42 protein-coding genes are annotated in these 40830 nt (G+C 70.1%); 33 read left to right on the top strand and 9 right to left on the bottom strand.

Annotated elements, in window-relative coordinates:
- From pcaH to B1729_RS02650, 13 genes are all read left to right on the top strand, one after another.
- Complete coding sequence (gene pcaH, locus B1729_RS02710) at nt 1-849, top strand: protocatechuate 3,4-dioxygenase subunit beta (protein ID WP_239539340.1); 849 nt, start codon at nt 1-3, stop codon at nt 847-849.
- Nucleotides 849-1451, top strand: coding sequence for a protocatechuate 3,4-dioxygenase subunit alpha (pcaG, locus tag B1729_RS02705; protein ID WP_163616878.1), 603 nt, complete (start codon nt 849-851; stop codon nt 1449-1451). Before pcaH ends, pcaG begins: the two co-directional genes overlap by 1 nt.
- Nucleotides 1441-2952, top strand: a complete 1512-nt coding sequence (locus tag B1729_RS02700) for a lyase family protein (protein WP_239539337.1) — start codon at nt 1441-1443, stop codon at nt 2950-2952. Before pcaG ends, B1729_RS02700 begins: the two co-directional genes overlap by 11 nt.
- The gene (locus tag B1729_RS02695) at nt 2949-3833 is read left to right on the top strand and encodes an alpha/beta fold hydrolase (RefSeq protein WP_345770801.1); all 885 of its coding nucleotides are present in this window, start codon (nt 2949-2951) and stop codon (nt 3831-3833) included. Before B1729_RS02700 ends, B1729_RS02695 begins: the two co-directional genes overlap by 4 nt.
- Nucleotides 3830-4231, top strand: a complete 402-nt coding sequence (pcaC, locus tag B1729_RS02690) for a 4-carboxymuconolactone decarboxylase (RefSeq protein WP_163616882.1) — start codon at nt 3830-3832, stop codon at nt 4229-4231. The genes B1729_RS02695 and pcaC overlap by 4 nt, the downstream gene beginning before the upstream one ends.
- Before the next feature lie 224 nt (nt 4232-4455).
- Nucleotides 4456-4890, top strand: a complete 435-nt coding sequence (locus B1729_RS02685) for a MarR family transcriptional regulator (RefSeq protein ID WP_163616884.1) — start codon at nt 4456-4458, stop codon at nt 4888-4890.
- Between the two features lie 94 nt (nt 4891-4984).
- Nucleotides 4985-6352: a prolyl oligopeptidase family serine peptidase gene (locus B1729_RS02680; RefSeq protein ID WP_163630580.1), complete on the top strand. Its 1368-nt coding sequence runs from the start codon at nt 4985-4987 to the stop codon at nt 6350-6352.
- 221 nt (nt 6353-6573) lie between these two features.
- Nucleotides 6574-7344 (top strand): 3-oxoacid CoA-transferase subunit A, encoded by a 771-nt coding sequence (locus B1729_RS02675; protein WP_163630578.1) that lies wholly within the window; start codon nt 6574-6576, stop codon nt 7342-7344.
- Nucleotides 7341-8051 carry a 3-oxoacid CoA-transferase subunit B gene (locus tag B1729_RS02670; protein ID WP_163630576.1) on the top strand — a complete coding sequence of 237 codons (711 nt, stop codon included), beginning with the start codon at nt 7341-7343 and terminating at the stop codon, nt 8049-8051. The genes B1729_RS02675 and B1729_RS02670 overlap by 4 nt, the downstream gene beginning before the upstream one ends.
- Nucleotide 8052: 1 nt before the next feature.
- On the top strand, nt 8053-9225 hold the full coding sequence (locus tag B1729_RS02665; RefSeq protein WP_163630574.1) for a thiolase family protein: 1173 nt from the start codon (nt 8053-8055) through the stop codon (nt 9223-9225).
- A 130-nt stretch (nt 9226-9355) separates the two neighbouring features.
- Nucleotides 9356-9661 (top strand): type II toxin-antitoxin system VapB family antitoxin, encoded by a 306-nt coding sequence (locus tag B1729_RS02660; protein WP_163630572.1) that lies wholly within the window; start codon nt 9356-9358, stop codon nt 9659-9661.
- Complete coding sequence (locus B1729_RS02655) at nt 9658-10062, top strand: type II toxin-antitoxin system VapC family toxin (protein WP_163630570.1); 405 nt, start codon at nt 9658-9660, stop codon at nt 10060-10062. Before B1729_RS02660 ends, B1729_RS02655 begins: the two co-directional genes overlap by 4 nt.
- Nucleotides 10059-10883: an IclR family transcriptional regulator C-terminal domain-containing protein gene (locus tag B1729_RS02650; RefSeq protein ID WP_163630568.1), complete on the top strand. Its 825-nt coding sequence runs from the start codon at nt 10059-10061 to the stop codon at nt 10881-10883. The genes B1729_RS02655 and B1729_RS02650 overlap by 4 nt, the downstream gene beginning before the upstream one ends.
- 33 nt (nt 10884-10916) lie before the next feature.
- Here B1729_RS02650 and purU read toward each other — a convergent pair whose 3' ends face one another.
- Nucleotides 10917-11792 carry a formyltetrahydrofolate deformylase gene (gene purU / locus B1729_RS02645; protein ID WP_163630566.1) on the bottom strand — a complete coding sequence of 292 codons (876 nt, stop codon included), beginning with the start codon at nt 11790-11792 and terminating at the stop codon, nt 10917-10919.
- A gap of 98 nt (nt 11793-11890) precedes the next feature.
- On the opposite strand from purU, the gene B1729_RS02640 reads away from it, so the two are divergent.
- Nucleotides 11891-12934 (top strand): hotdog domain-containing protein, encoded by a 1044-nt coding sequence (locus tag B1729_RS02640; RefSeq protein WP_163630564.1) that lies wholly within the window; start codon nt 11891-11893, stop codon nt 12932-12934.
- A 38-nt stretch (nt 12935-12972) separates the two neighbouring features.
- Here B1729_RS02640 and B1729_RS02635 read toward each other — a convergent pair whose 3' ends face one another.
- Nucleotides 12973-13356, bottom strand: coding sequence for a MerR family transcriptional regulator (locus B1729_RS02635; RefSeq protein ID WP_163616895.1), 384 nt, complete (start codon nt 13354-13356; stop codon nt 12973-12975).
- A 78-nt stretch (nt 13357-13434) separates the two neighbouring features.
- Here B1729_RS02635 and B1729_RS02630 point away from each other — a divergent pair, with 78 nt between their 5' ends.
- Nucleotides 13435-14679 (top strand): MFS transporter, encoded by a 1245-nt coding sequence (locus B1729_RS02630; RefSeq protein WP_163630562.1) that lies wholly within the window; start codon nt 13435-13437, stop codon nt 14677-14679.
- A 65-nt stretch (nt 14680-14744) separates the two neighbouring features.
- Here the strand turns inward: B1729_RS02630 and B1729_RS02625 are convergent, their stop codons facing one another.
- The gene (locus B1729_RS02625) at nt 14745-15698 is read right to left on the bottom strand and encodes a LysR family transcriptional regulator (protein WP_163630560.1); all 954 of its coding nucleotides are present in this window, start codon (nt 15696-15698) and stop codon (nt 14745-14747) included.
- 143 nt (nt 15699-15841) lie between these two features.
- Between B1729_RS02625 and B1729_RS02620 the strand changes: the two genes are divergently transcribed.
- From B1729_RS02620 to B1729_RS02600, 5 genes are all read left to right on the top strand, one after another.
- A complete protein-coding gene (locus B1729_RS02620) occupies nt 15842-16879 on the top strand; it encodes a VOC family protein (RefSeq protein ID WP_163630559.1) in 1038 nt (345 codons plus the stop codon).
- Nucleotides 16880-16948: 69 nt separating this feature from the next.
- On the top strand, nt 16949-17938 hold the full coding sequence (locus B1729_RS02615; RefSeq protein WP_163616899.1) for a fumarylacetoacetate hydrolase family protein: 990 nt from the start codon (nt 16949-16951) through the stop codon (nt 17936-17938).
- A 100-nt stretch (nt 17939-18038) separates the two neighbouring features.
- Nucleotides 18039-18176: a hypothetical protein gene (locus tag B1729_RS02610; protein ID WP_163630524.1), complete on the top strand. Its 138-nt coding sequence runs from the start codon at nt 18039-18041 to the stop codon at nt 18174-18176.
- Between the two features lie 36 nt (nt 18177-18212).
- A complete protein-coding gene (locus B1729_RS02605; protein ID WP_163630557.1) occupies nt 18213-19349 on the top strand; it encodes an FAD-dependent oxidoreductase in 1137 nt (378 codons plus the stop codon).
- Complete coding sequence (locus B1729_RS02600; RefSeq protein WP_163630555.1) at nt 19346-20386, top strand: amidohydrolase family protein; 1041 nt, start codon at nt 19346-19348, stop codon at nt 20384-20386. Before B1729_RS02605 ends, B1729_RS02600 begins: the two co-directional genes overlap by 4 nt.
- Nucleotides 20387-20444: 58 nt before the next feature.
- Here the strand turns inward: B1729_RS02600 and B1729_RS02595 are convergent, their stop codons facing one another.
- Nucleotides 20445-21392, bottom strand: coding sequence for a LysR family transcriptional regulator (locus B1729_RS02595; protein WP_163630553.1), 948 nt, complete (start codon nt 21390-21392; stop codon nt 20445-20447).
- 137 nt (nt 21393-21529) lie between these two features.
- Between B1729_RS02595 and B1729_RS02590 the strand changes: the two genes are divergently transcribed.
- The 6 genes from B1729_RS02590 (at nt 21530) to B1729_RS02565 (ending at nt 27856) form a co-directional block, all read left to right on the top strand.
- Entirely contained in the window at nt 21530-22765 is a 1236-nt protein-coding gene (locus tag B1729_RS02590; protein WP_163616903.1) for an MFS transporter, read from the top strand.
- Complete coding sequence (locus tag B1729_RS02585; RefSeq protein ID WP_163630551.1) at nt 22762-23658, top strand: MBL fold metallo-hydrolase; 897 nt, start codon at nt 22762-22764, stop codon at nt 23656-23658. The genes B1729_RS02590 and B1729_RS02585 overlap by 4 nt, the downstream gene beginning before the upstream one ends.
- Before the next feature lie 30 nt (nt 23659-23688).
- Nucleotides 23689-24723, top strand: a complete 1035-nt coding sequence (locus tag B1729_RS02580; RefSeq protein WP_163630549.1) for a fumarylacetoacetate hydrolase family protein — start codon at nt 23689-23691, stop codon at nt 24721-24723.
- A 108-nt stretch (nt 24724-24831) separates the two neighbouring features.
- Nucleotides 24832-25458 (top strand): hypothetical protein, encoded by a 627-nt coding sequence (locus tag B1729_RS02575; RefSeq protein ID WP_163630547.1) that lies wholly within the window; start codon nt 24832-24834, stop codon nt 25456-25458.
- Nucleotides 25459-25460: 2 nt separating this feature from the next.
- On the top strand, nt 25461-26720 hold the full coding sequence (locus tag B1729_RS02570) for an amylo-alpha-1,6-glucosidase (RefSeq protein ID WP_163630545.1): 1260 nt from the start codon (nt 25461-25463) through the stop codon (nt 26718-26720).
- On the top strand, nt 26720-27856 hold the full coding sequence (locus B1729_RS02565; RefSeq protein WP_163630543.1) for a glycosyltransferase family 4 protein: 1137 nt from the start codon (nt 26720-26722) through the stop codon (nt 27854-27856). The genes B1729_RS02570 and B1729_RS02565 overlap by 1 nt, the downstream gene beginning before the upstream one ends.
- Before the next feature lie 147 nt (nt 27857-28003).
- Here B1729_RS02565 and B1729_RS02560 read toward each other — a convergent pair whose 3' ends face one another.
- Together B1729_RS02560 and B1729_RS02555 are read right to left on the bottom strand one after the other, a co-directional pair.
- Entirely contained in the window at nt 28004-29236 is a 1233-nt protein-coding gene (locus B1729_RS02560; RefSeq protein WP_163630541.1) for an MFS transporter, read from the bottom strand.
- Nucleotides 29237-29387: 151 nt separating this feature from the next.
- Nucleotides 29388-30632, bottom strand: coding sequence for a family 1 glycosylhydrolase (locus B1729_RS02555; protein WP_163630539.1), 1245 nt, complete (start codon nt 30630-30632; stop codon nt 29388-29390).
- 236 nt (nt 30633-30868) lie between these two features.
- Here B1729_RS02555 and B1729_RS02550 point away from each other — a divergent pair, with 236 nt between their 5' ends.
- Genes B1729_RS02550 through B1729_RS02535 form a run of 4 tightly spaced genes read left to right on the top strand, consistent with a single transcriptional unit; the run spans nt 30869 to nt 36392 of the window.
- Nucleotides 30869-32431, top strand: a complete 1563-nt coding sequence (locus B1729_RS02550) for an ABC transporter substrate-binding protein (RefSeq protein WP_163630537.1) — start codon at nt 30869-30871, stop codon at nt 32429-32431.
- A 57-nt stretch (nt 32432-32488) separates the two neighbouring features.
- The gene (locus B1729_RS02545; protein ID WP_163616909.1) at nt 32489-33430 is read left to right on the top strand and encodes an ABC transporter permease; all 942 of its coding nucleotides are present in this window, start codon (nt 32489-32491) and stop codon (nt 33428-33430) included.
- A complete protein-coding gene (locus tag B1729_RS02540; RefSeq protein WP_163630535.1) occupies nt 33427-35535 on the top strand; it encodes a dipeptide/oligopeptide/nickel ABC transporter permease/ATP-binding protein in 2109 nt (702 codons plus the stop codon). The genes B1729_RS02545 and B1729_RS02540 overlap by 4 nt, the downstream gene beginning before the upstream one ends.
- Nucleotides 35532-36392 (top strand): ATP-binding cassette domain-containing protein, encoded by an 861-nt coding sequence (locus B1729_RS02535; protein ID WP_239525682.1) that lies wholly within the window; start codon nt 35532-35534, stop codon nt 36390-36392. The genes B1729_RS02540 and B1729_RS02535 overlap by 4 nt, the downstream gene beginning before the upstream one ends.
- A gap of 44 nt (nt 36393-36436) precedes the next feature.
- Here the strand turns inward: B1729_RS02535 and B1729_RS02530 are convergent, their stop codons facing one another.
- Complete coding sequence (locus B1729_RS02530; protein ID WP_163630533.1) at nt 36437-37348, bottom strand: LysR family transcriptional regulator; 912 nt, start codon at nt 37346-37348, stop codon at nt 36437-36439.
- 156 nt (nt 37349-37504) lie between these two features.
- Between B1729_RS02530 and B1729_RS02525 the strand changes: the two genes are divergently transcribed.
- Nucleotides 37505-38050: a quercetin 2,3-dioxygenase gene (locus B1729_RS02525; protein WP_163630531.1), complete on the top strand. Its 546-nt coding sequence runs from the start codon at nt 37505-37507 to the stop codon at nt 38048-38050.
- A gap of 7 nt (nt 38051-38057) precedes the next feature.
- On the top strand, nt 38058-38843 hold the full coding sequence (locus tag B1729_RS02520) for an alpha/beta hydrolase (RefSeq protein ID WP_163630529.1): 786 nt from the start codon (nt 38058-38060) through the stop codon (nt 38841-38843).
- 11 nt (nt 38844-38854) lie between these two features.
- Here the strand turns inward: B1729_RS02520 and B1729_RS02515 are convergent, their stop codons facing one another.
- Together B1729_RS02515 and B1729_RS02510 are read right to left on the bottom strand one after the other, a co-directional pair.
- Nucleotides 38855-39667 (bottom strand): IclR family transcriptional regulator, encoded by an 813-nt coding sequence (locus tag B1729_RS02515; RefSeq protein WP_163616915.1) that lies wholly within the window; start codon nt 39665-39667, stop codon nt 38855-38857.
- Nucleotides 39668-39706: 39 nt separating this feature from the next.
- Nucleotides 39707-40264, bottom strand: a complete 558-nt coding sequence (locus B1729_RS02510; RefSeq protein WP_163616916.1) for a carboxymuconolactone decarboxylase family protein — start codon at nt 40262-40264, stop codon at nt 39707-39709.
- A gap of 92 nt (nt 40265-40356) precedes the next feature.
- On the opposite strand from B1729_RS02510, the gene B1729_RS02505 reads away from it, so the two are divergent.
- Nucleotides 40357-40830, top strand: a 474-nt coding sequence (locus B1729_RS02505) for an alpha/beta hydrolase (RefSeq protein WP_163630527.1), incomplete at its 3' end; no start/stop codon positions are given.

Here is a 40830-nt window from a genome sequence, read left to right as displayed (position 1 = left end):
GTGCTCGAGCAGCACGCCGCAGCGCCGCCCGCCGGCGGAAGCCTGAACGCGGCAGCGCCCGAGTCGCTGCTGGCGTCGCCCGACCAGCTGACGCAGCGCGAGATCACTCAGGAGATCGTCGACTACCACGCCGCCGCCGCGCGCCGAGAGAAGGCGGGGGAGAGGCTCAACATGAGCCTGCACGACTTCCCGCCGTACCGCTCGACCCTGCTGCGCCACCCGACGAAGAACCCCAAGCTCGTCGACCCCGAGACCATCGAGCTGTGGTCGCCGGCCTTCGGTCAGCGCGATGTCGCCGCGATCGAGTCCGACCTGACGCTGCAGCACCTCGGCGAGCCGCAGGGTGAGCGGATGACCGTCGAGGGCCGCGTGCTCGACTCCTGGGGCCGGCCGGTCCGCAACCAGCTCGTCGAGCTCTGGCAGGCGAATGCCGCTGGCCGGTACATCCACCAGCGCGACCAGCATCCCGCACCCCTCGACCCGAACTTCACCGGCGCCGGCCGCACCGTCACCGACGACGACGGTTTCTACAAGTTCACGACGATCAAGCCCGGCGCCTACCCGTGGAAGAACCACGTGAACGCGTGGCGTCCGGCGCACATCCACTTCTCGATCTTCGGCTCGGGATTCACGCAGCGCCTCGTGACGCAGATGTACTTCCCAGGCGACCCGCTGTTTCCGCTCGACCCGATCTACAACACCATCTGGCGGCAGAAGGACCGCGACCGGCTCATCGGGCTGTACGACCACGACCTGTCGGTTCCGGAGTTCTCGATGGGCTACCGCTTCGACATCGTCGTCGACGGCCCCGACGCCACCTGGTTCGAGCCCGAAGAAGGAGAGCACTGATGGCCGCCGACGAGCTCGACCAGCAGGGCGCGCGCGTGAAGCGCGACCTGGGTCCGAAGACCCATGAGGCCACCGGCGGGCAGACGGTGGGTCCGTTCTTCGCCTTCGGCCTGGACTATCCGAAGAAGCACGAGGTGGTCTTCCCGCACAGCCCCGGCGCCATCGTGCTCGGCGGCACGGTGTTCGACGGCGGCGGTGCGCCGATCCCCGACGCGGTCGTCGAGATCTGGAGCGCCGACGAGAACGGCGACATCCCGCGCGCGCACGGCGCGTTCCGCCGCGACGACCACTCGTTCACCGGCTTCGGCCGCGCCGCGACGACGGATGTCGGCCGCTACGAGTTCTGGACCCGCAACCCCGGCCCGGTCGACGGCGGCGCCCCGTTCTACTCGGTGGTCGTCTTCGCCCGGGGCCTGCCCGACAAGCTCGTGACCCGGGTCTACCTGCCCGAGCACGAGGAACTCCTCGCCGCCGATCCGCTGCTGTCCTCGCTCGACGATGACGAGCGCGCTACGCTCATCGCGACGCGCCTGCCCGATGGCAACCTGCACCACGACATCCACCTGCAGGGCGAGAAGGAGACCGTGTTCCTTGCCTTCTGACCGTGACCGGCCCCCACTCGATGAGGGCCTGCTCTCGCCGGTGACCGTGGGTCACGACGAGACGGTGACGGATGCCGCGTACCTCGACGCGCTGGTCACCGCCGAGGTCGCGCTGGCCAGGGCCTATCGCGAGGTCGGCATCGCGCCGGCGGACGCGGTGGACGAGATCGAGACGGAGTTCGGCTGGCAGGGCGGACTGCGTGGATGCCCCGAGCACGGCGTGGATCTGACAGCGCTGGCTGCGGCATCCGTGTCCGGCGGGAATCCCGTCATCCCGCTGGTCGCGCGACTGAAGGAGCGGGTGTCGGACGACGCCCGCACCTGGGTGCACCGCGGCGCGACGAGCCAGGACATCGTCGACACCGCCCTGATGCTGCTCGCCCGCACCGCGACCAGCAAGGTCGTCGCCGCGCTCGCGCACACCGAGGTCTCGCTGCGATCGCTGGCCCGCTCCCGGCGCGACGAGGTGGCGGCGGCGCGCACGCTGACGCAGCACGCGGTCCCGACGACCGTGGGCCTGCGCGCCGCAGGGTGGCTGCGGGGCGTCGCGCGTGCCAAGGAGCGTGTCGCAGCGGTGGAGCACCGGCTTCCGGCGCAGCTGGGCGGCGCGGCGGGAACGCTGGCGTCGTTCGCCCAGATCGCCGGGCCGCGGGTGGCGGCCGACCTTCCCGCCGCGTTCGCGCGCGAGCTCGGACTCGCGGCGCCCGACGCGCCCTGGCACACGACGCGCTGGCCGGTCACCGAGCTCGGCGACGCGCTCGTGCAGGCGATCGATGCGATGGGCAAGATCGCGGGGGATGTCGCCACCCTCAGCCGCACCGAGATCGGCGAGCTGGCCGAGGGCTCGGGCGGCGGGTCGTCGGCGATGCCGCAGAAGCGCAACCCCGCGGCATCCGTGCTCATCCGCTCGGCCGCGCTGCGTGCACCGCAGCTTGGCGCGACGCTGCACCTCGCCTCGGCGCTGGCCGCCGACGAGCGGCCCGACGGCGCCTGGCACGCGGAATGGCCGACGCTCCGGGAACTCCTGCGGCTGGCGCTGGGTGCGACGGCGAACGCCGCTGCGCTCGTGGCCGACGTGCACGTCGACACCGACGCCGTGGCGCGGAACCTGGCCGCGACGGGCGGACTCATCGTGGCGGAGCGGCTCTCGCTCGTGCTCGGCCCGGCGCTCGGCGCGCAGCGCGTCTCGCGGCTGGTGTCGGATGCCGCCGCGGGCGGCGACCTGGCGTCGACGCTCGCCGGCACGCCCGAGATCGCCGCGCTCGCCGCCGAGCTCGGTGCCACGCCCGGGGCGTTCGTCGCCGACCTGCTCGACCCCGCGAACTACACCGGCCTCGCCGGAGCCCTCGTCGACGACTCGGTCAGGCCCTCCGGCCGGACCGGCGCCGACGTCGGTCCCCGGTTCGGGGCGCACGACGGGCGTTCGGGGCGCGCGGCGCACGCCCCGAACGGACGTGACGCGCCCCCAACCCCGCTTCCGGACCAGGAGGAGAACCCGTGACCCTTCCCGCCATCGCCGTCAGCGCGCCCGTGGGCCCTTCGACAAGCGCAGGCGCTGGGAGCGGCTCAGGCGCCGGAAGCGGCGCAGGCACCGGTAGCGGCTCAGGCACCGGTAGCGGCTCGGGCGCCGGAAGCGGCGCAGGCGCCGGCGCGCCGACGCTCGTGCTCGGCCCGTCGCTCGGCACCTCGACGATGCTGTGGGAGCGGGTGATCCCGGCGCTCGCCGAGCACTATCGCGTCGTCGCCTGGGACCTGCCGGGCCACGGCGCCGCGCCGGCGGCGACGGAGCCGTTCACGATGGCAGACCTCGCCGATGCCGTCGCCGCGGCGGTCGACGGCCCGATCCTCTACGCCGGCGTGTCCCTGGGCGGGTGCGTCGGCCTCGAGCTACTGCTGCGCCACGGTGAGCGGATCGGCGCGGCAGCCATCCTGTGCTCCGGCGCGGCGATCGGCGCGCCGCAGGGCTGGCATGACCGGGCCGCGCAGGTGCGGGCGCAGAGCACGTCGAGCCTCGTCGTCGGGTCGGCGCAGCGCTGGTTCGCGCCGGGCACCATCGCGCGAGATCCCGACCTGACCGGGCGCATGCTGCACGTCCTGCAGGACACCGACGACGAGAGCTACGCACTGTGCTGCGAAACGCTCGCCGCCTTCGACGTGCGCGACCGGCTCGGCGAGATCGCCACCCCGGTGCTCGCGGTGTGGGGCGATCACGACGGCGTCACGCCCGAGGCATCCGCTCGCGAGATCGCCGACGGGGTGCAGCACGGCGAGGCGACCGGGATCGCGGATGCCGCGCACCTGCCTCCTGCGGACGACCCGGCGGCGACGGCCGCGGCGCTGCGCGCGTTCTTCGACACCGTCGCCCGGGAGCGTGCCGCATGAGCCGCCCGGAGGGGGAGGGCCTCACCGACGAGGAGCGCTACGACCAGGGGATGGCCGTGCGGCGAGAGGTGCTGTCGGACGCGCACGTCGACCGGGCCGTCGCCGGCACGACCGAGCTCACCGCCGACTTCCAGGACTTCATCACCCGCGTCGCGTGGGGCGATGTCTGGTCGCGGCCGGGTCTCGATCGGCGATCTCGGTCGGTGGCGGTGCTCACGGCGCTCATCGCGCTCGGGCACCACGAAGAGCTCGCGATGCACCTGCGGGCGGCGCTGCGCAACGGGCTGACCGTCGACGAGATCAAGGAGGTGATCCTGCAGGCCGGCCTGTATTGCGGGGTCCCCGCCGCCAACACCGCGTTCCGCATCGCGAGTGAGGTCTTCGCCGAGTCCGCCTGACCGTTCGCATGGCACGACACGCCGCTGCGCCCGCATGAAGACACCTTTCGCGACCGCGAAGGGATACCGCGCTGGTCGTTGCTCGTTCGCGTGTCACGACACGCCCCTACGCCCGGCATGAAGGCACGTTTCGTGACCCGCGAACGGATGCCGCGGCACTGCGCGAGACGTCGGTCCCCCGTGGGACCCCCTATGCTTCATCGCATGACGGACCCGGGGACCGCATGACGGCCGAGCACGCGCCCCGCATCCTCTATCAGGTGAAGCAGGTCGAACTGGCGGTCCGCGGGCGCCTCGATGCCGTCGTGCGACCCCACGGCATCACCGTGACCCAGTACACGGCGCTCACGGTGCTGGAGCAGCATCCCGGTATGAGCTCCGCTCAGCTCGCCCGGCACGCGTTCGTGTCGGCGCAGGCGATGGAGGGGATCGTGCGCGCCCTGGGCGAGGCCGGGTTGATCGAGCGCGTGCGCGACGCCGACAACCGCCGGCGCATGACGATCTCGCTCACTGCGGCGGGCACCGCGCTGCTGGCCGCATGCCGGAGTGACGTCGACCGCATCGAGGCCGAGGCGTTCGCCGGACTGTCGTCGACGGAGCGCTCGGCGCTCGGCCGATGGCTGCAGGATGCTCGGCGCGCGCTCGAGCAATCGCCCTGACCCATTGACTCATCATCAGGAAACTTGATAATTGGTCCTAGCTCCGTCGCCGATGTCGGAGTCCCTGTCGATGATGACAACGGAAGGACCCCCCATGTCCCCGCACGTACGCACCCGCGTCCTCGGAGTCGCAGCGGTCGCCGCCGGCGCGCTGCTCTCCGCTGGTCTCGTCGCCCCGCCCGCCGTCGCAGCCGCCCCGGTCGATTACTCCGGCTCGCTCCCCACGGGAACGACCTGGCTCGCCTCGGTTCCCTCGGACTGGAACGGCACCGTGCTGCTCTACAGTCACGGCTACCGGCCCTCGTTCGTCCCCGGGAACCCGGCATCCGTCGCTCCCAATGAGGCGACGAAGGCGCTGCTGCTCGAGCAGGGCTACGCGCTCGTCGGCTCGTCGTACGCCGCGAGCGGATGGGCGGTTCCCACCGCCGTTGACGACCAGCTGCAGTCGCTCGACGCGATGCTCGATGAGACCGGCCTCGATCCCGACCACATCCTGGCGTACGGCACTTCCATGGGCGGCCTCGTCACCGGCCGGATCGCCGAATCCGCGGGCGACGTCATCGAGGGCGCGATGCCCACCTGCGGGCTGATGGAGGGCGGCGTCGACCTGAACAACTACCAGCTCGACGGTGCGCACGCGATCGACCAGCTGCTGGCCCCCGCGCAGGAGATCGACATCGAGGGCTACGCCACGCTTCCCGATGCGTTCGCGGCATCGTCGGCACTGACTGCGGCGGTCGAGGCCGGCCAGCAGACGCCCGAGGGGCGTGCGCGGATCGCCCTCGCCGCCGCCCTGTTCCACCTCTCGGACGGCGTGCTCGCGGCGGACGCGCCCTCCGATCCCACCGTCGCGCAGCAGTCGCTCTACGAGCAGCTGGTCGACACCATCGGGTTCGTCACGCCGGGGCGCTTCGACATCGAGTCGACCGCGGGTGGCAACGCGACGTGGAACGTCGGCGTCGACTACGCGAAGCTCTTCGCGCAGTCCGCGGACCGCACGCTCGTCCAGGAGCTGTACCGGCAGGCCGGTCTGGACCTGAAGGCCGACCTCGCAGCGCTGACGCAGACAGCCGACGTCGCCGCAGACCCGGGATCTGTCGAGACGCTGCGCGCGTCGTCGGGTCTCACCGGCGATCTGCAGATGCCCGTGCTGTCGCTCCACACGCTCGACGACATCCTCGCCCCGGTGCAGGTCGAGCAGGAGTACGCCGAGGACGTCCGCGCGGCGGGCGACCAGAACCTGCTCCGTCAGTACTTCGTCGACCACGTCGGGCACTGCGTCTTCACGCCGGCCGAGATCGCGGCCGGCATCGAGACGCTGATGGACCGCGTCGAGAGCGGACACTGGGGTGGTCAGTCGGCCGAGCTCATGAACCGCCTCGCGGCGTCGCTGGACGAGAGCGGATCCGCCTTCGTGCCGACGAAGCCCGGCGAGTTCCTGGGCGACCGCGATCGGCGCTGACCAACGCAGATCGCCGCAGTCACAGAGAGGCCGCACCCCGACCCGGGTGCGGCCTCCGCGTCTCTCTCCGGCGGCGTCGGGTTCGGCTGTCACGACGCGCGGCTACGGGCGTGCCCGTTGCCACGTTTCGTGACACGCGAACGGATACCGCACCCGGGCGTGGTGCGGTAGACTGGCCGCACAACGGACGACTGTTCGCAGAGCGAACAAGAGGGGATCGCATGATCGATAAGACCGCGGGCTCCGTCGAGGACGCCGTGGCCGGCATCCGTGATGGAGCGGTCATCATGATCGGCGGCTTCGGGCGCGCCGGGCAGCCCGTGGAGCTGATCGACGCCCTCATCGCGCAGGGTGCCGGCGACCTCACGATCATCAACAACAACGCGGGCAACGGCGACACGGGGCTGGCAGCCCTCCTCGCCAAGAAGCGCGTGCGAAAGATCGTGTGCTCCTTTCCCCGTCAGCACGACTCGTGGGTGTTCGACGACTTGTACCGGGCCGGTGAGATCGAGCTCGAGCTGGTGCCGCAGGGCAATCTCGCCGAGCGCATCCGGGCAGCGGGCGCGGGCATCGGGGCGTTCTTCTCGCCGACCGGCGTCGGCACCCAGCTCGCCGACGGCAAGGAGCTCCGCGAGATCGACGGGCGCACCTATGCGCTCGAGTACCCGATCAAGGCGGATGTCGCGCTGGTGGGCGCGTACCGGGCCGACCGCTGGGGCAACCTGATCTACCGAGAGACGGCGCGCAACTTCGGTCCGATCATGGCCGCCGCCGCCTCGACCACGATCGTGCAGGTCGACGAGATCGTGCCGCTCGGGTCGCTCGACCCCGAGACGGTGGTCACGCCGGGCATCTTCGTCGACCGCGTGGTCGCCGTGGGGGAGCGCGCGTGGCTGCGTGACGGCGCCTTCGTCGGAGGCGTGGACATCGAAGGGCGCGCCCTCGCGGACGCGTCGACAGCCTCAGCGACCGGAGCGGAGGGCGACCAGTGAGCGCCACAGAGTCCACGACGCCCGCCACGCGCATCACGCGCCAGCAGCTCGCGGCGCGCATCGCGCAGGACATCCCCGAGGGCTCCTACGTCAACCTCGGCATCGGGGCCCCGACGCTCGTCGCCGACTACCTGCCGCACGACCAGGAGATCATCCTCCACACCGAGAACGGGATGCTCGGAATGGGGCCGTCACCGGCCGCCGGCGAGGTCGACCCCGACCTCATCAACGCCGGCAAGCAGCCGGTCACCGCGCTCGCCGGATCCGCGTACTTCCACCACGCCGACTCGTTCGGCATGATGCGCGGCGGTCACCTCGACGTGTGCGTGCTCGGTGCGTTCCAGGTGTCGCAGGCGGGCGACCTCGCCAACTGGTCGACGGGGGCGCCCGGCGCCATCCCCGCCGTGGGCGGCGCGATGGACCTCGCGATCGGCGCGAAGAACGTCTACGTCATGACCGACCTGCTCACCAAGACCGGGGAGTCCAAGCTCGTCGAGGCGTGCACGTATCCGCTCACCGGCGTCGGGTGCGTCACCCGCGTGTACACCGACCACGCCGTCTTCGACGTCACTCCCGACGGCTTCGCGGTGCGGGAGGCGTTCGGCGACAACACCGTCGAGCTCCTCGCCGAGCTCACCGGACTGGAACTGACCGATGCATCGGAGACAGCGGATGCCGCGACCCGCAGCATCCGGGAGGAGAACTGACATGGCGACCCACATCTATGACGCCGTCCGCACGCCGTTCGGGCGCGCCGGCGGTGCCCTGTCGGGCGTGCGGCCCGACGACCTCGCCGCGATCGTGATGAAGGCGACGGTCGAGCGCACCGGCCTCGACCCGGCCCGGATCGACGACGTCATCTTCGGCGATGCGAACCAGGCAGGCGAAGACAACCGCAACGTCGCGCGCATGGGTGCGCTGCTGGCGGGGTTTCCGACATCCGTCACGGGCGTCACGGTGAACCGGCTGTGCGCCTCGTCTGTCGAGGCGGTGATCCAGGGATCCCGTGCGATCGAGGCCGGCGACACCGACATCGTGCTCGCGGGCGGCGTCGAGTCGATGAGCCGCGCGCCGTATGTCGTCGAGAAGTCCCCGCGGCCGTGGCCGAGCGTGGGCAACCAGACGATGTGGAACACGTCGATCGGGTGGCGCATGACCAACCCGAAGCTGCCGAAGCAGTGGACGATCTCGAACGGCGAGTCCGCCGAGCTCATCGCGCGCGAGTGGGGCATCTCGCGCGAGGCGCAGGACGAGTTCGCCGTGCGCTCGCACCGGCTCGCCGCCGAGGCATGGGCGGCAGGGCATTACGACGGCGAGATCGTGCAGGTGCCAGGGGCGGAGCTCGCCCGCGACGAGGGCATCCGCGACGACACCTCGGTCGAGAAGCTCGCGGGGCTGAAGGCGCTGTTCGCCGCCGACGGCGAGGGAACGGTGACGGCCGGCAACTCGTCGCCGATCAACGACGGTGCGTCCGCCGTGCTCCTCGCCCGCGAGGGTGCGCTGCCCGGCGAGCCGCTCGCCCGCATCACCGCGCGGGCCGCTCACGGCGTCGACCCCGACCAGTTCCCGATCGCGCCGATCGAAGCCGCGAACAAGGCGCTGGCGCGCGCCGGTCGCACCTGGGCGGACGTCGACTTCGTCGAGCTCAACGAGGCGTTCGCGTCGCAGTCGCTCGCGTGCCTGGCCGGCTGGCCCGAGCTCGATCCCGACAAGCTCAACGTGCACGGCGGCGCACTGGCGATCGGCCACCCGCTCGGCGCCTCGGGCGGGCGCATCATCGGCCACGCCGCGCACGAGCTGCGTCGGCGCGGCGGCGGGGTGGCCGTCGCCGCCATCTGCATCGGCGTCGGGCAGGGCCTCGCCGTCGTGCTGGAGCGTTGACGCGCGCCGCTGGTCGAAACTTCACGAATGCACACTCTCAGCTCGAATTCGATGGCATCTGTGAAGTCTCGCGCTGAGAAGCACGGGTAGACGGGTAGATCGGGAGGCTCTACCAGGGTAGAATCGGCGGATGAGTCTGAACATCAAGAACGAGCGCACGCACGCGCTCGTGCGCGAGCTCGCCGAGCTCACCGGCATGAGTCAGACGAGTGCCGTGGAAGATGCGGTACGCCGGCGCCTGGACGAGCTCCGGACGGATGCGACGGCGCGAGGCCATCGCCCTGCACCGAAGTTCTCCTCCACTGAGATCGAACGACGGCGTGCGGCGGTGGAGCGGATCCTCGATGAACTGCACGCGGAGACGACGCCCGCTCAATGGCGGGCGTTGGCGCGAGCACAAGATGAGATGTACGACGACTTGGGCCTTCCCCGGTGATCGTCGACACCTCGGCCGTCGTCGCCGTTCTGAAGCGCGAGCACGGGCACGAGCGCCTGCTCCGTCTGCTGCTGACGTATCCGGCGCGGATGTCGGCGCCCGTCCTCGTCGAGACGCGGATCGTCGTGACCTCGAGTATCGGACCCATCGGGCTGCGTCGGCTGCACGCACTCCTCGCCCAGGCCGATGTCGAGATCGTCGCATTCGATGAAGCGCACGCGGACATCGCCGCTGACGCCTACCGTGATTATGGGAGGGGCTCGCGGCATCCGGCGCGACTCAACTTGGCCGACGCGTACAGCTACGCGCTCGCCTCCGCGGCGGACGAGCCGTTGCTTTTCGTGGGCGACGACTTCTCGCGCACCGACGTCCGCTCCGCCCTCGAGGAGTACGGCGAATGAGCGACGCTGCCGAGGCCTCTCCCACGGACGCGTCGCCGCGCTCCGACACCGTCCAGTCGCTCGTGCGCGGGCTCGCAGTCATCCGCGCGTTCGACGCGGAGCATCCCGAACTCACGCTGAGCGAGGTCGCGCGAGGAGCCGGGATCACCCGTGCCGCGGCGGGCCGGTTCCTGCGCACACTGGAAGAGCTCGGCTACGTGCGCGCGTCAACCGTCCCGGCGAACGGGTCGGGCGTCGGTCGCACATTCGCGCTCACCCCGCGGGTGCTCGAACTGGGCTTCAGCTACCTGTCAGCGCTGTCGATCCCCGAAATCGTGCAGCCGCATCTCGAGCGGCTGTCGCGCGAGGTCGACGAGAGCGTGTCGGCGGCCGTCCTCGACGGCGAGGAGATCGTGTACATCGCGCGCGTGCCGACGCGCCGCATCATGAGCGTGCGCATCACGATCGGCACGAGGTTCCCCGCCTTCGCGACGTCCATGGGACGCGTGCTGCTGGCCGGGATGCCGGCTGCCGAGCGCGACGCGCTGCTCGCGGCATCCGCACTCCCCGCCTTCACCGACCGCACCCTGACGAGCCCCGGCGCGCTGCGCGACGAGCTGGCACGGGTGGCCGAGCAGGGCTGGGCGCTGGTGGACGGCGAACTCGAGCCCGGCCTGCGCTCGGTGGCCGTGCCGCTGCACGATCGCCGCGGGGACGTGGTCGCGGCGGTCAACGTCTCGACCAGCGCGACCCGCGACAGCGTCGATCACGTCGTGGCGCAGTACCTGCCGCCGCTGCAGCGGACCGCGGCGGCCATCGACGCCGAGCTGCGCCTGGTCTGATCGCTGCAACCGCGGGGCGGGAAGCGCAACGCCTCAGAACACGATCGTGTGGTTGCCGTGGCGGATGACGCGGTCCTCGGCGTGCCACAGCACGGCGCGCGAGAGCACCTGGCGCTCGACGTCGGCGCCGCGACGGGCGAGCTCGGCGGCGGAGTCGGCGTGGGTGACCCGCACGGTGTCCTGCTCGATGATCGGACCCTCGTCGAGGTCGTCGGTGACGTAGTGGGACGTCGCGCCGATGAGCTTGACGCCGCGCTCCTTGGCCTTCTTGTACGGCTCCGCGCCGATGAAGGCGGGCAGGAACGAGTGGTGGATGTTGATCACGGGCACGCCCAGCTGCGACAGGAAGTCGCCCGACAGGATCTGCATGTAGCGCGCGAGCACGACGACATCGACGTTGCCCCTGAGCAGCTCCAGGATCTTCGCCTCGGAGGCCGACTTGTCGGGCCCGGGAACGCCCGGCACGTGGAAGAACGGCACCCCGAACGAGCGGACATCCTCGGCTGAGTTGGTGTGGTTCGAGATCACCATCGGGATCGTGACGGGCAGGTCGCCGCGGCGGTGACGCCACAGCAGGTCGAGCAGGCAATGGTCCTGCTTCGAGGCCAGGATCGCCATGCGCTTGGGCACCGATTGATCGGTGAGCGACCACTCGAGCTCGAATCCGGCGAGCGTCTGCGCGATCTCGGCCTCGATGGCGGGACGGTCGGCGGCGAAGCCCGGGCGGTGGAACACCACGCGCTGGAAGTACGCCCCGCCGGTGGGGTCGTCGGAGTACTGGTCGAACGCGACGATGTTGCCGCCGATGCGCGTGATCATCGCCGAGACGGCGGCCACGATTCCGGGCCGGTCGCTGCCGTGCACGATGAGGCACGCGTGGTCGGGCTTCAGGTTGGGTGAGGCGGGCACCGTTCGATTCTGCCCTGTGCGAAGGATCGCCGCTTCTTGGCGCCGGATCCGCAGGTCCCCAGGCGACAAGCGGATGCGGCGGCCAATACCCTGACGGCATGAACGCCGCCACGCCCACCCGTGCAGCGGGTCGTGACGACCGGATCACGCTGCGGTTCATGGCGGTCCCCTCCGACACCGCCGCCGGCGGACGATCCGTCGCCGCCGGAAGCGTCATGGAGTGGATCGACAAGGCCGGCTACGCGTGCGCGGTCGGCTGGGCGGGCGCCTACTGCGTCACCGCGTACGTCGGGAATGTCCGCCATCGACGGGCGATCGCCCCGGGAAGCCTCATCGAGGTGCAGGCGCGCATCGTGTACACCGGCCGCACGAGCATGCACGTGGTGGTCACCGTCTCGTCGGCGCGGGTGAATGAGCGCGCCTACACACCGGCGACGACGTGCATCCTGGTCTTCGTCGCGAAGGGCGAGGACGGCCGGCCGACCGAGGTGCCCGCGTGGGAGCCGGTCTCGCGGTCGGATCACAAGCTCGCCGACGGTGCGCTCGAACGGATCGAGTCGCGCGCCGAGATCAAGCGGCTCATGCTGGCGCAGGAGTACACGGACGCGTCGGGGGCGCCGCGCACCACGCTCCGCTTCCTCGCCCCGCCGGGCGTCGTGAACTTCGGCGGCAAGGCTCACGGCGGCACCGTCATGCGGTGGATCGACGAGGCCGGCTACGCGTGCGCTGCGGCGTGGGCGAAGGACGGTCTCGGCACTCCTCGTTCCTCGGCACTCGAGCCGGCGGACGCCGACGCCAGCGGGGCGGTCGGTGTCTACTCCGGCGGCATCCACTTCCTCGCGCCCGTCGTCATCGGGCACCTCGTGGATGTGGACGCGCGCATCGTCCACACCAGCCGGCACAGCATGCACCTGAGCACGCAGGTGTGGACGGCCGATCCTCGCACGCCGGCGGAGCGCATGCTGACGACCCAGTGCCTGAGCGTGTTCGTCGTGCCCGGCGCCGATGGCGTCGCTCGGCCGGTTCCGCAGTGGACCCCGGCGCTGCCCGAGGATGTGCGCCTGCAGGAGCACGTGCGCGAGGTCATGCGCCTGCGCGAGCAGATCCCGCCCATCGCGGCATCTCTTACCCTCGAGCCCTGAGCCAGACGTCGGGCGTCGCGACGGCGGGAAGGATGCCGCTACGCCGCCACCCCGCCGCGCAGCAGGTCGCCGTTGCGGGTGAGTTCGAGGTACTCGGCGACGGCGTCGCGGCTCTTCGTGAGGCAGGCGAGGCGCTCATCGAGGGCGGCCAGCTCGGTCGCGAGCATCTCGGCCAGCTCCCGCGAGCACGTCGGTGCTGCCATCGCGCACTGCCGCTCGACGTCGAGCACGACCTTCGCGAGCCGCGTCGTGAGGCCCGCCTGCACGAGCCCGCGTGCGCGGGTGGCACGCTCGACGTCCGCCTCGTCGTACGAGCGATAGCCGTTCGCCGACCGCTCGGACGCCAGCAGACCCTGCTCTTCGTAGTACCGCAGCATCCTCGGCGGGATGCCGGTGCGCTCCGCCAGTTCGCCGATCTTCACGCTGTCCTGCCTCTCGGATCGATTCGTGTGGCACGAAAGCTTGACATTGACATTGATGTCAAAGTTTAGCCTCGGTGCATGACCACGTCCACCCTCGCCACTCGTTCCCCCACGGCCGAGCGGTTCCCCCTCGGCCCGCTGCTCCTGCTCTCACTCGGCGTCTTCGTCACCGTCACCGCAGAGTCGCTGCCCGCCGGACTCATGCCCGAGATGGCCGCCGATCTGGGCGTCGACCCGCTGCGCATCGGGCTGCTGGTGTCGGTGTGGGCCCTCGTCGTGATCGGCACGAGCATTCCGCTGACCCGCGCCACCCGCCGTATCGACCGCCGCGTCGTGGTGGCGACCTCGCTCGCCGTGTTCGCGCTGGCGAACGTGGCCACGGCGTTCTCTCCGAGCTACGAGTTCGCATTCGGCACGCGGGTGGTGGCCGCCATCGCGCACGGCGTGTTCTGGGCGATCGTGATCGTGTACGCGTCTTCGCTGCTGTCGGGCGTGCAGCTGGGGCGCGGGCTGGCGCTCGTCACGGGCGGCGGCACGGCGGCCACCGTCCTGGGCCTCCCGGTCGCGACCGCTCTGGCGCAGCTGACCAGCTGGCGCGTCTCGTTCGCGGCGATGGGCATCGGGATGCTGCTGCTCGCGGTCGTCGTGTACCGCAGGCTGCCCCGATCGGTCGTGGCCCCGGTGCCGGCGGCCGAGCGCGCGCCGCTCCGGAACGACCGCTCCCTCCCGCCTCTCCTCGCCTTCGGGTTCGCGGGCCTGCTCATCGGCCTCGCGCAGTTCCTCGCCTTCGTCTACATCCGGCCGTACCTCGCAGAGTCGGCGGGGATCGCCGACGGCTGGGCGAGCGTGCTGCTGTTCGTCTTCGGCGCAGCCGGGATGGCCGGCGTGGCGGTCGCCGGCACCCTCGCCGACCGGTTCCCGCGGACGGCGCTGAGCGCGACCCTCCTCGTCTTCGTCGCCGCCTACGCCGCCCTTGCGCTGCTGCCGCATGTCACGCCCGTCATGGTCGTCGCCCTGGCGCTGTGGGGCGCGGGCACCGGCGCGATGTTCCCGCTCATCCAGACGGCGCTCATGCGCGCGGCATCCGATCGCTTGCGCGACCTCGCGAGCGCATCCATCGTTGTGCTGTTCAACGTCGGGATCGCCGGCGGCTCGTGGGCGGGCGGTCAGCTCGCCGCGACCTACGGGCCGACGTCGAACATGGCGGTCTCGGCCGTCGTGGTGCTGATCGCCACGGTATTCACCGCGGTCGGTGCGGCCCTCGCCGCGCGGCGCGCCGCAGTCGGGCCCCGCGTCGGGGAGGAGGCGGCCGGCGTGCGCTGATCCGCACTGAGCGAGGAGGACGGGACGCCGGTCCCGCGCGGCCGCCGCCGCGGCTCAGCCGTGGCTCAGGTCAGCGGGCGGTCGGGGACGTGGGCTCCGGCATCCACGATCCGTCCCGCTTCGACGAAGAGGTCGCGCATCCAGGCATGTTCGGGATCGCGGCCGTGCACCGGGTGCCACCACAGCGCATTGGTCAGGGGCGTCGGGTCGAAGGGCAACCCCACCACGCGCACGCCCCCGGCGCGCAGGGCCATGGGCGCGATGGCAGCCTGGATGATGGCGACGCGCGAGGTGCCGACGATGAAGTGCGTCATGGAGAGGAAGCTCTCGACCACGACCTCGATGCGCGGCTCGATGCCGAGCTGCTGCACCTGTCTGGCCGCCGACGTGAACGCCGAGCGCGACTGGTACGTCATCGCCCAGGGCAGTTCGCCCAGCTGCTCACGGGTCAGGACGTCGCCCACGGCGTCGTTGGAATCGGCCACGATGGCCACCCAGTCGTCGTGCCAGAGGTCGGCGTAGGGCAGCTCCGAGAGCGGCCCGTGCGGGATGATGATGCCGTCGACCGAGCGCAGGCGCGCGGCCGCGTCATCCACGATGGCGGGATTGTGCAGCATGAAGCGGAAGCGCACGCCGGGGGCGCGCTCCTTCGCCAGCCGCGACACCACGTTGCCGACCGTCACGAAGCCGTAGTCCGAGCCGTAGATCGCGAACTCGCGCGTGGACTCCTCGGGCGACCACGTCGCCTGGCTCTCGAACACCCGGCGCGCGGCCTCCAGCGCCGCCGTCGTGTGGTCGGCGAGATGCAGGGCGAACGGGGTCAGCTCGTAGGTGTTGCCGCGTCGCGCGAGGATCGGGTCGTTGAAGTGGGTGCGCAGGCGGGCGAGGGACGCGCTCAGCGCGGGCTGACTGAGGTGCAGGCGCTCGGCCGCGCGGGTCACGCTGCGCTCGGTGAGGAGCGCGTCGAGGGCGACGAGCAGGTTGAGGTCGAGGCGGGAGAGCAGCGGTCGGTCGGACACGGCGATGTGTTCCTTCGGTTGGGGACGCTGGGATCAGTGTATCCACGAGATTTATGCAGGGGATAGTCGATATCGCGTTGCTGGATGACCTGGCCGCGGCGAGAGTGGTCCAGGGAACACCGAAGTCGTTGAAGGGATCGAAGATGATCAAACTCCTGTCTCACCTGTCGTATGTGGCGATCACGTCGCCGGACGTCGAGGCATCCGTCGAGTTCTACAAGAACCAGGTCGGCCTCGTCGAGGTCGACCGCATCGACGGCGCCGTGTACCTGCGCTGCTGGGGCGACTACTACGCCTACTCGGTCGTGGTCGTGCCCGGCGACGAGCCGGCCCTCGACACGATGGCCTGGCGGACCTCGAGCGCCGAGGCGCTCGACGAGGCCGCCCGCCGGATCGAGGCCGCGGGGGTCGCAGGCGAGTGGCTCGACGACGTGCCCCACATCGGCCGCGCGTACCGCTTCACGGGCCCATGGGGTCACTCGATGACCCTCCACTGGGACGTCACCCGCCACCACGCCACCGACGCGAACGCGCTCGCGGGCGAGTCCGCCTCGATCTACCCCGACCGCCCGTCGCGGCGCAGCAAGGTCGCCGGCGCGCCGCGCCAGCTCGACCACGTCACGATCGCGTGCAGCGACGTCGACGCGTTCGCGGCCTGGTACAACGACGTGCTCGGCTTCCGCATCATGGCGCGCACGGTCCTCGACGAGGCCCCGATCTCGGTGTTCTCGGTGCTCACCACGAACGAGAAGTCGCACGACCTCGGCGTCGTGCTCGACGGCTCGAGCCGCGCCGGACGCATCAACCACTACGCCTTCTGGGTCGACACCCGTGAGGAGCTGCTCATCGCCGCCGACGTCCTGGGCGAGAACGGCTACCCGATCGAGTACGGCCCGTCGATCCACGGCATCGGCGAGCAGAACTTCCTGTACTACCGGGAGCCCTCGAGCCTGCGCATCGAGCTGAACACCGGCGGCTACCGCAACTACGTGCCGGACTGGGAGCCGAACACCTGGCGGCCGTCGCAGGGCTCGAACAACTTCTACCGCAACAGCACGATGCCGATGTCGATGACCGAGTCGTTCCCGCCCGCCGACGGACCGTCGGCGACCGAGGAGGGCGTGCCCGACGAGATCAAGGACGCGCTTTTGAACCCCTACGCCAAGCACGGCCAGGGCTGAGACCCGACCGGGGCGGCGCAGCAGAACGCGCCGCCCCGGTCGCACCATTCGATCCACCAGGAAGCAGACATGACGACGACGTCGACCGCACCCGAAGCCCCCTTCGCCCTCGCCCGCTACCGGGAGGAGGGTGGCGTGCGCCTGGGCCTCGTGGCCGGCGACCGCATCCGCCCGCTCGCCTCCGACGACCTCGGTGCGCCCGGACTGAACGCCTTCCTCGCCGCCCCCGACTGGGACCGGCTGGCGACGCTCGCGAAGAACGCCGAGGGCGGATGGATGCCGCTGGCCGACGTGACCCTGACGGCGCCGGTCGAGCCGCGACAGGTGCTGCAGACCGGTGCGAACTACCGGCAGCACGTGATCGAGCTGGTCGCGGCGGGGCTCACGAACAACAGCGATCGCACGCCCGAGGAGGCGCGTGAGTCCGCGGCGAAGATGATGGACGACCGTGCCGCGAACGGTGAGCCGTACTTCTTCATCGGCCTGCCCGCGTGCGTGGTCGGCGACGACGTGCCGCTCGCGCTGCCGGCCTACAGCGAGGTGCACGACTGGGAGCTCGAGCTCGCCGTCGTGATCGGCCGCGAGGCGTTCCGCGTCTCTCGCGAGGAGGCGCTCGACCATGTCGCGGGGTACACCATCGCCAACGACATCACCACGCGCGACCTCGTCTTCCGCAAGGACATGAAGGAGATCGGCACCGACTGGTACCGCGCGAAGAACGCGCCCGGCTTCCTGCCCACCGGACCCTTCCTCGTGCCGGCGCCGTTCGTCGACGGCTCGGACCTCGCCGTGCGGCTCGAACTCAACGGCGATGTGATGCAGGATGCCTCGACCAGCGACCTGCTGTTCGACATCCCGGCTCTCATCTCCGGCGCCTCGCAGACCATGCCCCTGCTGCCGGGCGACATCCTGCTCACCGGCAGCCCTGCCGGCAACGGCCAGCACTGGAAGCGGTTCCTGCGCGACGGCGATGTCATGACGGGCACCATCGCCGGTCTGGGCACCCAGGTGGTCCGCTGCGTCGCGGATCCCGTCGCCGATCCCGCGGCCGCCCGATGATGTCCCACTTTCTGCCCATCGTGTCCCGATTCCGATTGGTTCAGCCCACCGCAATCGATCGAAATCGGGACATGCTGACCGCAGGCACAAGAGGCTTCGCGTGAGCACGCCTTCCGAGCACCCCGCCGAGCTCGACCGCCGGAACCCCGAGGCTGAGATCGCCGCGCGCGCGGCGGCTCACCGGCGCACCCGCCGCGAGGGCTTCGGCTCGCCGATCCGCCCCGTGGCCATCCTCTGACCCGCACACCATCCTGAAGAACAGAGAGGTTCTGATATGACCGCCGTACGCAAGGTCGCCGTCATCGGCGCCGGAGTCACCGGCCTCGCCGCCGCCATCCAGCTCGCGAAGGCGGGCGTCGAGGTCGACGTCTTCGAGGCGAAGCCCGAGCTCAGTGCGCTCGGCTCCGGCATCTCGCTGCAGGGCAACGCCCTGCGGGTCTTCGACGCCCTGGGCGCGTGGGACGACATCCGCGCTGCCGGCTATCCCTTCGAGGGCCTCAACCTGCGCGCGCCCGGACCGGCTGCGCCGATCGTCGCCGAGCTCCCGGACGTCAAGACGGGCGGGCCGGATTATCCGGCGGCGATGGGGATGCCGCGGCCCGCCCTCGCGCAGATCCTGCTGGCCCATGCGGAGAAGGCCGGCGCCCACGTGCGCTTCGGCGTGAAGCTGACGGCGCTGGAGACCGGCCCCGGCGACAGCGTGAGCGTGGTCCTCGACGGCGAGAGCGCGGGGGAGTACGACCTCGTGATCGGCGCGGACGGTCTGCACTCGACGGTGCGGGAGCTCATCGGCATCGACGAGAAGCCGCAGCCGACCGGCATGGGCATCTGGCGCACCTTCGTCTCGCGCCCCGCCGACGTCGTGCGCAGCGAGCTGTACTACGGCGGCCCGGTCTACATCGCTGGCTACACGCCGACCGGCGACGACACGATGTACGCCTTCCTCGTCGAGAACGCGCAGGACCGCTTCGCCGTCTCGGACGAAGAAGCCACGCGCATCATGCTCGAGGAGTCGCGTGCGTATGGCGGGCCGTGGAACGCCATCCGCGCCGACCTCGAGAAGGGAGCGCGCGCGAACTACACCTGGTTCACCCAGCACATCGTGACCGAGCCGTGGAACCGCGGACGGGTGGTCATCATCGGGGATGCCGCGCACTCGTGCCCGCCGACGATCGCCCAGGGCGCGGCGCAGGGCCTCGAAGACGCCTTCGTGCTGACCGAGCTGCTCACCTCGCGCGACGCCGTGGACCAAGGGCTGTGGGACGAGTTCCACGCACGACGGCTGCCGCGTGCGACCGCGGTGGTGGAGGCATCCGTCCAGCTGGGCCAGTGGCAGATCGACGGCAACCGCGACGCGGACGCCGGCGGGCTGATCTTCGGCATCGCACAGAAGATGGCGCAGCCGGCATGAGCGCCGGCGAAGCCGGAGCGATCACCGGCACCGCGGTCACCGATGTCCACGCCCACCTTCTCCTGCCTGCGCTGCATGCGGAGGTGGAGCGGCGGGCGCCGGAGGGCGTGGCCGAGGCCGCCGACCTCGAGCGTCGCCGCAACGGCGTCGAGAGCCTGCAGGCCTCCGGGGCGATGGTCGGCGCGCGCATCCCGAAGCTCACCGACGTGAACGCACGGTTGGCCGCGATGGATGCGCAGGGCGTTGAGCGGCAGTGGGTCAGCGTATCCCCGAACCATTTCTACCCGTGGGCGCCTGAGGGTCTTGCGGTGTGGGTGGCCATGGAGACCAACCGCCTCATCGCCCAGCACGTCGCGCAGGCACCCGACCGGCTCACCGGGCTCGGAGTCGTGCCACTGCAGCATCCGTCGCGGATCGTCGAGTATCTCGACGACGCCGTGCTCGGGCGGGGGCTCGCCGGCGTCGAGATCTCGTCGTTCGCCGGCGACGTCGAACTGTCGGACGAACGACTCGAGCCGTTCTGGGCGCGTGCGGCCGAGCTCGGGTGCGTCGTGTTCCTGCACCCGTTCGGCTGCAGCCTCGACGAACGGCTCGACCGGTTCTACCTGTCGAACACCGTCGGCCAGCCCACCGAGAACGCCGTCGCGCTGTCGCACCTGATCTTCGCGGGCGTCCTCGACCGCCACCCGGGCCTCAAGATCGTCGCCGCGCACGGCGGCGGCTACCTGCCGTTCGCGATCGGCCGATCCGACCGCGCGTGGCGTGTGCGACCCGAGGCCCACGGCTGCGTGCACCAGCCGTCGAGCTACCTGAAGAAGCTCTGGTTCGACACCGTCGTGCACGACCCGGTCGCGCTCCGGCACCTGGTCGAGGTGGCCGGCGCGGGCCGCGTGCTGCTGGGAAGCGACTTCCCTTTCGACATGGGCCTGGACGACCCGGTCTCCTTCGTGCGCGGCGCCGGCCTGCCCGCCGAGCTCACCCAGCGCATCCTCGGCGGCAACGCCGACGCGCTCCTCGCGACCAAGGTGCCGGCATGAGGAACGCCCGGTGCACGGGCGGTTCCCGCGCAGGGGACGGCGGCGCCTGATCCGATCGTCAGGGTGTCATGCGGAGGCGCTTCGGCAGCGGTCCGCTGGGCTCGCGCGACAGCGTGGGGACGGTGCGCATCAGCGCCTCGCGCAGCCAGACGATGGCTGCGTCATCCTCGTCGCGGGGGTGCCAGTAGACGCACTCCCTCATCGGAATCGTGATTCCCTCGGGCAGCTCGAAGATCGCCAGGTGGAGGGTGCGCGACGCTTTCGCGGCCAGCATCCGAGGCACGAGGGCCACCATCTCGGTGCCCGACACGAGCAGCGGAAGCGAGGCGAGACCGAACAGCCGCGCGCCGACGATGTGATCGATGCCGGCTTTGCGGAGGACGTCCTGCATGTTGTCGTGGTCCGGGTCGTTCAGGTACGCGATGGCGTGCGGCAGCTCCGACAGGCGGGCGATGCTGGGCTCCGGAGCGGACAGCGCGGCGTTCCCGGGATCGGCGATGAGCACGAAGTCATCGGTGAACAGCACTTGGCTGTCTCCCGGGATGTTGAACCCGACCGGCCCGACGATGACGTCCAGCCGACTGTAGGGACTGAGCGTTCCGTCGCGCTCCGGCTGCGGAACGAAATCGACGGACGCGCGCGGGGCCATCTCCGAGAACGTCCGCAGCAGGGGCCCCGCAAGGATCGCCGTCATGTAGTCCGTCGCACCGATGACGAAGCGCCGCTCTGTCTGGGTGGGATCGAAGGACTCCTTCCGGTCGATCACCGGCTCCAGTTCGCGCACGGCGCGACTCACGGCCGGAAGCAGATCCCGCGCGAACGGCGTGAGCTGCATCGTGCGACCGGCGCGCACCAGCAGATCGTCGTCATAGTGCCGGCGCAGCCGGCCCAGCGCGGCCGATGTGGCGGGCTGGCTCAGATGCAGCCGCTCGGCGGCGCGCGTGACGTTCCGCTCTTCGAGCAGCGCCAGGAGCGGACGCAGCAGGTTCAGATCGAACGTCGCCAACGTCGCCTTCCTATCCATGGTGTGGATACCACGCATGCCCGATTGCAGATTGCATGAATACTACGCCGTTGAAACCATGGAACGTCGCACGCGGACGCGCGGCATCCGACTTCACCGTTGAAGGAAGCAGTACCCTCATGGCCGAGACCATCACGTCACCCAGCCCATCCCAGGCCAAGGCATCCGGCGAGTTCCGCCGCGGATGGCCGACGCTCGTGTTCAGCACGTTCGGCGCGGCGGTGGGCCTCAGCTCGCTGGGCTACATCCTGGGCACGATGGTCGTGCCGCTGCAGGCGGAGTTCGGCTGGGGGCGGGGCGAGATCAACCTCGCGTCCCTGATGAGCTCGCTCGGGCTGGCGGCAGCGCTCCCCTTCGTCGGCCGATTCCTCGACCGGTTCGGCGTCAAGCGCGTCGCGATCATCTCGATCCCGCTCTTCGTGCTCATGCTCGTCATGATCGGCCTGTTCACCACGAGCCTGGCGACCTTCCTCGCGTTCTACGCGCTCGCCGGCATCCTGGGCGCCGGAACCTCGGCCGTGACGTACTCCAAGGCCGTCGTCGAGAAGTTCGACCGTCGCCGCGGCATCGCGCTGGGCATCGTCGCCGGCGGGCTCGGCGCGGCCGGTCTGTTCCTGCCACCGCTCATGGGCATCGTGATCGCCGACAACGGCTGGCGCGCGGCCTACCTCACGATGGCGCTGCTCGGCGCGCTGCCGTTCGTCCTCGTGTTCTTCGCCCGCCTCAGCGCACCGGCAACCGTCGCGGCGGTGGACCGCTCCACACTGCCGGGACTCACGGTCGCGACCGCCCTGCGCAACCGGGCGTTCTGGAGCCTGTGCGTCGTCTTCTTCCTGCTCGGCTGGGCGCTGTTGACGATGGTGCCCCACTTCGTTCCGCTGCTGATCGACTCCGGAGTCGATCCGGTGCGGGCCGCGTTCCTGTCGTCGCTGGTCGGAGTGGGGACCGTCATCGCCCGGCCGCTGATCGGCTGGCTCTTCGACCGGTTCTACGCCACCTATGTCGCCGTCCCCCTCTTCCTCGCTGCCGCGCTGGGGTGCCTCCTCCTGCTGTGGGCCGGCCCGAGCTTCGCCCCGCTGACCGCGCTCCTCATCGGCATCGGATTCGGCGCCGAGATCGACCTCATGGGGTACCTCAGCTCGCGCTACTTCGGCCCGCGCGCCTTCGGCACCCTTTACAGCATCGTCTACAGCGTGTTCATGATCGGCAGCGCCTTCGGCCCGGTCACCGCCGGCTTCGCGTTCGATGCCACGGGCAGCTACGACATCCCCCTCATCACGGCCGCCAGCATGATGGTGGTCGCCACCGTCATCCTCCTGACGCTGCCGCGCTTCTCGAAGGAGACCGACGCATGACCGATGCCCCGCAGCTGCAGCGGCTCGCGGAAGGAGTCTGGGCGTACGTCCAGCCCGACGGCGGGTGGATGATCAACAACACCGGGCTGGTCGACGATCCGAGCGGTGCGACGAGCATCGACGTCGCCTCCACGGCCGCGAGGACGCGCGCGTACCTCGATGCGGCCGCACAGGTCGCGTCCTCGCCGATCCGGCGGGTGGTGCTCACCCACTCCCATCCGGATCACTGCAACGGCGCTTCGCTGCTGCCGGATGCCGAGATCGTCGCGCACCGCCGGGTCGCCGACGATCTGCGTGCGCCCCACCGGCTGGCACCGCACATCTTCACGCCGTTCGTACAGGGGGATGTCGCGCCACGGATCCCGACGCTCGTGTTCGACGACGCGCTGACGATCGCGCCCGAAGGGCGACGGATCGAGGTGCGGCATCCGGGCACGCCCGCGCACACCACGGGGGATTCGTACGTCTGGCTTCCCGCCGAGCGGGTGCTCTTCACCGGCGACCTGGTCTTCCACGGCGGCACCCCGTTCGCGCTGTCGGGATCGCCCGTGGGCTGGCTGCGCGCCCTCGAGCAGATGGCGTCGCTCAAGCCCGAGATCGTCGTGCCCGGCCACGGGCCGGTCGGCGGGCCGGAGCTGTTCGCTCCCGTCGCGGAATACCTCCGGTTCCTGATCGACGCCGCGGCCGATGCGCGCGTTCGCGGGCTCTCGCCGCTCGAGGCGGCGCGCACGCTCGATCTGGGCCGGTTCGCCGGACTCGCGGAGAAGGAGCGGATCGTGGGAAACCTCCATCGCGCGATCGCCGAAGCGGAGGGCGGGCAGCCCGACGTCCCCGCCGCCTGGCAGGACATGTACGAGTACAACGGCGCCCAGCCGCTGGAGTGCCATGCCTGATCCGCTCATCGCACGAGAGGAAGCGCCCGAATGAGAATCGCCCGCTGGAGTCACGACGGTGCCGTCGACGAGGGGTTCGTCGTGGACGATCGCGTCGTCGGCTTCCCGGACGGTCTGACCGTCGCCGGGATCCTCGCCGGGGGACTGGATGCCGCGCACGCGGCGTTCGCGCACGTCCAGGGCGACCTCGGCGCCTCGCTCGCCGAGGTGCGGCTGCTCGCGCCGCTGGTGCCGGCATCCGTCCGCGACTTCGTCGCCTTCGAGGAGCACGTCGAGGGTGTGAGCGCGGGGGTGGAAGGCAAGAGCCACGTCGCCGACGAGTGGTACGAGGCCCCCACGTTCTACTTCACGAACCCGCACACGATCCTCGGTCCCGGCGACGTGCTGCATCCACCGGTGACCCAGCGGCTTGATTTCGAGCTGGAGGTCGCGGTGGTCATCGGCGGTGCAGCGGGCGCTTCGACAAGCTCAGCGACCGGCGGGTCGGACGCGGCGACCGATGGCTCGGCGACCGGCTGGACCAACCTGACCGTCGAGGACGCGGCATCCGTCGTCTTCGGGTACACGATCATGAACGACTGGTCGGCCCGCGACCTGCAGGGCCGCGAGATGAAGGTGCGCCTCGGGCCCGCGAAGGGCAAGGACTTCGGGACCGCGCTCGGCCCGTGGATCGTCACGGCCGACGAGCTCGAGCCCTTCCTCGACGCCGACGGCTTCCTTGCGATCCGCGCCGAGGTCTACGTCAACGGCGAGCTCATCGGCGAAGACCTGGTGTCCAACGCCGGCTGGCCGTTCCCCGAGTTCGTCGCCTACGCGTCGCGCAATTCTCGCGTGGTGCCGGGCGACGTGCTGGGCAGCGGGACGGTTGGCAACGGCGGATGCCTCGGCGAGCTGTGGGGCCGCAACGGCGGGCTCGTGCCGCCGCCGCTGCAGCACGGCGACGAGGTGCGCATGGTCGTGGAGGGCATCGGGGAGCTCGTCGGCACGGTCGGTCCCGCGGTGCCGGCGCCCGCCGTCCCGCACGCGCGTCGGCGCTCACGTCTTCGGCGCCGCGAGGAACAATGACGCACCTGCCGGCGTTCACCGGCAGGGAGCGGGCTGAGGGGTGTGCACACGGTCCGGGACATCGGGTGCATCCTCGACGGACCTGACACTATCCGCTACATTGCCGATATGGGGAAGGAATCGGCCTCCGTCGAACCGCCTCCGGATGACACGACCTCGTTTCCCTCATCAGCCTCGGACCAGGCGCCCGATCCATCGGCCATGCTGCAGGTATCGCTGGCCGAGTTCTCAAAGCTGCGTGACGAGATTATCGCGCGAAGCAACACGGCGTGGACTTTACTCGGATTGAGCGCCACGGTTAGTACGGCGGTCGCCGGGTTCGTGCTGGCTCAGAAAGCGGATCCGCTTCTGCTCCTCCTGTTGCCGGTACTCACCCCTTCCTTGGGACTACTGTTCATCGACCACGCCATCAATATCGGGAACATCGGAACGTACATCGACGGCGTGCTGAAACCCATTGTCAGAGATGTCGCCCGCGAGAACCGATTGCTGAGTTATGAGGAATGGGTTGACAGGGCGGAAACCCGACCTGTCTGGCGCCTGCTCCCATTCGGGATCCCCCTGGTGGTGCTGTTCAATGCCGTGCCAATCGGTGCGCTCGTTTACACGGTCCAGTTCATGGGTACCACGGCGGCGTGGATGATATGGGGTCTGGGCGCGCTGATCACGGCGGTGCACCTGGGGTTCTGGACCGCCTTCCTGGTTCCCCCGCTGCGGCGAGCGGTGCAAGGGTAGTCATGAGGGGCGCTGACCTGATCCATGCCGGTATCGACGGGCTCGAGTCGCTCCAGACGCCGTATGGCTTCAACGCATCGGATGTGGAGACCGGTCACTACGCCGCGCTCTACGGGCGTGACAGCCTGTGGGTGGTGCTCTTGCTGTGCGAATCGGCGGAGCTCTCTTCCGATCCTCGATTGCGTGCGCTTCTCGAAGTATCGGGGCCGCGCGTGCTCGCAGCGCTCGCTGAACTCCAGGGCTCGACGACCGACGATTCGGTCGAAGAGCAGCCGGGTCGAATACCACACGAGTACCACCGGGTGCCCTCACCGCATGCGACCGCCATGGGCTTGCCGCTCGCTGGCGGGCGATCCTACGGCGGCTTCGACGAGACCTTCCTCTTCGTCCTGGCCTACGACGCATTTGTCCGCGCCTTTCCGGCACACGCAATCGCGGAGCAACTCTGGCCGCATGTGCGGCGCGCCTTGCGCTGGATCGACGACTACGCGGATCCCGACGGGGATGGTCTTTATGAGTACGCGCGCCGTCACCCCGAGAACTTACTGAACCAGGTGTGGAAGGACAGCTGGGATGCCGCAACCCACACTGGATTCGATGTTCCCGCGCAGCCGTTGGCCTGGCTGGAAGTGCAGGCATATGGGTATGCCGTGTTGAGCAGCGCCACTGCTTCGCGTGACCGGGCGCTGGCTGGTGCGTCGGATGATTGCGCCGAACGGGCGCGCGTGCTCGCCGAGAAGACGGATGAGCGGTATTGGTTGGGTCCTGAGCACGGCTACGCCATGGCTCTCGATGGAAGGAAGCAACCTGTCCGAATGGTTGCGTCCAATCCGGGGCACGCCCTGTGGGCGCGGATCGTCAAATCCGAACGAGCTGACCCGCTTATCGCGAGGATGCTGAAACCGGACCTGATGACACCGTACGGACTTCGCACGCTGAGCCGGGATTCCCCGTTCTATGCGCCTTTCGCCTACCATCGTGGCGCGGTGTGGCCGTTCGACAATGCTGTCTTCGCCTTGGGTCTGGCCAAGTATGGGCGCGAGCGAGATGCCCTCCGTGTGGCTGATGCGCTCACAGAGGCGATGTCACAACTCGGCAGTCCGATCGAAAGTTACGCGGTGCTCGATGCCAAGGACTTTGTCAGCCCCGACATCACTGGCCCTCAACTCTGCTGGCGGCATTGGCCGCCGCAGAATCGCGTCCAGGCCTTCAGCGCTGCCGCTCTCGTCGTCTTCGGCGTCTTACAGTCCGTGATGACCTGATGCAGATCCTGCAGATTCACTGGGCTTTCCCGCCGACGACCGGGGGAGTGGAGTCGCACGTAGCCGACCTGTCCATCGGATTGGCGCGCCGCGGTCACGACGTCACGGTTCTCACTGGAGAGCATGCCCCCCGTGCACATCCAGAACTGACAGTGCTGCGAAGCGACCTGCTTTCACTGGAGAGGATCCGTAGCTCGCCCGACACCAGCTTCTGGCCCAGGCCCGACTTGCTGAGCGAACTCGGCAGTATTCTCCGCCGGGTGGGTCCGGACGTCGTCCACGGCCACAACCTGCATCATTTCTCAGCAGGTCCAGCATTGGCCCTGGACCGTCTCCGTGCACAACATCGTTTCCCCGTGCACCACACCTTTCATGAGACGTGGCCGGACGTTCTGCACGACGAACCTGTCTACCGCGCGTGGGAGGGAAACTATGCCGTGTCGCGCCACGTCCGCGATGAATGCGCAAGACGCATCGGGTTCGCTCCCGAGCTCCGGCCGCTCGGTATCGACACGGCGCGCTTCCAGGCGAACCGACCGGTTCTGTCCGGCGCTGGCCTGCCGACTATCCTGCACCCGGCGCGCCTGCTCCCATGGAAAGGCGTTCATCTCAGCGTGCGAATGATCGGGGTGCTCGCAGAGCGAGGGATCCGGGCCAGGTTGATCATCACGGATACCGCCCGCATCGCCGACTGGGACGATGAACTGACAGCCTATCGAGCGGAAATCGTCGGAATGATCGAGCGCCTCGGCGTCGGAGACCTCGTGGAGCTGAGAGCAGTGGATTACTCGGCCATGCCCGCCCTGTACGAAGAGGCCGACGTCGTCGTTTACCCGACGGTGGCGGAAGAACCGTATGGACTCGTCCCGCTCGAGGGAATGAGCTGCCGTCGTCCCGTCGTGGCCAGCCGGTCCGGCGGCATCCCGGAGACTATCGTGGACGGGGTCACCGGCTGGATCGTCCCGCGCGATGACGTCGACGCCATGGCGACCCGGGTGACGCAGATGCTGGCGGATCCGGACGCGGCCAGACGCATGGGTGATGCGGGGCGCGAGCGCGTCGTCGAGCACTTCGAGTTGGAGCGATTCATCGACGCGATGGAGGACTCGTATCGGGAGAGCTTGATCGCGACCTGAGGATGGTGAAGAGGGGCAGCTGCCCGCCCGCCCTTCTCAGCCGTCCTACGCTCAGCGAGTAAGCGACCGGAGCGCCCAACGCGGGTGGGCGTCGGCACACGGCACAGGGCCGGATCGTCCACGGACGATCCGGCCCTCTCGTGTCGATCAGGCGGCTGCGACCGGCGCGGGCTGCTGCCGGCGGAGGACGAACGCGAGGATCGCCGCGACGACCGCCGCGGAGATGCCGACGATGCCGACGGCGACGGGCAGCGGTGCCCCGGTGCCGGCGGTGAGCGCGCCCATCACGAGCGGCGTGACGAACTGCCCGAAGAAGAAGGCGGCGGTCCACCAGCCGGTCGCGCGGCCGCGCTCCTCGAACCGGGTCCGCGAGACGACCCACGTGACGAGCGAGGGCAGCAGGATGCCGGAGCCGTAGCCCGCGACGATCGCGCCGATCAGCACCCCGGCGAAGCCGCCGAAGAGCCACACGATGATCATGCCGGCGGCCTGGAGCCCGAACGCCAGCGGCAGCTGGAGCCGCGTGCCCGCCTTCGCGATGCGGGGGAACGTGAAGGCGCCGGCGGCGGTGGCGAGCGATGCGATCGCCGCGACGAGGCCGATCGTGGCCGTGTCATCGGCGGCGACGCCCGTGCCCACGACGAGGTAGCTGACCTCGATGATCATGACGTAGAACGTGAAGCCGCCGAAGAGTGTGACCACGAGCGGCAGGCCGAGGATGCGCCACGGCACACGCGCCTTCTCGCCGGTCGGCACGTGGAGGTCGGTCGAGTCGCCGCGACCAGGCTCCCACAGCGAGAACACCATGGCCACGGCGATCGGGATCGCGATGGCGTAGATCCAGAACGGCGCGTGCCAGCCGGCCGAACCCACTGCGCCGCCGAGGGCGATGAACACCGTCGCACCGAGCGTGGTGGCGACCGTCTGCAGGCTGAGGTACCGGTTGCGGCGGTTCTCCTCGTGGAAGTAGTCCACGATGAGCGTCGTGCAGACCGTCATGATGGCCGCCTCGAAGAGCCCCACGAAAGCGCGGCTGATCAGGATGCCGGTCAGGTTGTCGAGCCACGCCGGCACGGTGCCGGCCACGGCGTAGGCGAACATCGCCACGACCAGCAGCGTCTTGCGGCCGGTGCGGTCGATGATCTGCCCCGCGAACGGTGCGAACAGCGCGATCATCAGCGCCGGGATGGCGACGATCATCGGCACCAGTACGTCCGCACCCGGCGCTTCTGCGAAGTGCGCCGAGAGCTGGGGCAGGACGGGAGTGATGAGGACCGACCCCATCACGGGCATGCAGCTGCCGGCCAGCAGGAGGGCGGCCTGCCAGGCTCCGGCGCGTCGGGTCGGCGTCGGGGCGACCTCGAGGTTGGGCTTCGTCATTGAATCTCCTTTGACTCACCTTCATTGAAGGCCGTGCGGGGAGATCAGCGAAGAGCGATGCGGTTATCCGGGGCATCGATGGCATTGATGCCTTCGCAGCCCGCGCCGCACGCGGCCCGGTCCCGTCGCGCCGCCCCGGCGCGACGGACTCTCAGCCTGCGGAGCGGAACCGATCCACGAGCCGGCGGTACACCTCTGCGCTGGGCTTGGCGGTGCGCTCGAAGGTCTCCCGGTCGACGCTGTGCAGCCCGAGCTGCGGGCCGTAGCCGAAGATCCACTCGAAGTTGTCCATGAGCGTCCAGTGGCAGTAGCCGATCACCGGCACCCCGTCGGCGATCGCCTGCGCGAGCCCGGCGAGCGACGGCTCGATGAAAGCGGCACGGATGCTGTCATCCGGCGTGCCTACGCCGTGCTCGCTGACGAGGATCGGAACGCGCGCGACCGAGTAGGCGTACTCGACGGCACCGCGCAGCGAATCGGGTTCGACCGCGGTGCCCATGCCGTTGACGCTCGCGCCGGGTTCCGGCGGGAGCTGGCCGTCGGGGCCGTACGCGATGCGCTCGTAGTTCTGGACGCCGACGAAGTCGTCGTCGCGGGCGAGCTCCAGCCAATGCTCGTAGACCTCGGCGCGCTTGCGATCGCGCGTCGCCTCGCCGCCGGGCCCGGCGACGTCATCGACCAGCGCGAGCGAGACCCCGATGCGCAGGTCGGGGCGACGCGCCTTGATCGCCGCCTTGCCTGCGCGGTGGCCGGCGGTCATGCCGGCGCGCATGCCGGCGAAGTCCTCGCGCAGCATGACGTTGCCTGCGCGGTAGGTCTCGACGCCGGCTTCCCGCCCGGCGGCCTCGAGCGTCTGGCGCTCCAGTTCGGCGACGAACTCGGGCAGGTGCGCCCACGTCAGCATCTCGGGCAGGTCCGGCTCGTTGAAGGTGACGCCGAGGGCGATCCGATCGCCGAAGCGGTCCATGACGACACCGCAGTACCGGGCGAACAGCTCCGGCGCCTCGGGGTCGAGCCACGCACCGCGCGCCGCGAACCAGTGCGGGGACGTGAAGTGATTGAACGTCACGATCGGCGCCAGGCCGCGGGCGAGGCATCCGTCGATCACAGCCTCGTAGTGCGCGAGCGCCTCGTCCGAGAACTCGCCCTCCTGAGGTTCGATGCGCGCCCACTCCACGGAGAAGCGGTACGCGTTCAGCCCGAGTCCGGCGACGAGGTCGAGGTCGGACTCCCACAGCTCCCAGCCGTTCGTCGCTTTGCCCGAGCGGTCCTGGAAGACGGTGGGCGTCACGTTCTCGAGGAACCAGGTGTCGCTGTGGACGTTGTCGCCCTCGTTCTGGTGTCCGGCGGTGGCGACGCCCCACAGGAAGTCGGAGGGGAAGACGGGCGATGTCATGGGCGAGTCCTTTCTCGGCATCCTCAGCCTGCCACAATTGTTCACTGAATAAAAGTACGTTTCACTGTGCGGATCCGCAGGAGATCGCCCACATTAGGCGCTCACTAACGGTGAGCAGGCGAATCCGAATGGCCAAACGGGTCGTCCGGGGTCAGCCTTGGTCGAAGGATCGCGCCACCCGACGGCGATCCGCGACACCGAAGTCCGCAGCAGCACACCGATCACAGGAGATCAGGATGTCCCTTCACACCATCCGCGGCGCCGCCGTCATTGCGGCCGTCGCCGCCACCGCCCTCACCCTCACCGCGTGCAGCGGAGCTGCCGAATCCAGCGGCGGCGGAGATACGGCCGACACGTCGAAGCTCACCATCGCCCTCGACTCCGACCAGGCCGCGCTCGGCTACGACCCCGTGCGCTACGGCAGCGGACAGCGGTTCTTCTACGAGGGCATCTACGACTCGCTGTTCCTCCTCGACGAGGAAGGTCAGGTCGTGCCCGACCTCGTCACGTCGTTCGAGTACAACGAGGACCAGACGCAGCTGACGCTCGACCTCGACACCACCGCCACGTTCGACGACGGCACCGCGCTCAGCGCCGACCTTGTCAAGGAGAACCTCGACGCCCGCGGCAATCCCGATCTCTCGGCCTACAGCGGGTTCGCCGCCGGCGGTGAGAGCGAGATCTCGGACGTCACGGTCGTCGACGACGACACCGTCACGCTCACCTTCGCCGCAGCCCAGCCCGGATTCGAGGCGAACCTCGTGCTGCCCGCGGGCGCCATCGTCGGCCCCACGGGGGCCGCGGACCGTTCCAGCCTCGACACGACGCCGGACGGCTCCGGCCCGCTCACCGTGGACGAGGATGCGACCGTCAAGGGCAACTCGTACCTGCTCGTGAAGAAGGACGACCACGACGCGGCAGCGGACTACCCGTTCGACTCCTATGAGTTCCGTCCGATCCTCGACCCCCAGGCGCGTGTCAACGCGGCGATCTCGGGCGAGGTGGATCTCGCGTTCATCACGTCGGACACGCAGGCGCAGGTCGAGTCGGCCGGCGTCGGGCTCGTCGCGAACGGCGGCACCGTCCAGAACATCGTCGCGTTCGACAAGACCGGGGCCCTCGGCCCGCAGTGGGCGGACCCGCGCGTCTACCAGGCGCTCTCGATGGCCATCGATCGTGAGGCGTACGTCAACGCCGTGCACCCCGGCGAGCTGCCGACGGCGAACGCCCTGCCTGCCGACGACCCCGGGTACCTGCCTGAGCTCGATGAGGAGTACGCCTACGACCCCGACGCCGCCAAGGACCTCCTCGCCGAGGCCGGCTACCCCGACGGGTTCGACTTCACCTTCACGATCTCGTCCGCGAGCCAGCGCGATCTCGAGGCCCTGCAGCCGTACTGGGAGGCGATCGGCGTGAACATGACGCTGAAGAACGCGGCCTCGACCGAGGAGATCTTCGCGGTCGTGCAGACCGAGCCGCTCGGCGGCCCGCTGCCGCTGACCTGGACCAACCCGCTCGGCAACGTGTTCGGCGTGCTGTTCGGCTTCGCGAACTTCCACGGTGCGGAGAACCCAGAGATCCAGGCGGCCGCCGGTGCCTACGGTGCGGCGACGGGCGACGAAGAGGCCCAGGCCGCGGCGCTGAAGGACCTCAACCGCGCGATCGTCGACTCGGGATGGCTCATCCCGCTGTTCGAGCAGCTCGCACCGTGGGCCTACAACACCGCGAAGGTGGCAGAGCCCACCTTCCCGGGCGCCGAGGCCTTCCCGATCCTGGCCACGATCCAGCCCGCATCCTGATCCGATGGCGGTGCCGGCGGGCTCATCCCGCCGGCACCGCCGTCAGGAGGAGTTCCGATGCTCATCTTCGTCCTGAAGCGCGTCGCCTGGGCCCTGCTCACGCTGCTGATCGCGTCGTGGATCGCGTTCGTGCTCGTCCATCTCTCGGGCTCGACGCCCGGGGGCGTGGCGCTCGGCCAGTCCGCGACGCCCGAGCAGGTGGTCGCCTACAACGAGTCCATCGGCTGGTACGAGCCCTGGATCCAGCAGTACGTCGCCTGGGTCGGGCAGGTGCTGCAGGGGAACCTCGGCACGTCTCTGATCGACGGGCGCCCGATCGGCCCCGACATCGCGAAGCGGCTGCCGGTCACGGCGGCGCTCGCCGCCGGGGGAACGATCCTGAGCGCCGTGCTCGGCATCGTGCTCGGGGTGATCGCCGCCGTCCGCCGCGGCGCCGTCGACCGGTTCATCACGGTGCTCACCGGCGTCATGCTGTCGCTGCCCGCCTTCTGGGTCGGCATCCTGCTGGTGTACGTCTTCGCCGTGCAGCTGCGACTGCTGCCGGCCACGGGCTTCGTCCCGTTCGAGGTCAGCCCCGAGAAGTGGTTCAAGTCCCTCGTGCTCCCCGTGCTCACGATCGCGATCACCTCGGCCGGGTTCATCGCCCGGCAGACCCGCGCCTCGATGGCGGAGGCGCTCGCGCAGGAGCACATCCGCACCCTCCGCGCCGTCGGCACGCCGAGCGGGCGCATCATCTACGTGCACGCCCTGCGCAGCGCGAGCCTGCCGATCCTCGCGACGATCGCGGTCCAGTTCATCGTCCTGTTCGGCGGCTCGGTCATGATCGAGCTCCTGTTCGCGCTGCCCGGCATCGGGCAGGCGATGCAGTCGGCCGTCGGCTCGGCTGATCTGCCGTTCGTCCAGGCCCTCGTGCTCGTGGCGACTCTCGTCGTCGTCATCGTCAACGTGGTGCTCGAGACCCTCAACCGCACCCTCGACCCGAAACTGCGCACATCATGACGGTCTCGACCACCTCCATCCTCACCATCCGCCGTACCGAGCGGCGGAAGGGCTACCGGCTGTTCCGGTCGCCGACCGCCGTCCTCGCCCTCGCCTGGCTCATCGGGCTGGTCGTCGCATCGCTGACCTCGCCGCTGTGGCTGCGGTACGGACCGCTCGAGCAGGACCTCTCGGCAGTGCTGCAGGGGCCGTCCGCCGCGCACCTCCTCGGCACCGACGAGCTCGGCCGCGATCTGCTGTCGCGCATCGTGACGGCGGCCGCATCGACGCTCGCGATCGGATGCATCCCGCCGATCGTCGCGTTGCTCATCACCGTTCCGGTCACCCTGTGGGCTGTGCGAAGCCCGCGGGCCGAGGCGACGATGAACCGCGTCAGCGAGATCGTGATGTCGCTGCCGGGGACGGTGATCATCCTCGCGTTCATCGCGGCGGTCGGCACCAACATGCCGCTCGTCATGACGCTCCTCGGCGTGCTCCTCTTCGGTGCCCTCTACCGGATCTTCTTCGGTCAGGCCAAGGCGCTGCAGAAGCAGCTGTTCGTCGAGGCCGCCGCGGTCGACGGCGTGCGGCCGACCGCCGCGAGCTTCCGCCACGTGCTCCCGAACATGTCCACGACGGTGATCGTGCAGTTCGTGCTCTTCTTCGGCGTCGGCATCATGATGCAGGCCGGCCTCGCGTTCATCGGCCTCGGCCCGCAGCCGCCCGAGCCCACCTGGGGCGGGATGATCCAGACGGCCGCCCGGTTCATCTTCCAGCAGCCATGGATGATGGTGCCCACCGGCGCGGTGCTTGCTCTGACGATCATCGCGGCGAACTCGCTCGCCGATGTGCTCTCGGGCGGCGCGGCCACGCCGCCCCCGCTCGTCGCGCTGCGCCGGCGCAAGAAGAAGACCGCGTCGGATGACGAGTACCTCGTCGCGCTGTCGCCCGCGGGTGCCGGGACCTCCGTCCCCGCCGAGGCGACGGCGCTGTTCCCCGTGGAGACCTCCGCCGACCTGCCTGAGGTCGTCGCCGCGCTGCCGGCCGACAACATGGGCACCAGCGCGCCGGATCTGACCGACCGCACGCCTGCCCGCGCCGCCGCCGACGGTGAGCTCATCATCGAGGACCTCGTGCTGGGCGTCGAGGGCGGGCCGGCGCTCGTGACGGGGGTCTCCCTGCGCGTTCAGCCCGGCCGCGTCATGGGCCTCGTCGGCGAATCCGGCTGCGGCAAGAGCGTGACGTCCTACGCGATCCTCGGCCTGCTCTCGCCCGGCCTCGCCGTGCGCTCCGGCCGCATCCAGTGGGGTGCGGCCGACCTCGCCCAGGCGGACGAGCGCACCCTCGCCAAGGTGCGCGGTCACGACATCGCATTCATCTCGCAGGAGCCCGGTCGCGCTCTCGATCCCATGTTCACGGTCGGGTGGCAGCTCGGCGCCGCAGTCAAGCGACTGCGGGGAGTAGCGTCGCGCGAGGCGAAACGGATCGCCGCGGGCCTCCTCGAAGACGTCGGAATCGTCGACGTCCCACGGGTGCTCAAGAGCTATCCGCATCAGATCTCGGGGGGCATGGCGCAGCGCGTCGCGATCGCCCTCGCCCTGGCCGGCTCGCCGCGGCTGCTCGTGGCCGACGAGCCCACGACGGCGCTGGACGTCACCATCCAGGCCGAGATCCTCGCCCTGCTGCGCGGTCTCGTCGCGGCACGGGGCATGTCGATCATCCTGGTCACGCACGATCTCGGCGTCGTCGCCGACCTCTGCGACGACGTCTCGGTCATGTACGCCGGTCAGATCGTCGAGACGGGCACCGTCCGTGACGTGCTCGTGCGACCGGAGCACCCGTACACGATGGCGCTCCTGGCTGCGGACCCGCATGCGATCGTCGAGTTCGAGGGCACGACGAGGCTGGCGTCGATCCCGGGCCAGGTTCCGCTGCCCGGATCGTGGACGACCGGATGCCGGTTCGCCCAGCGCTGTCGCTTCGCCCGCGACGAATGCCTGACGGCGATCCCGCTGCTGCCGCGTGCCGAGGGCGTGGGCGGCGTGCGCTGCGTCCGCCGGGACGCGGTCCTGGGCCGCCAGGAGGAATGGCGACAGCCCGTCGCCGTCGGAGGGGGAGACCTGTGAGCACTGTGCAGGATCGAGGGGATGCCGTCGGCACCCCGCTTCTCGAGGTGCGCAACCTCGTCGTCCGCTACGGCAGGAAGGGCCCGGCCGCCGTGGACGATGTGTCGTTCACGATCGCGCGTGGTGAGACCCTCGGCCTGGTCGGCGAGTCCGGCTCCGGCAAGACCACCATCGGGCGCGCCATCCTGGGCCTCCAGCCGGTCACGAGCGGCCGGATCCTGTTCGACGGTCGCGACATCACCCGCCTGGGCGCCTCGCAGCGGCGTGCCCTGCAGGGCGACCTGCGGGCCGTGTTCCAGGATCCGTTCTCTTCGCTCAACCCGCGGCGCCCGATCGGCGACGCGATCACCGAGCCGTTGCGTGTGGCGGGTGTGCCGCGGGCGGAACGCGACCGGCGCGTGCAGGAGGTGCTCGACGCCGTCGGCCTCGCGCCGGGGTCGGAAGCCCGCTACCCGCGCCAGTTCTCGGGCGGGCAGCGCCAGCGGATCGCGATCGCCCGCGCGCTCGTCACCGATCCGCGGCTCGTGGTGTGCGACGAAGCCGTGAGCGCTCTGGATCTGTCGACGCAGGCCCAGGTGCTGAACCTCCTCGCCGACCTCCGGGCCGGCAAGGACCTCGGCTATCTCTTCATCGCGCACGACATGGCCGTCGTCGAGTTCCTCGCCCAGCGCGTGGTCGTCCTCAACCGCGGCCGTGTGGTGGAGGAGGGACCGACGCTGGAGGTGATGCGCAACCCGCGCGAGCACTACACGCGCGTGCTGATGGCGGCGTCGCCGGTTCCCGATCCGGACGAACAGGCGCGCCGTCGGGAGGCGTGGCGGGAACTCAAGGCCTCCGCCCCGGCGCCCACCGCCTGAGCGCGGCCAGTGGCCTGACCGCAGGGCACTGGCCCGGCTGCTGGTCAGTGGAACGTCGCGTCGACGAGGGGTGAGAGCGCCTGCGCGGTCTCGCGGAACGCGTTGACCATGGGGTTGAGGCTGTCGGTGAGGCTGCAGAGCACGATCGTGGCGGGTTCGATGTCGTGGATCGGGATGAACGCCAGCTCCTCACGCCGGTAGTGCCGGCTCGCCGATTCGCCCGCGATGTTGACTCCGGCGCCCGCCGCGACAAGTTCGAGCAGACCCTCGACGCTGTCGGCGGTCGGTCCACGCCGGGGGCGGGTGCCGTCGGGGCGAGGATCCACGAGCCACCAGTCCACGACCTCGGGCACGCCCTTCGCGACGGAGACGAACACCTCGTCGCCCGTCTCCAGGATCGAGAGCGACTCGCGGTGCGCCAGCGGGTGATCCGAGCGGACCACGAGGACGCGCGCCTCGCGCCAGAGCGGCTCGGCGCGCACACGCGGGGGCAGGTGCATCGGCCACGGGGCGAAGACCACATCCACCCGTCCGGCCTCGAGATCCTCGGCGACATCGAAGAACCCCAGGCGCCGCATCTCGATCCTCGCCTGCGGGATCGCCTGCATGGTCGCGGCGATGGCAGCGGTCGTGAGCGTGCCCGCACCGGCCGCGACGACGCCCACCCGAAGCACCGGGGCGTCCCGGTCCCGCTTCACCGAACGAGCCCATCCGAGCAGCTGGTCGTGGTCGTCCTGCACCCGCCGGGCGAGGGGCAGCAGGTCCCGGCCGTAGGGCGTCAGCTCGACCTTGCGCGGGCTCCGGTCGAACAGCTTCACGCCGAGCTGCTGCTCGAGGCGACTGATCTGCTGGCTGAGCGACGGCGGCGTGATGCTGAGGCGTTCCGCGGCCCGGCCGAAGTGCAGCTCCTCGGCGAGCACGCAGAAGTACCGGATCACGTGGATAGGCACATCCATGCTCGGATCTTAGCCTGCGGCTAACGCCGGGTAGGGATGTCGAACTTCCTTCCTCCCGGCATCCTGCTGAGACTGGAGAGGTCCGGAACACCCGATCGGAATGGCCCGACAGTTCCGGCTGCCTAACGGCACGCACTGCTTTACGAGGAGGTAAGCATGACTCTTTTCCCCGTCGACGACCCCGACAAGGTCGCCTTCACCGGTGTCCTGCCCGCGGGGCCCCGTCCGTTCGTCCTCGGCGAGGGCCAGGGCGAGAAGTCCCTCGTCTTCGACCAGCTGTTCGAGATCCTGCTCTCGGGCGACGAGACCGACGACCAGTTCGGGGCCTGGACCATGAAGGCGCGTCAGGGCGACCGCATCCCCGCGCACGTCCACCTCAAGACGCACGAGTTCTTCTACGTCGTGGACGGCGAGATCTCGGTGTGGATGGATGACCAGGACGGCTACCACTCCAAGACCACGCTGACGACCGGCGACTTCGCCTACGTCCCGGCAGGGATCGTCCACGCCTTCAAGATCGAGAACACCACGACCGTGTTCGGCGCGGGCACCGCGGGCTTCGAGCGGTTCTTCCACGCCATCGGGCACAAGACCGAGGCGACCGAGCCGCAGGGCATCTTCGTGCCCGACTTCTCGGTGATGCGCGCGGCGGGGGAGAAGTACGCGACGATCTTCATGCCCGAGTTCCAGTTCCGCGACTGACCGCGCCATGTCCACGATCCTCGAGATCGACTTCGCACAGCCGTCCGGATTCCGACCGCTGTCGCTCGATCTGCGGACTCCGCCGGCCGCGGACGCCCCCGTCGTCGTGTTCCTGCACGGCGGCGGGTGGCTCCGCGGCAGCCGCAAGGTCTTCACGCCAGGGATCGGCGTCGAGGAGTCGTTCGACCGGATCGTGGCGGCGGGCTTCGCGGTCGCCTCGTGCGAGTACCGGCTGAGCGGCGAGGCGCTGTTCCCGGCGCAGCTGGACGATGTGGCGGCGGCACTGGCCTGGCTTCACGCGCACGGCGCGGACCACGGCGTCGACGCCTCTCGCCTCGTACTGTGGGGAGTGTCGGCGGGCGCGACGCTGGCCGCCCTCACCGGGCTCGGCCGCGACGACGTGGGCGGGGTCGTGGACTGGTTCGGTCCCGCGGACCTGATCGCCCTGGCGCAGCACGACACCGGCGAGCCGCCGGCCGAGACGCGCGAGGCCCGCTGGCTGGGCGGTCCGGCGCCGGAGATCCCGGATGCCGCGCTCCAGGCGAGCCCGATCGCCCAGGTGCATGCCGGCTCGCCGCCGTTCCACATCTCGCACGGCACCGACGACGAGCACGTGCCGTTCGCGCAGAGCGCGTCGTTCGCCCGCGCGCTGCGCGCCGCCGGCGCCGACGTCGAGTTCCACCCGGTCGACGGCGGCCGGCACTTCTGGCAGGGGCTCGACGACACCGGGCCGGTGTTCGACCGCGCCATCGAATTCGTCGCGCGCGTCACCGCGCGCACGCAGCCGGGGTGAGGGCGATGCGCTCAGGTCGCGCGCAGCAGCCGCGAGATCTCGTCGGCGGTCGCGCGCAGGCGGGTCAGCAGCGGGCCGCGCAGCGACGCGAGGTCGTGGCGCGACGAGGCGACGGCGATGTTGATGGCCGCGGCGGGCTTCGCGTCGCGGCCGAACACCGGCACCGACACCGACCGCAGGCCCGCGGCGACCTCCTCGTCCTGCAGTGCGTAGCCCTGCTCGCGGATCACGGCGAGGCGTTCGCGCAGCTGGTCGAGCGAGGTCGCGGCGTTGGGTCCGGCATCCGTTCCGAAATCGTGGCGCGCCAGCGTCGCGGCGAGCTCCGCGTCGCTGAGGTAGGCGAGCAGCAGCTTGCCCATCGACGTGTACGCGGCGGGCAGCGTCGAGCCCACCTGGATGTTCGCGGTGACGAGATCGGAGTTGCGCAGTCGCGCGAGGTACAGCACCTGGTCGCCGACGAGGACGCCGAGGTTCACGGTCTCGCCGGACTCCTCGGCGAGGTGACGCAGCGGCTGCTCGCTGAGCTGGACGAGGCTCGATCCGCGCAGCGCCGCCGATCCGAGCAGGAGCACGGCGACGCCGGGACGGATGCTGCCGTCGGGCAGGCGCTCGAGATAGCCGCCCTCTTCGAGCGTCGCGACGACGCGGAAGGCGGTCGGCATGGGGATGCCCGTGCGATCGCAGATCTCGCGCAGCTTGAGCGAGGTCACCGACTCGTCGAACAGACGCAAGACGTCGAGGCCTTTCGCGAGGGCCTCGATGCGATAGCGACTGTGGGCCTTGTCGCCGTCCCCGGTAGCGGGCGCCTCGTCCGGTGCTTTCATCGTGTGAAACCGTATCTGCTGGTCAGGGCTGCTGCAATGTCACGGGCGCACGCGGAAGACGCGGAGCTGCAACGCGAGCGTGGCGTAGTAGCCGACGAGCACCGTCAGCTCGAACACGACCTCGGGGCCGAGGGTGACGGATGCCGCGTGCCAGGCGTCGTCGTCGAGGTCTCCGTCGAGCAGCTGCTGGGTGGCAGCTGCCACGGCGGCCTCGTCGCCGGCGAACGACGAGGTGTCGCCGGCGCGCAGAGCGGCGAGTTCGGAGGACGTGAGCCCCGCCGCGGTCCCGACGGCCTCATGTGCCTCTCGCTCGAAGTCGCTGTCCCACCGCGCGGCGACGAGCAGGATCGCCATCTCCCGGGCGCGGGAGCTGAGCGCACCGCGGTACCGGATCGTCGCGCCGACGTCCTGCAGGGCGCCGCCGAGCTCGGGCACCAAGAGGAAGGCGTTGAAGGGACCGCGCAGCGAGCCGTCGGCGCGCGTCAGCGCGAAGTGCTGCGGCCCCTGGGCTCGCGGCCCACCGGTGATGGCGTCGTACAACTCGCGCTGTGCGCCGGCAAGGGCGCCGGGTGGGAACGGAGGCAGGCGCTCGGTCATCGTGCTCCTTCATTTGACGGACCGCTCCGATCAGCATACATTCGGTAGACGAAACTCACTTTCATCCAATGAACTCACCTGAGAGAAGTGTCATGGCCGACACCCTTCCCATCACGGACGTCGAACTCAGCGCGGCGGAGCACGACTTCCGCCTGCGGGTGTATCCCGCACCGCAGCCCGATGGCACCGTGCTCGTCTGGCTCCACGGAGGCGCCTTCATGTTCGGCGACTTCGACATGCCCGAGGCCGATGAGACGGCGCGGCAGCTCGCGCGCCGCGGCACGACCGTCGTCTCGCTCGACTACACGCTCGCGCCGACCGACGCGATCCCGGCGCTGCCCGTACCCGAGCCGGTCGAAGGGATGCCGTCCCCGGAAGAGCTCATCGCGTCGTACGGCGGTGACCGGGCACGGGCGCCGTATCCGGTCGCGTCGCTCCAGGCCGTCGCGGCGTTCGATTGGGCGCGCGCTCATGCGGCGGAGTTCGGCGGGCGCACGGATGCCGTGGCCATCGGCGGTGCGAGCGCCGGAGGCAATCTCGCGGCGGGCGCCGCGCTGCGGCTGCGC

Source organism: Microbacterium sp. B35-04 (assembly GCF_010634885.1).
GTDB lineage: Bacteria > Actinomycetota > Actinomycetes > Actinomycetales > Microbacteriaceae > Microbacterium.
The sequence above is the reverse complement of the archived record's forward strand: the minus strand, read 5'-3'. Positions and strand labels throughout refer to the sequence as shown.

Excerpts from the sequence above, each read along its gene's own strand:
- pcaG (WP_163616878.1), top strand. The coding sequence starts at position 849 with ATGGCCGCCGACGAGCTCGACCAGCAGGGCGCGCGCGTGAAGCGCGAC.
- pcaC (WP_163616882.1), top strand. The coding sequence starts at position 3,830 with ATGAGCCGCCCGGAGGGGGAGGGCCTCACCGACGAGGAGCGCTACGAC.
- B1729_RS02685 (WP_163616884.1), top strand. The coding sequence starts at position 4,456 with ATGACGGCCGAGCACGCGCCCCGCATCCTCTATCAGGTGAAGCAGGTC.
- B1729_RS02680 (WP_163630580.1), top strand. The coding sequence starts at position 4,985 with ATGTCCCCGCACGTACGCACCCGCGTCCTCGGAGTCGCAGCGGTCGCC.
- B1729_RS02675 (WP_163630578.1), top strand. The coding sequence starts at position 6,574 with ATGATCGATAAGACCGCGGGCTCCGTCGAGGACGCCGTGGCCGGCATC.
- B1729_RS02665 (WP_163630574.1), top strand. The coding sequence starts at position 8,053 with ATGGCGACCCACATCTATGACGCCGTCCGCACGCCGTTCGGGCGCGCC.
- B1729_RS02660 (WP_163630572.1), top strand. The coding sequence starts at position 9,356 with ATGAGTCTGAACATCAAGAACGAGCGCACGCACGCGCTCGTGCGCGAG.
- B1729_RS02650 (WP_163630568.1), top strand. The coding sequence starts at position 10,059 with ATGAGCGACGCTGCCGAGGCCTCTCCCACGGACGCGTCGCCGCGCTCC.
- B1729_RS02640 (WP_163630564.1), top strand. The coding sequence starts at position 11,891 with ATGAACGCCGCCACGCCCACCCGTGCAGCGGGTCGTGACGACCGGATC.
- B1729_RS02630 (WP_163630562.1), top strand. The coding sequence starts at position 13,435 with ATGACCACGTCCACCCTCGCCACTCGTTCCCCCACGGCCGAGCGGTTC.
- B1729_RS02620 (WP_163630559.1), top strand. The coding sequence starts at position 15,842 with ATGATCAAACTCCTGTCTCACCTGTCGTATGTGGCGATCACGTCGCCG.
- B1729_RS02615 (WP_163616899.1), top strand. The coding sequence starts at position 16,949 with ATGACGACGACGTCGACCGCACCCGAAGCCCCCTTCGCCCTCGCCCGC.
- B1729_RS02605 (WP_163630557.1), top strand. The coding sequence starts at position 18,213 with ATGACCGCCGTACGCAAGGTCGCCGTCATCGGCGCCGGAGTCACCGGC.
- B1729_RS02600 (WP_163630555.1), top strand. The coding sequence starts at position 19,346 with ATGAGCGCCGGCGAAGCCGGAGCGATCACCGGCACCGCGGTCACCGAT.
- B1729_RS02590 (WP_163616903.1), top strand. The coding sequence starts at position 21,530 with ATGGCCGAGACCATCACGTCACCCAGCCCATCCCAGGCCAAGGCATCC.
- B1729_RS02585 (WP_163630551.1), top strand. The coding sequence starts at position 22,762 with ATGACCGATGCCCCGCAGCTGCAGCGGCTCGCGGAAGGAGTCTGGGCG.
- B1729_RS02580 (WP_163630549.1), top strand. The coding sequence starts at position 23,689 with ATGAGAATCGCCCGCTGGAGTCACGACGGTGCCGTCGACGAGGGGTTC.
- B1729_RS02575 (WP_163630547.1), top strand. The coding sequence starts at position 24,832 with ATGGGGAAGGAATCGGCCTCCGTCGAACCGCCTCCGGATGACACGACC.
- B1729_RS02570 (WP_163630545.1), top strand. The coding sequence starts at position 25,461 with ATGAGGGGCGCTGACCTGATCCATGCCGGTATCGACGGGCTCGAGTCG.
- B1729_RS02565 (WP_163630543.1), top strand. The coding sequence starts at position 26,720 with ATGCAGATCCTGCAGATTCACTGGGCTTTCCCGCCGACGACCGGGGGA.
- B1729_RS02560 (WP_163630541.1), bottom strand. The coding sequence starts at position 29,236 with ATGACGAAGCCCAACCTCGAGGTCGCCCCGACGCCGACCCGACGCGCC.
- B1729_RS02555 (WP_163630539.1), bottom strand. The coding sequence starts at position 30,632 with ATGACATCGCCCGTCTTCCCCTCCGACTTCCTGTGGGGCGTCGCCACC.
- B1729_RS02550 (WP_163630537.1), top strand. The coding sequence starts at position 30,869 with ATGTCCCTTCACACCATCCGCGGCGCCGCCGTCATTGCGGCCGTCGCC.
- B1729_RS02545 (WP_163616909.1), top strand. The coding sequence starts at position 32,489 with ATGCTCATCTTCGTCCTGAAGCGCGTCGCCTGGGCCCTGCTCACGCTG.
- B1729_RS02540 (WP_163630535.1), top strand. The coding sequence starts at position 33,427 with ATGACGGTCTCGACCACCTCCATCCTCACCATCCGCCGTACCGAGCGG.
- B1729_RS02530 (WP_163630533.1), bottom strand. The coding sequence starts at position 37,348 with ATGGATGTGCCTATCCACGTGATCCGGTACTTCTGCGTGCTCGCCGAG.
- B1729_RS02525 (WP_163630531.1), top strand. The coding sequence starts at position 37,505 with ATGACTCTTTTCCCCGTCGACGACCCCGACAAGGTCGCCTTCACCGGT.
- B1729_RS02520 (WP_163630529.1), top strand. The coding sequence starts at position 38,058 with ATGTCCACGATCCTCGAGATCGACTTCGCACAGCCGTCCGGATTCCGA.
- B1729_RS02515 (WP_163616915.1), bottom strand. The coding sequence starts at position 39,667 with ATGAAAGCACCGGACGAGGCGCCCGCTACCGGGGACGGCGACAAGGCC.
- B1729_RS02510 (WP_163616916.1), bottom strand. The coding sequence starts at position 40,264 with ATGACCGAGCGCCTGCCTCCGTTCCCACCCGGCGCCCTTGCCGGCGCA.